This is a genomic window from Micromonospora sp. NPDC049230, from assembly GCF_040647875.1.
Lineage (GTDB): Bacteria > Actinomycetota > Actinomycetes > Mycobacteriales > Micromonosporaceae > Micromonospora.
In genome coordinates this window covers 213,291-270,961 of the sequence record NZ_JBEZCZ010000002.1, presented here as the reverse complement: position 1 = coordinate 270,961, position 57,671 = coordinate 213,291, and the positions used below count along the sequence as shown (strand labels likewise).

The window sequence follows — 57,671 nt, the reverse complement described above, 5'->3', positions numbered from 1 at the left end:
GTGCAAGATCGCGGAGACCGGGGAGGGGGCGGGGTCTACGGGGTGGGGAGGGTGAGGGTGGCGAGGACGGGACGGTGGTCGCTGCCGGGTAGGGCGAGCACCCGCACCGAGCGGACCGCGATGCGGTGGTCGACGAGCACGTGGTCGATGGTGACAGGTGGGATGAGGTCACCGTCGTACGGGCCCCAGGTGCCGGCCAGGCCCGCACCGGCGGCGTCGGCGGCATCGACGTAACCGGTGCGCAGCAGGGCTCGCAGCGGGCCGTGGTCGAGGGTCGCGTTGAAGTCCCCGGCGAGGATCTGTAGGCCGTCGTCCGGAGTGGCGGGTGGCTGCGCGGTCAGGTCGGCACGCCAGGGACCGACCTGGTCGAGCGCGTACGGCGCGCTGGGGTGCGCCGACTCCACCCGCACCGGGGGTGCGCCGGGGATCGCCACAGTCCCGTACGCCTGGGTGAAGCCCCAGCCGCCGAGGTTGCGCCGGAGGCCGACGTCGGTGAGCGGCCACCGCGAGTAGAGCCCGGAGCCGGGAGTGCCGACCTCCGGGTTGAGCTGCCGGTGCGGCAGCAGCCGGTCGAGGCCGAGCTGATCCAGGGCGGCCTGCGCGTCCGGCGTGAACTCCTGCACGGTGAGCACGTCCACCTCGTGCCGCCGGACCAGTTCGACAAGCGTCCGCGCGTCGCCGGTGCCGGCGAGCAGGTTGGCGGTGAGCAGCCGCACGGTCGGCCCGGCCGCCGTGGGCTGCGGAGCGGCCAACGCCCGGGGCGCGACGAGGCCGAGCAGCGCCACCGCCGCCAGGGCCGCGACCGCCGCTGGCCACCATCGCCGCAGGGCGAGTGCGAGGGCCAGGGGCAGCACGCTGACACCTGCGATGTACGGCGTGAAGGCGAGCGCCTGCACCAGCGGACCCCGGTCCAGGCCGAGCAGCCGGACGGCGGCCCAGAGGGCTGTCGGCGCGACAGTCAGCCAACAGAGCACCGTGCCGAGTCGAGCGCTGCGGTAGCACCTCGGCGCGGGCGTGGGCGTGGGCGGACCGTCGACGATCATGACGGTGATCCTAGTGGGCGCTCCGAATCCAATTCGTGAATGACGGGGCCTTCACATTTCACAATTATCTGACGGCTGATCGACAGCTCGATAAAGTGAGATCAACTATTGACGGCGGGCTTTTTGCGGTGCTACGTTCCATCTGATTCAAACGACGCCACTCTGAGTAGTAATCCCAGCTCAGATGGGATGTAGAACGTTCAGAAATCAACCTCACCGGTTGTCAGTGGGTTAGGTTTTCCGCACCCCAATGTCGTCGTCCGCCTATTCATGGGCAGTCATCCGTCCCGCCCCGCGGGTCGGCCGAATTCGCACGGTCACACAAGGGGGACCTGTCATGGAAAAATCCTTCCGACGCAAGGCGGCAGCGGTCACGTTCGCTGTCCTGGCGCTCACCCTGGCTGGCGGGGGGATCGCCATCGCCCAGCCGTCGGCGAAGGCGCCGCAGGCGGCCGTCAAGCCGACGGTCCGTGATACCAGCACCCAGCCGCCGGTCACCGCCGAGTCCGCACGTTCGGCGAAGGCCGCGCTGAAGGCGGGCGGGGTCACCACGATGGCGGCTGCCAGCTGGTTCACCGTCGTCAACGCCAACGGCACCAAGGCGCGCGGCACCGGCACGGTGCTCAAGTACGGCACCGGCCAGTACGAGGTGCAGTTCGGCTACAACGTGTCGGCGGGTGCCTTCCTGGCCACCATCTCCCGATTCGACGCGTGCTGCATCCCGCCGGCGGGTGAGGTCGCGGTCGCCCCGCGACTGAGCACGCCCAACGCGGTCTTCATCCAGACCCGCAACTCGGCGGGAGCGCCGGCCGATCTGGGCTTCACCCTGCTCACCCACACGCCCTGACCGAATCGACAACCCGGCCCCCGCGCCTCGTGCGCGGGGGCCGCTCGTTGGTCGATCACGGCCCGGTTACGGCCTCGGGGCTCGTGCCGATCGGCGCGCTTCCGTGCGACTCGTCCCTGTTCCGGCCACTCCGGGCCCGTCCGGGCCGCACAATCCGACGTTTGTCAGGCCCCTGGCCAGGGAAGCAAGCACCGTGACGGACATCTCGGACACCCTGGCCAGCATGCCCAGCTCGGTCGATCCCGAGCCGACGGGCGTCGAGCTGGAACAGACCCTCTTCGAGGTCAAACGCGTGATCGTCGGGCAGGATCGGCTTGTTCAGCGCCTGCTCACCGCACTGATCGCCAATGGGCACTGTCTCCTGGAGGGCGTACCCGGTGTGGCCAAGACCCTGGCCGCGCAGACTCTCGCCACCGTCGTCGGCGGCACCTTCTCCCGGATCCAGTTCACCCCGGACCTGGTCCCCTCCGACATCGTCGGTACCCGGATCTACCGGGCCTCCAAGGAGACCTTCGACATCGAACTGGGCCCGATCATGGCCAACCTGGTGCTGGCCGACGAGATCAACCGCGCCCCGGCCAAGGTGCAGTCGGCGCTGTTGGAGGCGATGGCGGAACGGCAGGTCTCCATCGGTGGGCGCAGCTGGCCGGTCCCGCAACCGTTCCTGGTGCTGGCCACCCAGAACCCGATCGAGTCCGAGGGGGTCTACCAGCTCCCGGAGGCGCAGCGGGACCGATTCCTGATGAAGGTGGTGGTCGACTACCCCAGCGACGCCGACGAACTGGCCATCCTCTACCGGATGAGCACCGACCGGCCGAGTCCGCGTCCGGTGCTCGACGCGCAACGACTGCGGGACCTCCAGGCCCACGCCGAGCGGGTCTTCGTCCACCACGCGTTGGCCGAGTACGTGGTGCGGCTGATCCTCGCCACCCGTGACCCGGGCCGGTTCGGGCTGCCGGAGATCGCCCCGCTGTTGGCGTACGGCGCCAGCCCGCGGGCCACCCTCGGCCTGGTCGCGGCGGCTCGGGCCCAGGCGCTGCTGCGGGGCCGGGAGTACGTGCTGCCCGAGGACGTGCGTGACCTGGCCGTCGACGTCCTCGCCCACCGGCTGGTGCTCTCCTTCGACGCGGTGGCCGACGGGGTGTCGGCCGAGAGCGTGGTGCGGCGGTTGGTCGAGGCGGTGCCCCCGCCCCGGTTGGCCACCGGTCACCCACAGCAGACGCCGGATCTGGCGGCGGCATGAGACGAGCGATCGTGGCGCCGGCCGGCCCGGGCCTGGCCGAGTTGGCCCCGGATCAGCGGGTACGTCGTCTGGAGTTGACAGTCACGCGTCGACTGAACGGCCTGCTGCACGGCCAGTACCGCGGGCTGCTGCCCGGACCGGGCAGTGAACCGGCGGGCAGCCGCGAGTACCGGCCGGGTGAGGACGAGGTCCGCCGGATGGACTGGGCGGTGACGGCCCGCACCGCCGTGCCGCACGTGCGGCAGGTCGACGCGGACCGGGAACTGACCACCTGGTTGCTTGTCGACGGCAGCGCCAGCATGGAGTTCGGCACCGCCGAGCTGGACAAGCGGGAGTTGGCCGTGGCCGCGGTCGCGGCGGTCGGTTTCCTGACCGCGGGCGTCGGCAACCGCCTCGGCGCCCAGGTGCTGCGGGCCGACGGGGTACGCCGCTTTCCGGCCCGCAGCGGGCGTACCCATCTGCTGGCTCTGCTGCGCACGCTGCTCGCCGCCCCACGGCCCACCGCGCCCGGCGACCGGCCGGGGCCGGGGTCGGCGGGGCCGCCGGACCTGGCCGACGGGCTCGACGCGTTGCACCGGACCGCGAACCGGCGTGGTCTGGTCGTGGTGGTCTCCGACTTCCTCGACGGCCTGCCCGACGACCCCGGCCAGCCGGCGCCCTGGGAACGGACCCTGCGCCGGCTCGCCGCCCGACACCAGGTGCTGGCGATCGAGGTCACCGACCCACGTGAGCTGGAGCTACCGGACGTCGGCCTGATCACGCTCATGGACCCGGAGACCGGCCGCCGCCGCGAGGTGTGCACATCGGACCGTCGGCTGCGCGAGCGGTACGCCCAGGCCGCCGCCGCCCAGCGCGATCAGCTCCACGGGTCGTTGCGCCGCAGTGGGGCCACCCATCTGCCCCTGCGCACCGACGGGGACTGGTGCGCGGACATCGTCCGGCACGTGCACGCCCAGCGTCGGCTCGCCGCCGCGCCGGTCGGACCGGCACGGGGAGGTGTCGCGTGACCTGGCAGTCGCCGCTGCGACTCTGGCTGCTGCTCGGCGTGCTCGCTCTCGTCGGCGTGTACCTGCTGATGCAACGCGGGCGCAGCCGGTACGCGGTCCGCTTCACCAACCTGCGACTGCTGGACCGGGTGGCGCCGGAGCGGCCCGCCTGGCGTCGGCACGTACCGGCCGGGCTGTTCCTGGCGATGCTGGCCCTGCTGGTTGTCGGGTTCGCCCGTCCCAGCGCGGAGGTCCGGGTGCCCCGGGAACGGGCCACCGTGATGGTGGCGGTGGACGTGTCCACGTCGATGCTCGCCACCGACGTGGACCCGGACCGGTTGGCCGCGGCGAAGCAGGCCGCCCGACGGTTCGTCGAGGGCCTGCCCGACGAGTTCAACGTGGGGCTCGTCGCGTTCGCCGGCAGCGCGGCCGTGCTGGTGCCGCCGGGCACCGACCGGGACGCCCTCGACGAGGGGATCGGCCGGCTCGCCGAGGGCATCACCGGCGTGCAGGGCACCGCGATCGGGGAGGCCATCAACACCTCCCTCGGCGCGGTCAAGAGCCTGGACAGCGCGGCCGCGAAGGAGACGCCACCGGCCCGGATCATCCTGCTCTCCGACGGCGCCAACACCTCCGGAATGGACCCGATGGAGGCGGCGGCCGAGGCGGTGACGGCGGAGGTGCCGGTGCACTCGATCTCCTTCGGGACGCCGTCGGGGTTCGTCGACCGCGGTGGACGGCCCATCCAGGTGCCGGTCGACGGGCAGACCCTCAAGGCGGTCGCCGAGGAGACCGGCGGGATGTTCCACGAGGCCAGCACCACAGACGAGCTGCGGGCCGTCTACGACGACATCGGTAGCTCGGTCGGTTACCGCACCGAGCGGCAGGACGTCTCGGCCCGGTTCATCGGCCTCGGACTGGTGTTCGCGATGGGCGCGGCCGCCGGTTCGATGCGTTGGTTCTCCCGCCTGCCCTGACCGCCGCGCACCACAGCCGTCGACCGTGAGGAGTACGCATGGCAGTACAGACCGGACTGGGCGAACCGCGCGGTCCCTGGTTCATCTCACCGCAACTCGACCCGGACGGGCGAGGGTGGTGGGACACGCCCGAGCGTGACCCGGGCGAGCGCAGGCCGCGTCGGCTGCTCGCCGCACTGGCCGTGGTGGCGCTCTCCGCCGTCTCGGGGGCCGTCGCCGGTGGCGTGGTGGCCGCCCGGGACGGGGGTGGCGGCCCGGCTGCGGCGTCCGCCGCCCCGGTGTCGGCCGAGCTGGTCACCGCGGCCGAGCGGACTGTGCCCGGGGTGGTGTCGGTGTTGGCCGGCGGCACGTCGGCCGGGTCCGCCACCGGCTCCGGCTTCGCGGTGGACGACCAGCAGCACCTGATCACCAACGATCACATCCTGGCCAAGGGCGGCGGCGGCCCGGTGACCGTGGAACTGCCCGACGGCCGCCGGTTCGCCGCCGCCGTGGTCGGGCGGGAGCCGCGCAGCGACCTGGCGGTGCTGAAGGTGCCGGCCGCTGCCGGTCTCACCCCACTGCCCCTGGCCAAGCCGGGCGCGACCCGGGTCGGCGAGCCGGTGCTCGCGGTGGGTTCACCACTCGGCCTGGCCGGGACTGTCACCGCGGGCATCGTCAGCGCACTGGACCGTCAGGTGCGGCTGGGCAACAACAGGCACCGCGCGGTGCAGACCGACGCGTCCATCAATCCCGGCAATTCGGGTGGGCCGCTTGTCAACGCCCGTGGGGAGGTGGTCGGCGTGAACACCGCCATCGCGACCATCGACGGAAACGGTTCGATCGGCATCGGGTTCGCCATTCCGATCGACCAGGTGCAGCAGACCGCCGACACGATCATCGGCAAGGGGGGCTGACCTGCTCAGACGGCCTGGCGACGCACTGCCGCTGTCAGATATCCGGCGCGACGGCATCGGGCCATGGAAATATTACTGTCGGTATGGATACTGGCGGAGGTGGAGCGTCCTCTTCTCACGGTCCTCCTGCTGGTGGGCCTGGTCATCGGATGTGCGGTGGGGTCGGCGTACGCCCGGGCACGACGTGGGTGGAACGACTACCAGACCGTCCGGAAGTCGGTGCCGGGCGCCCGTCGGGGCGCCTGGTCGCTGATCCGCGGGGTCGCCGTGAAGGCCGGGGTGATCGCGCTGCTGCTCTTCGGCGCTGTGGCTTACGCGGCGGTCGGCGCCGACGAGGAGACCGCGGGGCCGGCGCCCGGCCAGTCGCCGACGCGGAGTGAGACCCCGCGCCGATGACCCTTGGCGAGCCGTCGCGGGTTAGCCTCGGGGCGTGGACGACGGACTGCGGGTGACCGATCGGTGGGTCGTCCCCGCCGGGGAGCTGCGGGAGCGCTTCTCCCGCTCGTCGGGGCCGGGTGGGCAGGGTGTGAACACCGCCGACTCCCGGGTCGAGTTGAGTTACGACCTGGCCAACTCGCCGGCCGTGCCCGAGTGGCTGCGGTCCCGGGCGCTGGCCCGGCTGGCCAACCGCCTGGTCGACGGGGTGCTGACCATCGCCGCCAGCGAGCATCGGGCCCAGCTGGCCAATCGGGAGGCGGCCCGCGAGCGGATGACGGCGCTGCTGCGGGAGGCCGCCGCACCCCCGCCGCCGGCCCGCCGGGCGACCCGCCCGTCCCGTGGGGCGAAGGAGCGTCGGCTGGCCGAGAAGAAGCGCCAGTCCCAGCGCAAGCGGGACCGCCGCGCGGACGACGACTGACCGATCCGTTCTGCCGTCGGCGGACCACCACGCTCGTTAGTGACAAAAGATGGAATCTGTCATCCAGATGCTGTACGGTCGTCGGGTAACCCACGATGAGAGGACACCCCCATGGACACCCGCTCCCTCGGCGCCACCGGGCCCACCGTCTCCGCCCTCGGGCTCGGCCTGATGGGCATGTCCGACCTCTACGGCACCGCCGACGAGGCCGAGAGCATCGCCACCATCCACGCCGCCCTGGACGCCGGCATCACCCTGCTGGACACCGGCGACTTCTACGGCATGGGCCACAACGAGATGCTGCTGCGCGACGCGCTGCGCGGCCGTAACCGGGACAACGCGGTGATCAGCGTCAAGTTCGGTGCGCTTCGCGACGCCGAGGGCGGTTGGAACGGCATCGACGTCCGACCGGTCGCGATCAAGAACTTCCTGGCGTACACACTGCGCCGGCTCGGCACCGACCACGTGGACGTCTACCGACCCGCCCGGCTCTCCCCGGACGTCCCGGTGGAGGAGGTCGTGGGCACCCTGGCCGAGCTGGTCAAGGCCGGCCACGTCCGGCACATCGGCCTGTCCGAGGTGGGTGCGGAGACGCTGCGCCGGGCGCACACCGTGCACCCGATCAGCGACCTCCAGATCGAGTACTCCCTGATCTCCCGCGACCCGGAGGCCGCGATCCTGCCGACGGCCCGCGAGCTGGGTGTGGGGATCACCGCGTACGGGGTGCTCTCCCGCGGCCTGATCAGTGGGCACTGGCAGCCCGGACGGCAGACCGCGGGCATCGACTTCCGCACCCACCTGCCCCGGTTCGCCGGCGCGAACCTGGACCGCAACCTCGCCCTGGTGGACGCGCTACGCGCCATCGCCGAGGCGCGCGGCGTCACAGTGGCGCAGATCGCCATCGCCTGGGTGCTGTCCCGCGGCGCGACAATCGTGCCGGTGCTCGGCGCCCGCACCCGGGAGCGGCTCACCGAGGCGCTGGGTGCCGCGACTGTCACCCTGACCGATGCGGACCTGGCCGCCATCGAAGCCGCCGTCCCGGCCGGCGCGGCGGCCGGCACCCGTTACGACGAGGCCCAGATGGCCTTCCTGGACAGCGAGCGCGCATGACCGCAGGCCGTGGCGCGACCGCAGGTCGGGGGGCCGCGCCACGGTTGCCCGCGCGGTCAGGGAGGCTGGGCTGATGAGCGACACCACCGCCCTGACCGCCGACCGCATCCTCGACACCGCCGAGGAGGTGCTGCGCCGGTACGGGCCGGCGAAGGCCACGGTGCTGGACGTCGCACGTGCGCTGGGCGTCAGCCACGGCAGCGTCTACCGGCACTTCGCCAGCAAGGCAGCCCTGCGCGAGGCGGTCGCCGAACGCTGGCTGGCCCGGGTCTCCACCCCACTGATCGACGTGGGCACCGGCCCCGAGCCGGCCGCCCAACGGCTGCGTCGGTGGCTGGCCGAGCTGAGCGGCACCAAACGCCGGATGGCCCGGGAGGACCCGGAGCTGTTCGACAACTTCCACCAGCTCGCCACGCTCTCCGAGGGCGCCGTCGCCAACCACTTGGAGGTGCTCGCCGGTCAGCTCAGCCTGATCGTCGCGGACGGGGTGGCGGCCGGAGAGTTCAGCGTGCCCGACGCGGCGGTGGCCGGGCGGGCGCTGCTCCAGGCCACCGCCCGGTTCCACCACCCGTCCCACCGCACCGAGTGGATCGAGCCCGGGCTCGACGACGACCTGTCGGCAGTTGTCGACCTCCTCGTCGACGGACTGCGTACCCGCACGGCCGGGTGAGCCGAACCCTCGATCAGGTCGCGACGGCGGCGAGCAGTCGGTCGCGCAGCACGGCGGCCCGCTCGGCGAACCCGCGCTGCGCGGCGGCGTACTCCGCCCGCCCGTCGGCGGTCTCCACCCGCACCGCCGGGTAACCCAGCGCCGCCAGGTCGTACGGGCTGGCCCTCATGTCCAGGGTGCGGATCTCCCGAGCCAGCTCGAAACAGTCCGCCACCAACTCGGACGGCACCAGCGGCGACAACTTGTACGCCCACTTGTACAGATCCATGTTGGCGTGCAGGCAGCCCGGCTGCTCGTGCGCGTGCTGCGTCTCCCGGGTCGGGGTGAGCAGATTCAGCGGACGGGCCGGCGGCGTGAAGAACCGGAACGCGTCGAAGTGGCTGCACCGCACGCCCCGCTCCTCGACCACCGCGGCGGTCCGTTCCGGGGTCAACCGCAGCGGCCAGGCGTTGTGCCGCACCTCCTCGTGGGTCTGCCGGTAGACCATCGCCCACTCGTGCATCCCGAAACAGCCGAAGTGCGGCGCCCGCCCGGCGGTGGCCGCCAGCAGGGAGCGGATCCAGGCGATCGACTCGCCGCGCCGCGCGCGTACCCCGGCGGTGTCGAGGGTGACCCCGGCGGTGGCGGCGCGGTAGTCCCGGCCGAACTCGGCCGGATCGGCATCGCGCAGCTCGACCCCGGCGCCCGGATGCCAGCGACGGAGCTGGGCCGGGCGGTGCGAGTAGTAGGTGAACAGGAAGTCGGCCACCGGATGCCGCTCACCGCGCCGCCGGCGGGCCAGGTGCGGGGTCAACCAGACGTCCACCCGCTCCTCGTGGGCACGCCGGCGGGCCTGCCACACCGCCGCGTCGAGCACGGCGGGGGCGAGGGCGGCGGTCACGCACCCCAGGGTACGACCGCCGCCCGCGCACCCGGTCAGGGCATGTGCACCCGCACGCCGGCGGAGAACACCCCGCTGCGCAGCTCCAACTGCTGGGGCGCGTCCCGTCCGTCGACGGTGAACACCAGCGGCAGCACCATCCGGCTGCCCGCGGCCATCGGGTCGGCGAAGATGTCCCGACCCAGGTTGGCCGCCCGGGTGGCCGACTCGTCGGTGCTCACCCAGCGCCCGCCCGGCAGGTACGCCCGTTGCAACTGGCCGTGCCAGGGCTGCTGGTCGCCTGTGATGTTGCGTACACCCACTGTGGCCTGGCAGCGTCGACCGTTCGCCGGGGCGGCACCGCCGCCGGCCGTCCCGGGCGAGCCGCAGGACATCCGGTACACGGTGAACTCGAACGCCGACTCGCGAAGCGGCACACCCACCGGCCCGGTGACCCCGCTGCCCAGCCACGCGCCGCTGGTGGGCTGCTTCTGCGTGTCGATCGCCGAGACCCGCCGGGTCGCCGTCCAACCCGCCGTGCCGACGACGCCCGCGAGGAGCACCACTGCCGCACCCACCACCAACCAGACCGGCGGGGTACGCCGACGCCGCGACGCACTCGGGGCTGCCGGGCGCGGGTAGACCGTCCCGCGACCACCGTCGGACCCGCCCCCGCTGGCCAGTGCGGCAGCCGTGACCCGGCCCGCGCGCCGACGTCGCCACACCCAGGCCAGGGCGGCGCCGATCAGCAGCAGGACCGCCAGGCCGGCGAGCAGCACCGGGTACCGCCGCCAGGGCGGCGCCTCGGTCACCTCGGCCGCCGGTGCCGCCGCCGCCTTCCAGGTGGCCGTGGCGCAGTCGTACGGACGGGTGCCGTCACTGGTGAACGCGCAGGCCGGCGCGGTCAGCGGCTGGCCGGGCGCGGTCGCGGCGAGCGCGGTGCCCAGCGTGGTGCTGCTGTGCGCCGGCAGCCTCAGCCGCCAGGTCACCTCGGTGCTCGATCCGCCGGACGGGGTGGACTTGCCGCCGCCGCTGATCGCTGTCGGCGACGAGCCGGCCGGCAACTCCTGGCGCACAGTGGTGTCCACGGGTGCGTTGCCCACGTTGCGCACCTGGATCCGGTACCTCGGTGCGGGGCTGGTCTCCGGCGCGACCGCCACAGTGACCTGCTGCGGGGGCGCCGACGCCGGTGCCCGGGACGGAGGCCCCATCGCCGGTGGCGCCGAGGGCGGGGTGGGTTCGACGGCCATCCGTGCGACCACCGCGACAGGTGGCCGCGTGGTCGTCGCCGGCGTGACAGTCGCCACCCCGGTCGGCACGGCGCTCGGTCGAGTCGCGACGGCCGGTGGTGTTGGCGTGGTCCCCGGCGCTCGCGCCGCAAATGGTCCCCGCGCGGCCAGCACTGTTGCGGTGGCCGGTGGTGCTTGCGCGGCCGGTGGTGCTTGCGCGGGCGGCGTGGTTGCTGGTGTCGCCGTGACTGGCGGTCGTGGCGCAGCCGGTGGTGCGTGCGCGGGCGGCGCCTCCGGGGCCGCCGCCGGCAGGGCCGGCACGGCGGCGAGGATGCCGAGGCAGTGGACGAACACTGCGAGGGCTCTGTGGTGTCGTGTCGATGCAGGCATACGAACGAACCTCCGGAGCCGACGCTAGGGGCGAGCCGCCTCCGTGCGGGTACGAAGTCGGGAACCCCGCCCCGGTCACCTCCCGCACCGGTAGGCTGCCGCCCGCTGACGGGTTGAGCACACCCCACGGCCGGTCCTGGCCGGTGGAGGCGTCGGCGAGGCTAGATTGGCCGGGTGCGTATCGCTCGTTTCGCCCATGCCAAGGGAATGTCGTTCGGTGCCGTCGAAGGTGAAGCGGGGGCCGGGCCGGAGGGCCTGACCATCGCCGAGATCGAGGGCCACCCGTTCGGCAAACTCTCCTTCAGTGGGGCCCGGTGGGCCCTCTCCGACGTTCGGCTGCTCTCGCCGATCCTGCCCAGCAAGGTGGTCTGTGTCGGTCGCAACTACGCCGACCACGCCGCCGAACTCGGCAACGAGGTGCCCAAGGAGCCGCTGCTCTTCCTCAAGCCATCCACCTCGGTGATCGGCCCCCGGGACGCCATCCGACTGCCGATCTTCTCCAAGCAGGTCGAGCACGAGGCGGAGCTGGCGGTCGTGATCGGGGCGCCGGGCGCGCGCCGCGCCGACCGGGCCGCCGCCGAACGTGCCATCTTCGGCTACACCTGCGCCAACGACGTGACCGCTCGGGACCTTCAGCGCTCCGACGGACAGTGGACCCGGGCCAAGGGCTTCGACTCGTTCTGCCCGATCGGCCCGTGGATCACCACCGGTCTGGACGTCTCCGACCTGGAGATCCGGTGTGAGGTGGGTCGCAACCCGGAGGAGATGGAGGTACGCCAGCTCGGCCGCACGAAGGACATGGTCTTCGACGTGCCGGGCCTCGTGTCGTACATCTCGCACGTGATGACCCTGCTGCCCGGCGACGTCGTCCTCACCGGCACTCCGGCCGGGGTTAGCCCGCTTGTCGAGGGGGATACGGTCACCGTGCGGATCGAGGGCATCGGGGAGCTCAGCAACCCGGTGGTTCCGGTCGCCTGATCGGTCGGATGCCCCTGTTTCCGCAGCTCACAGGCGGTTCGGGGGGATCCGATTTGGCCTGCCGGCACCGGGAGGGTAAAGTTCACTCCCGGCGCCGCAAGGGGCCAATGGGGTATGGGGTAATTGGCAGCCCGACTGATTCTGGTTCAGTTAGTCTAGGTTCGAGTCCTGGTACCCCAGCGCTACCGGAGTTCGCGAGAATTCCGGACGCTGGATTCTGACGGAGTTCGACTCCGCCCCTCCGGGGGCGGAGAGTGGTCTCCGGCAGAGTGCAGCTCCTCCGCCCGCAGGGGTGGGGGAGCGAAAAGTGGTTCTGGCCCCGTCGTCTAGCGGCCCAGGACGCCGCCCTCTCAAGGCGGTAGCGCCGGTTCGAATCCGGTCGGGGCTACACCGTGCACAGCCCGTCTCACCAGGTGAGGCGGGCTGTTTCGTTGTCTGTGCCCCGCTGCCGTGGGGGCCTTTGCCGGCTGGCGTGGGCGCGGCTGGTGGGCCCGGCTGGCGTGGGCCCGCACCCCGCGCTCGCCGTGGGCCAGCACCCCTCCCTCGCCGTGGGTCGGTAACCCCCGGCTGGCGTGGGCTGCGCCCCGGCTGCCGTGGGCCTGCACCCCGCGCTCACCTCAACCGGCGGTGCCGCTAGACTACAGCCGCACCGCTCGCGAGGGCGGTGAACAGGAAAGTTCTGGCCCCGTCGTCTAGCGGCCCAGGACGCCGCCCTCTCAAGGCGGTAGCGCCGGTTCGAATCCGGTCGGGGCTACACCCAAAGGCTCATCTCGCTCCGCGAGGTGAGCCTTTTCCCATCCCCCACCCCGCCCCGCCCCCCACCTCCCCGGTTGATCATGGAGTTATAGCCACTCGCCTCGGCGTGTCGTAGCTATAACTCCATGATCAACGCGACGGGGGTGGGGGGTGGGGGTGGGGTGGGGTTAGAGGCCGGATAGGCGTTGGCCGGCTCGCACTACGGCCATGGCGTGGCGTTCGCCGGGGCGGCGGCCCAGGCGCTCGATCGGGCCGGAGATGCTGACCGAGGCGATCACGCGGCCGGTGCGGTCACGGATCGGGGCGGAGACGCTCGCCACACCCGCCTCCCGTTCGGCGACGCTCTGCGCCCAGCCACGGCGGCGTACCTCGGCGAGGGTGCGCCCGGTGAACTTGCTGCGCGGCAGCAGCGGCATCACCGCCTCCGGTGGCTCCCAGGCGAGCAGGATCTGGGCCGCGGAGCCGGCGGTCATCGGCAGCACCGACCCGACCGGGACGGTGTCCCGCAGGCCGCTGGCGCGTTCCGCCGCCGCCACGCAGATCCGCTCGTCCGCGCGGCGCAGATAGAGCTGGGCGCTCTCCCCGGTGGCGTCCCGCAGTGCGGCGAGCAGGGGCTCGGCGGCGGTCAGCAGAACGTCAGGTGCGGCGTTCGCCAGCTCGCCCAGACGGGGCCCGGGCCGCCACCTGCCCTGGGTGTCCCGGACCAGCATCCGGTGTATCTCCAGGGCCTGGGCCAGCCGATGTGCGGTGGCTCGGGGCAGCTTGGTGCGATCAACGAGTTCGGCCAGGCTGGCGCCGTCGACACAGGCGGCCAGGATGACCACCGCCTTGTCGAGAACGCCGACACCGCTCATACTGTGTCCCACAAGCCGAAACTTACCTCCCAGAATTTAGGATGTCCAGATGGTGGGAGTCACTCCTGAGCCGAGGACCCTGGCCGAGAAGGTCTGGGACGCACACGTCGTACGATCCGTCGCTGGTGAGCCGGACCTGCTCTTCATCGACCTGCACCTGCTGCACGAGGTGACCAGCCCGCAGGCGTTCGACGGGTTGCGTCTCGCCGGGCGCCGGGTGCGTCGTACCGACCTGACCCTCGCGACCGAGGACCACAACACCCCGACCGGGTACGCCGACCCGGCGTTTCGCCTCCGCCGTGGTGACCTGCTCACCATCGAGGACCCCACGTCGCGTACGCAGATCGAGACGCTGCGCCGCAACTGCGCCGAGTTCGGGGTGCGGCTGCACCCGCTCGGTGACGACAACCAGGGCATCGTGCACGTGATCGGCCCGCAGCTCGGTGTCACCCAGCCGGGCATGACGATCGTCTGCGGCGACTCGCACACCGCCACCCACGGCGCGTTCGGCGCGCTCGCCTTCGGCATCGGCACCAGCGAGGTGGAGCACGTGCTGGCCACCCAGACGCTGCCGCAGAGCCGGCCGAAGACGATGGCCGTGAACGTCACCGGCCGCCTCGCCCCCGGCGTCACCGCCAAGGACCTGGTGCTCGCGCTGATCACCCAGGTCGGCACCGGTGGGGGGCGCGGGCACATCGTCGAGTACCGCGGCGAGGCGATCCAGGCCCTCTCCATGGAGGGGCGGATGACCATCGCCAACATGTCCATCGAGTGGGGTGCCAAGGCCGGCATGATCGCGCCGGACGAGACCACCTTCGCGTACCTCAAGGGTCGACCGAACGCGCCGCAGGGCGCGGACTGGGACGCGGCGCTGGCGTGGTGGCGGACGCTGCCCACCGACGACGGCGCGAGCTTCGACGCCGAGGTGACCCTGGACGCCAGCCGGATCACCCCGTTCGTCACCTGGGGCACCAACCCCGGGCAGGGGGCGCCGCTGAGCGCGCCCGTGCCGGACCCGGAGGACTTCGTCACCGACTCGGAGCGCGCCGCCGCCCGTCGCGCCCTGGCGTACATGGACCTGAGCCCCGGCACCCCGCTTCGGGAGCTGCCCATCGACGTGGTCTTCGTGGGGTCCTGCACCAACGGTCGGCTCGAGGATCTGCGGGCAGCCGCCGACGTGCTGCGTGGCCACCACGTCGCCGACGGGGTCCGGATGCTCGTGGTGCCCGGTTCCGCCGCCGTGCGGGAGGCCGCCGAGGCCGAGGGGCTGGACAAGGTCTTCGCCGACGCCGGGGCCGAGTGGCGGTTCGCCGGTTGCTCCATGTGCCTGGGGATGAACCCCGACACGCTGAAGCCGGGCCAACGCTCCGCCTCCACCTCGAACCGCAACTTCGAGGGCCGTCAGGGCCGGGGTGGGCGCACCCACCTGGTCTCCCCGCCGGTCGCCGCCGCCACCGCCGTGGTCGGCCGGCTGGCCGCCCCCGCCGACCTGTAGAAGGGACCGAGGAGATGGACAAGTTCACCACCCACACCGGCACGGCCGTGCCGCTGCGGCGGTCCAACGTGGACACCGATCAGATCATCCCCGCCGTGTACCTCAAGCGGGTGACCCGCACGGGCTTCGCCGACGGGCTGTTCAGCGCGTGGCGGGAAGATCCGACATTTGTCCTCAACGATGAAAGCTATTCCGGTGCGTCGATCCTGATCGCCGGCCCGGAGTTCGGCACCGGCTCATCCCGGGAGCACGCCGTCTGGGCACTGCGGGACTGGGGCTTCCGCGCGGTGGTGGCACCGCGCTTCGGCGACATCTTCCGCGGCAACGCCCTCAAGGAAGGTCTGTTGCCGGTCGAGTTGGAATTGAAAGCCGTCGAAGAGCTGTGGGACCTGGTCGAGTCGGATCCGACCACCCCGGTGACCGTCGACCTGACCGCCCGCCAGCTCCGGGCCGGGGACGCCAACTGGTCGTTCCCGCTTGACGACTTCAGCCGCTGGCGGCTGCTGGAGGGCCTCGACGACATTGGACTCACCCTCCGCAACGTCGCCGACATCGACTCCTACGAGGCCCGACGACTGCCGTTCCTGCCCTCCGTGGCATAGCCGTACGTCCGGCCGCACAGCGGATTTCACCCCCATCGGTCCGACCGGTGGGGGTGAATCCGTTACGACACAAGGGCTTTTTTCTACCGAATGTTTGTGTCCCGGCAGCACAGGGCATAACGTGCGCGCAGAATGGCTCGCGACGAGTCAGTTGCACAATCGGGAGGAAGTCGTGAACAAGGCCGAGCTCATCGAGGCGCTCGCCGTTCGCCTGGGGGACCGGAAGACGGCGACGAACGCCCTCGAGGCGGTCCTCACCGAGGTCCAGGCGGCGGTCACCAAGGGCGAGAAGGTGGCGATCACCGGATTCGGAGCGTTCGAAAAGCGTGTGCGTGGCGCGCGAACAGCGCGCAACCCGCGTACCGGCGAGGCGGTGAAGGTCAAGAAGACATCTGTCCCGACCTTCCGCCCCGGCGCCGGTTTCAAGGAGATGGTGGCCAGCGGCAAGGTGCCGAAGGCCACGGTGGCGGCGAAGAAGACCGCCACCACCACCGCCGCGGCCAAGACGGCCGGCACCAAGGCGGCGGGCACCAAGACGACCGGCAGCAAGGCGACAAGCGCCAAGGCGACAAGCGCCAAGGCCACGAGCACCAAGGCCACGGGCAGCAAGGCGACCGCGGCCAAGGCGGCCAGCAAGAAGACCGCCCCGGCCAAGGCGAGCAAGACCGCCACGGCGACCAAGACGGCCGCCAGCAAGAAGACCGCCCCGGCCAAGGCGAGCAAGAGCACCACGGCGACCAAGACGGCCGCCAGCAAGAAGACCACCGCGGCGAAGAAGACCACCGCGGCGACCAAGTCGACGGCGGCGAAGAAGACCACCGCAGCGGCGAGCAAGAGCACGGCGGCCAAGAAGGCCCCGGCGAAGAAGGCGGCCAGCAAGCGCTGACCGACCTTCTCCGAAAGGGCGTCCACCCGTTGGTGGACGCCCTTTCGGCGTACGCGGACCCGTTGACCCGGTCGGCTCGCTCGCGCAGAATCGCCGTGCCGGCCCCCCTCCGCCGGTCCGTCGACACCGAAAAGGGGCGCCGGTGCGCTACCGCCAGGTCACCACCGGGACGCTCGCGCTGGGCGTCCTGCTCCTCATCGACGTGCTGCGCGTCTGGCTGCCCGGCATCATCACCATCTTCGGTCAGGCCGCCTCCACCCCGGCCGAGCTGATGGGTGCGTTCGCCCTCGGCTGGTTCGTGCTCGCGATGGGCGCACCCGCGGTGGTCCGTCGGGTGGGCGCCCGCCCGGTCACCGTCGTCGCCGCCGTCGTGCTCGCCCTCGCCCGGCTCGCGCTCACCACCGCCCCCGGAGGGCGTACGCAGCTCTGGTTGGCCACCGCCGGGCTGCTCGCCGGGCTGGTCTGGCTGGTCGGTGTCGCCGCCGACACCGACCGGCCGGTCCCGGGGCTGGCGTTGGGGCTCGCGGTCAACGCGGCCCTGCACGCCGTGCTGGACACCTTCGACCTGGTCTGGCGGGGTGACTGGGTGGCCTGGCTGCTCAGCTCCGTCGCGGTGGCGCTGTTCCTGTTCGGCACGATTCGGCCCGGCGCCTGGGCGGAGGCAGAGCGGCCCGGTTCCCCGGCCGATGAGCCGCGGGCCGAAGTGGCTGGGTCCGGTGGCCGGGCGGGTGCTGGTGGCGTGCGGGCCTGGCTGTTGGCCGGGCCGGCGCTGCTGCTGGCCGCAATGGTGGCGCTCTCCCCGGCGCTGGCCCAGACCGGGATGTCGTACCTGGTCGCTGGCGACGGTGTGGCGCGCTCACCGCTGCTCGGCATGGCACCGGTGCCGGTGGCGGTCGCGGGGTTCCTGTACACCGCCCTGAACCGGTCGCACGAGCGGCGGGGCCGGGCGCTCGGGCCGGCGGCGCTGTTGGCCGGCGCGGTGCTGTTCGCCCTCGGCCAGGGTGACCTGCTCCTCCCGGCCATCCTGCTCGCCGCCGTCGGTCTCGGCGGCTGCCTCGCCCGCACCGACGACGCCACCCACCCGAACGGCGGCACCGACGACGCTGTCGGCAGCGCTGACAGCGCCGGCGCTGCCGGCACCGCTGGCGCTGATGGCGCGGATGACCGGCGGTGGGCGGCCCGGCGGGGGTACGCGGTCGTCACCGGCATGCTCGTCTTCGCGCTGGGGGCGGTCGGGTACTACTCCGCCTACGACCTCGGGTACCCCAATGCGGCGGTGCCCGTGCTGGTGGCGGTGCTGGTCGCCGTCGTGGCATTCGCCGCCCGTCCCGTCCCGCACCCCGTCCCCGGGCCGTTCCCCCCGCTGCGGGCCACGGCTGCGGTCACCGCACTGGCCCTGCTCGCGCCGGTGCTCGCCGACGACGTGCCGGTGGCCAGCAACCGCGAAGGTCCGCCGGAGCGGCTGACCGTGGTGGCGTACAACATCCGGATGGGTTTCGGGTTGGACGGCCGGTTCGACCTGGCCGGGCTCACCGCGGCCGTCGACCGGCAACGGCCCGACGTGGTGTTGCTCAGCGAGGTGGACCGGGCCTGGCTGCTCAACGGTGGGCACGACACCCTGGACCTGCTGGCCGACCGGCTCGGTATGGCGTACGTCTTCGGACCGGCCGCCGACCCGGTGTGGGGCGACGCGGTGCTCAGCCGTTGGCCGGTCACCGATCTGCGGACCCGTGCCCTGCCGGCCGTCGGGGCACCCACCGGCGCGCAGGCACTCGCCGTCACGCTGGACCTCGGTGCCGGCGTCCGTACCGCAGTGGTCAGCACCCACCTGCAACCTCCGCCCGGGCAGGGCCCGGTGGTCCAGGCCCGCGCGGTCGCCACCTTCGCCACCGAGTACGCGGCCGGTCGGCCCCTCGTGGTGGCTGGCGACCTGAACACGGAGCCGGGTGACGAGGCGTTCGAACAGTTCACCTCTGCCGGTCTGGTCGACGCGTTCGCCGCCGCCCGACCGATGGCGACGAGCCCCGCCGACGACCCGCGCGAGCAGATCGACCACGTCTTCGTCTCGCCCGGCCTCACCGCGACCAACCCGGTCGCGCCTCGCGGCACGGCCAGCGACCACCTGCCGGTCGCGGTGACCCTGACCCTCCCGCCCCGCTGACGCCACCCCGCTGACGCCGGCCGGCCGCCGCGCGCCGGCTCCCGGGGCCGCCGATCCCGCACCGGGCGCTACAGGCGGTCGGCGGCGAGCAGCCGGTCGCCGCTGAAGGCGAGCAGCCAACCGCCGCCCTTGGGGGTGGTGAAGTCCTCGTCGGTGCGGCCGGTCAACAGTTGCAGGGCACCCGGCAGCACCTTGCCCTGGCTGCACACCGCCACCTGCCCACCGGCGCTGGCCAACTCCAGCACCGTGGCGGCGGTGGCGAGGATCCGCTCGTCGGGCTGCTGGCCGGGCTGTGGCTCGTCCAGGTCGCCGCAGATCTCGATCGGCAGGTCGAGCAGTGCGGCGGCCGGGTCCAGGGTCTGCACGCAGCGTCGCGGCGACGCCGACACCAGCCGGGCCGGTCGGATCAGGGCGATCAGACCGGCAAGCACGCTCGCCTGGGCCCATCCCTCGGCGTCCAGGGGCCGGCCGACGTCCGGGCCGGACCAGGTGGCCCGTTTACCGGCGTGCGCGTGCCGGACCAGCGCGACAGTCGCGGTCACCGCCGGCAGCGCGGCGAACGCCGCCAACACCTCGGCGTCGTGCGGGTAGCTGACCAACCGGATCGCGTCGTCCACCGCGAGCCAGCGCATGTCGTCCACCTCGGTGTCCGGTTGGAAACCGCCGCTGTCCACCGCGAGCATCGACCAGTAGTCGACAAGCTTGGCCTGCCCCTCGCTGCGGTAGCGCACCGACGGCAGCCGGACCTGCGGTACGCCCCGCACGTCGGACTCCTCGGCCACCTCGCGGACCGCGGCGGCGAGTGCGTGCTCGCCCGGCTCCAGTTTGCCCTTCGGCAGCGTCCAGTCGCCGTAGCGGGGGCGGTGCACCACGCAGACGCGGACACCGTCGGCCGACGGCCGCCAGGGCACCCCGCCCGCCGCCCGGATGCCGGTCACGGCAGCCAACTGGTCCGCCGCCGTCGGGTGGCCCGGTGCCAGGCGCCCGGGAAGAGGGCCCGCATCCGGCGTACCGACTGGCGTTCCCGCTCGGCCAGCCGCCCGGCGGTGACCGCCAGCTCGTGGTCGTCCGGCCGCTCGGCGGCGATCTCCAGCCAGGCGTCCGCCGCCACTGCCGCGTCCTGGTGCTCACCGAGCACGTCCTGCACGCCGGCGAGGGCGCGGGACAGCCGGCGCGCGCCCTTGCCGACGGTCGAGGCCACCGCGTTCACCGCGTACCGGGCCTGTTTGCCCTCCTTGCGAACGGCGTGCCAGCGGTCGTCGGGTGACTGGGCGTCGAGTCCGTCGACGCCGTCCGGCCCGGTCAGCCGCCGCCAGGGCCGGGCCACCAGGGCGGGCAGCGCCTGCGCCGCGGGGGCAGCCGCCGCGCGGGTGAACCGGGGCGCGCGGGCGGCCAGCACCAGCGAGTCCACCAGGGCCAGGTAGCGCGGGGAGCGCAACGCCTCGTCGATGGCGGCCAGTGCCCGCCGCTGCCGTTGGGCGAGCACCTCGTCCAACCGGTCCACCGCGCCCTGATCGAGCGGGCTGAGCGGGTCGGCACTCGCGGTGTCGCGCAGCCGCTCGCGCAGCACCTCGGCGTCGCGGGCCGCGCCGAGGACACCGGCCAGCCAGCGCAGCTCGTCGCGCAGGGGGCGGGACCAGGCCTTGCGGAGCAACGGCTTGAAGGTACGCAGATCGCTGCGCAGTCGTCGGCAGGCCACCCGCATCTGGTGCACGGCGGTGTCGCCACCGCCCGCCGCGGCGCGTAGCCGGACCAGCGGGTCGTGCGCCAACAGTCGGCGGATCTCCTTGCGGACCGCCTCGGTCACCACGTCGCCGGCGCTCGGCTCGGCGGTCAGCCCGGCCGGCGCGACCAGGTCCGGGTCGGCCTGCGCCGCCGCGCCCAACGCCCGTACGTGCTTCGGGACGAACGAGCCGCTCTGGGCGCCCGCCTCGCGCAGCACCGCGCCGACCCGGTCGAGCAGCGCCCGGTCACCGGACTTGAACTCCACCTCCAACTCGCGGAACGTGCCGGTGGCGCCGCCGCCGTCGTCGAGCACTGTCACCCGGTCGTCCACCACCTCGGCGAGCACCGTGCCGGCACTGTCACACACCTCGTACGCGTGCCGGACCGTCCGGACCGTCGTCACCGGGGCCAGCGGCGCACCCCGGTGCAGGACAGTGACAAGCTCCACCAGCTCCGGCGGCGGCTGGCCCTTGGGCCCGGGGCGGGAGATCTCGTGCCGGACCCCCGGTGTCCCGGTCGGCAACTTCACCGTCCAGGGCAGGTCGTCGCCCCGACGGTGGCGCAGCGAGGCACCGGCGCGGGCCAGCCGCAGGTCGACAGTGTCGAGGTAGCGCGCGACAAGCGTCACCGGTGGCAGCTCCCGGACCCGACCCCCGGCCGGTGCCGTGGGGGCCAGGTCCGGCAGCACGTAGGCGTCGTCCACCTCGTACTTCTGTTCCTCCTCGACCATCAGTTCAGCCTAGGCGTTGATCGGTCAACTGGCCGTGCCACCGACCCGGCGCAGCAGCAGTTCCTGCAGGTGGGCCCGCGCTTTTGTGTCCTCGCTGGTACGCCGGGTCCAGGTGCCGTCGGCGGCCAGTTCGAACGCGTCCACGTCGGGGCTCATCGCGGCGGTCAGCACATGGTCCAACTCGGCGCGGGCGATCGGGTCGCTCACCCGCACCAGCGCCTCCACCCGACGGTCGAGGTTGCGGTGCATCAGGTCGGCGGAGCCCATCCAGAACTCGGCCTCGCCGTTGTTGCCGAACCGGAAGACCCGGGAGTGTTCCAGGAAGCGACCGAGGATCGAGCGGACGCGGATGTTCTCCGACAGGCCCGGCACCCCCGGGCGCAGTGTGCACATGCCCCGGATGAGCAGGTCGACGTGCACGCCGGCCTGGGAGGCCCGGTACAGCGCGTCGGTCACCCCCTCGTCGACAAGCGAGTTGACCTTGAACTGGACCAGGCCGGGCATGCCCAGTCGGACGTGTGAGATCTCCCGCTCGATCCGCTCGATGAGCCCGCTGCGGATGCCCTGCGGGGCGACAAGCAACCGCCGGTACGCGGTCTGCCGGCTGTACCCGGTGAGCACGTTGAACAGGTCGGTCAGGTCCGCGCCGATCTCCGGGTCGGCGGTGAGCATGCCGAAGTCCTCGTACAGTCGGGCCGTCTTCGGGTGGTAGTTGCCGGTGCCGATGTGGCAGTAGCGGCGGATCTGGTTGCCCTCCTGCCGGACCACCAGCGCGGTCTTGCAGTGCGTCTTCAGGCCGACCAGGCCGTACACCACGTGGCAGCCGGCGCGTTCCAGCGTGCGGGCCCAGCCGATGTTGGCCACCTCATCGAACCGGGCCTTCACCTCCACCAGCACCACCACCTGCTTGCCGGCGGCGGCGGCGTCGACAAGCGCGTCGACGATCGGGGAGTCGCCGCTGGTGCGGTAGAGGGTCTGCTTGATGGCCAGCACGTTCGGGTCGGCGGCGGCCTGCTCGATGAAGCGCTGCACGCTCGTCGCGAACGAGTGGTACGGGTGGTGCACCAGGATGTCCCCGTCGCGCAGGGTGGAGAAGACGCTGCGCGGCACCTCGCCCTCGGCGAGCCGGGGGTGCGTGGCCGGCACGAACGGCGGGTCCTTGAGGTCTGGCCGGTCGGCCTCACCGTAGACCTGCCACAACGCGGACAGGTCCAGCAGGCCGGGCACCCGCAGCACGTCCTGGTCGTCCATGTCCAACTCGCGGACGAGCAGCTCCAGCACGTGGTCGGAGATGGACGCGGCCACCTCCAGGCGCACCGGTGGGCCGAACCGTCGCCGGGCCAGCTCCCGCTCCAGCGCCTGGAGCAGGTCCTCGTCGCGGTCCTCGTCGACCTCCACCTCGGCGTTGCGGGTGACCCGGAACAGGTGACACTCGACCACCTGCATGCCGCTGAACAACTGGCCCAGGTGCACCGAGATCAGGTCCTCCACCGGCAGCATCCGTACGCCCGGCTGGTCCCGGTCCACCCGGACGAAGCGGGGGACGTTGTTGGGCACCTTCACCCGGGCGAACAGCTCCGAACCCCCGTCCGGGTCGCGAACCGCCACCGCCAGGTTCAACGACCGACCCGAGATGTACGGGAACGGGTGCGCCGGATCCACCGCGAGTGGAGTCAGGACGGGGAAGATGTGCTCCCGGAAGTAGGTGCGCAGCCGCTCCCGCTCGGGGTCGCCCAGCTCGGCCCAGCGCAGGATGCGGATGCCCTCGTCGGCCAGCTTGGGCAGGATGTCGTCGACGAAGCAGGCGGCGTGGCGGGCGCCCAGTTCGGCGGTCCGCTCGGCGATCATCTCCAACTGGGTGCGCAGGGGCAGCCGGTCCCCGCCACGCACCGGCAGGCCGGCGGAGAGCCGCCGCTTCAGCCCGGCGATGCGCACCATGTAGAACTCGTCCAGGTTGCTCGCGAAGATCGCCAGGAACTTGGCACGTTCCAGCAGCGGGGTGCGCTGGTCCTCGGCGAGGGTGAGCACCCGGGCGTTGAAGTCGAGCCAGGAGAGCTCCCGGTTGAGGAAGCGGTCCTCGGGCAGCGGCGGGGCCGCGGGCGGTTCGTCGTCGTCCTCCGGGGCGCCGGTCGGCAGGTCGCTCGGCAGGACCGGGTGGACGTCACCGGCGGCCGGGCCGTCCGCCTCGATCACCGGCGCGGGGTCGAGGACCTCGTCCAGCCCGGAGGAGGCGCCACCGGGGTCGTCGGCGAGGGTGTCGGCGCGGGCGGCGCCGGCCCGCTCGGCACGGGACGGGCGGAAGCGGCCGTCGGTGCCGCGTGCGCGGGAGCCGTTGCGGAGGTCGGTGGCGGGCGGGTTGGCCGGGTGTTCGCGAGGGGTGCTCACCCGCTCATAATCACCCGATTACGGTAAACGCAAAATGAACTTGGGCTCGCCGGGTCAGATCATCGTCGGCAATGTCACCCGGACGACCTCGCCGTCGGGATCGGTGTCGATGCGAACCCGCTGGCCGAGCCGGAGCAGCCGCAGCCCGGAGGCGTCGAAGGCCCGGGCGGGAAAGCGCATCTCGGTGCCGTCGTCGAGCAGCAGGACCCCGCTGCGCGTCGCCGCGTCATAGCTGGCCACAGTGCCCTGCATGCTGGCACCGTACACCCGGCGGGTCAGCCGCCGTGCGGGCCGGGCGGGTCAGCCCGCGGTGCGGGCCTGGCGGCCGGCGGTGACCAGCGCGGCGGTGCGCGGCCCCAGCCCGAGCCGGGCGGCGGCGGTCAGGTCCGCGGCGGTGTCCACGTCCCGGCGCAGGCTGGGCCAGTCGCCGGTGAGCGGCAGCGCCCCGCTCGCCTCGTGCGCGACAGCCGAGCCCACCCCGAAGCGGGGGTCCAGCGGGACACCGGGCGGGGCGGTGAGCAGCACCGTGCCGGAGCCGGGCGCGTCGGGCACGAAACGGCGGACCGCGGGTCGCCCGTCGCGCGCGGCGAGCAGCGCGCCGGCCAGCTCGGCGGGGCGCAGCGCCGGCAGGTCCGCCGTGAGCCCGGCCACCCACCCGGCGGTCGTCGCGGTCGCGCCGTGCCGGAACGCGGCGTTCAGCCCGGCGGCCGGCTCGTCGGGCACCACCCGCGCGCCGGCGGCCCGCGCCGCATCCGCCACCCGGGCGTCGTCGGTCACCACCAGGGCCTCGGCGACCGCCGGGCAGGCCAGCACCGCGCGGAGCGTGTCGGCCGCCAGGGCCAGCGCCAGCTCCTCGTGGGGTACGCCCGGCAGCGCGCCCCGCAGCCGGCTCTTGGCCGCTGTCAGATGCTTCACCGGCACCACCACGGCCCACCTCGGCTGACTCACGCCCGCAATCCTGCCAGCCGGACGGCGGGACCCTCGCTGGCCGTACCGGGGGCGAGCAGGCATGATTTCCGCTGCGGGTGTCGCGGGCGGGGTTTCGCGGCGGGGTTGGGCGCGACGAGGAGGCAGAGTGGCACGGCGGAGGCTGGGGTTCTGGCAACGGTTCGCCGTGGGGCTGGTGAAGCCGGTGATGACCGTGTGGACCCGGCGGACCTGGCGTGGCCAGGAGCACCTCCGGCGCGACGGCGGCATGATCATCGTGGCGAACCACATCTCGCACGCCGACCCGCTGGTCTCCGCGCACTTCATCTACGATTCCGGGCGCTGGCCGCAGTACCTGGGCAAGGCCAGCGTGTTCCGGGTGCCGGTGGTCGGCTGGATCCTGCACCGGTGCCGGCAGATCCCGGTCGAGCGGGGCAGCGTCGACGCGGTCCGCTCCCTGGACTCCCTGGTCGCCGCACTCGACCAGGGGGGCGCCGTGGTGATCTACCCGGAGGGCACCACCACCCGGGAGCCGGAGCTGTGGCCGATGAAGGCCAAGACCGGGGCCGCCCGGCTGGCTCTGGCCACCGGCGCTCCCGTCGTACCGGTGGTGATGTGGGGGCCGGAGCGGCTCTTCGACCCGCGGACCAGCCGTGTCAACCCACGCCCACGGATCCCGGTGACAGTTGTCGCCGGGGAACCGATCGACCTGAGCCGGTGGGCGGATGCCCAGCCGACCCGGGTCACCCTCGAGGAGATGACGGACACCATCATGTTGCGGCTGCGGGACATGCTCGGCGAGATCCGCGGCGGCACCCCGCCGCCGCTGTGGGCGCGACCGGCCCGGTCCTCCGCCGGGCCCGAGCAGCAGGGTGACCTGGGTTGACCGGCCACGTCGCGGTGCTCGGTGCCGGTTCCTGGGGCACCGCGTTCGCCAAGATCCTCGCCGACGCGGGGCGGGACGTGACGGTGTGGGCCCGTCGTGCGCCGGTCGCCGAGAGCATCCGGACCGAGCGTCGCAACCCGGAGTACCTGCCCGGGGTGCTGCTGCCGGCCCGGGTCACCGCCACCGCCGACGCGGCCGAGGCGATCACCGGCGCCGAGGTGGTGGTGCTGGCCGTGCCGTCGCAGACCCTGCGCGGCAACCTCGCCGAATGGGCCGGGCACCTGCACCCCGACTCGACACTGGTGTCGCTGATGAAGGGCATCGAGCTCGGCACCACCAAGCGGATGAGCGAGGTCATCGTGGAGACCGCCGGGGTCGCCGCCGACCGGGTGGTCGTCGTCTCCGGCCCGAACCTGGCTCCGGAGATCGCCGCCGAGCAGCCCGCCGCGACAGTGGTCGCCGGGACGAACAACGACCGCACGGTGCTCGTGCAGTCGTCGATCCGGACGCCGTACCTGCGCCCGTACACCAACGACGACGTGATCGGCTGCGAGCTGGGCGGGGCCGTCAAGAACGTGATCGCCCTGTCGTACGGCATCGCCACCGCGATGGGTTTCGGCGACAACACTCGGGCCATGCTGATGACCCGGGGGCTGGCCGAGACAGCCCGGCTGGGCGTGGCGCTCGGCGCGGACCCGATCACCTTCGCCGGCCTCGCGGGCATGGGTGACCTGGTCGCCTCCTGCTCGTCCCCGCTGGCCCGCAACCGCACCTTCGGTGAGCATCTGGGCCGCGGTGAGACGTTGGAACAGGCCCAGACCGCCACCCGGCAGACCGCCGAGGGTGTGAAGAGTTGCCTGGCGATCCGGGACCTGGCCCGGGCGCACGGTGTGGAGATGCCGATCACCGAGCACGTCGAACGGATCTGCCACGAGGGGATGGACCCGCGCCTCGCCGTGGAGACCCTGATGAGCCGGACCGCCAAACCCGAGTCGTACGAGTGAGGACCCGATGAGCGAACTGGGTGACGGCACCCGCTGCGTACGCGCCGGCCTGCCCGAGCCGGCACCGGGGGACCCGTTCCTGCCCGGGCCGGTCTTCGCCGCGCCGTACCACCTCGACCCGTGGCAGGGCCAGGGCACGTCGCCGAACGGCTACGGTCGCCCGGACAACCCGACCCGACGGTTGCTGGAGGCGGCTGTGGGCGAGTTGGAGGGTGGGGACTGTCGGGTCTTCGCCAGCGGTCAGGCGGCCATCACCGGGACGCTGCTCACCCTGCTGCGCCCGGGCGACACGGTGGTGCTGCCCGCCGACGGCTACTTCCCGGTCCGGGCGTTCGCCACCGCTGTGCTGGAGACGATCGGCGTACGCGTGCTCTTCGTGCCGACCGTGGGGCCGTACCCGTCCTTCGAGGGTGTCCGGCTGGTGCTTGTGGAGACCCCGGCCAACCCGGGTCTGGACGTGGTCGACGTCGCCGCCTTGGCCGAGCGGGCCCACGCCGCCGGTGCGCTGCTCGCGGTGGACAACACCACCGCCACCCCGCTCGGTCAGCGCCCGCTGGACCTCGGTGCCGACCTGGTGGTCGCCTCCGGCACCAAGGCACTCACCGGCCACTCCGACCTGTTGCTGGGCTACCTGGCCAGCCGGTCCACCGAGCTGATCGAGGCGGTCACGCTGTGGCGTACCGGCACCGGTTCGGTCCCTGGCGCGTTCGACGCCTGGCTGGCGCACCGGTCGCTGGCGACCCTCGACCTGCGTCTGGCCCGACAGAGCGCGAACGCCGCCGCCGTCGTCGAACTGCTCGCCGGCCGGCCGGACGTGGCAGGCCTGCGTTGGCCGGGGCGGCCGGGCGACCCGGCGTACCCGGTGGCCTCGGCGCAGATGCGCCGGATGCCCGGGGTGCTCTCCTTCGACCTGGGTGACGCCGACCGGGTGGGCCGGTTCGTGGAGGCCGCCCGACTGGTGGCGGCGGCCACCTCCTTCGGTGGCCTGCACACCACGGCGGACCGGCGGGCGCAGTGGGGTGACGACACCGCCCCCGGCTTCGTCCGGCTGTCCTGCGGTGTGGAGGACACCCCCGACCTGGTGGCCGACATCGCCGCCGCCCTGGACGCGGCCGGGCAGGTCTGAGGGGACCGGTGGCATCCATCGACCGGCTTTCCCTGGTACGCCGGCTGCGCGCCGCCGGCTGCGTCTACGCCGAGGACGAGGCAGAGCTGCTGCTGGCTGCCGCGGACACCCCTGCGGTACTGGCCGACCTGACCGACCGTCGGGTGGCCGGCGAACCGTTGGAGTACCTGCTCGGCTGGGCGGAGTTCTGCGACCGGAGGATCGCCGTCGACCCGGGCGTCTTCGTGCCGCGCGCCCGGACCGCCCTGCTGGTCGAGCTGGCGGCCGAGGTGACCGGCCCGGCTCCGGCCGTCGTCGACCTCTGCTGCGGCTCCGGGGGCACCACCGTCGCGCTGGCGCACCGGCTCGCTCCGCGCTGGCTGGCCGCCGCCGACATCGACCCGGCGGCCGTGGCGTGCGCCCGTCGCAACCTCGCCGGGCTGGCCGCCGAGGTGTTCGAGGGTGACCTGTTCGCACCCCTGCCGGCGGGCTGGCGGGGTCGGCTGGACCTGGTGGTGGCCAACGCCCCGTACGTGCCGACCGACGCGGTGGCGCTGATGCCGCCGGAGGCGCGGCTGCACGAGGCCCCGGTGGCACTCGACGGCGGCCCGGACGGGCTGGCCGTGCTGCGCCGGGTGGGTGTCGGAGCGGCCGACTGGCTGGCCCCCGGTGGGCACCTGGTCGTCGAAGCCGGCAGCACCCAGGTGGACGCGCTCTGCGCCGCGTTCGAGGCGGCTGGGCTGGTGCCGGATGTGCGGCAGGACGAGGAGCTGGACGGCACCGCGGTGACCGCCCGACGCCCCGACTGAGCCCGCGTCGCGGATGACGCCGAGTCAGCCCGCGCCTTGGTGGAGGGCAGGGTCGGCTTGGTGGAGGGCAGGGTCGGCCGGGACCGTCGTGCGCCCCCTTTGCTCTGCACCCGCCCATGCACCACGAACGGTCCGTAACTGACGCATGGGCGGGTGCAGAGCAAAGGGCGGTAAGAGGGGACGGCCGGGGGCAGGGGAGGAGACCCGGCGGCGGCGCGGCGCCTTCGAGCTGACCGCGTCGTGCGCGAGACCGGACCTTCTGCTCAAACGGGACGTGCGGTGACGCTTGCTGGCACCTCTGCCACCCGGCGGGCGGCCGGGCGTGGCGGGGGAGAGGGGTTGGCACTAGCCTCGGCTCACACTCTTACGGGCGGGAGGCGGTTTTCGGTGGGCAGCGCAGGGGTGCCGGTGGTCGTCGGCCTGGACAACGGCGGCACCAGCAACAACGCCACAGTGCTGACGGTGGACGGCCGTTTCCTGGTGGACGGGCTGTTGGAGATCCCCAGCGAGGTGCGGTCCGGGCCGGAGACGGCGATCGAGGCGCTGGCCCGGGCCCTGGATGGTGCCCTGGCGCAGACCGGCGTGCCGCGTGAGCTGGTCCGGGCGGTGGGGCTGGACACTCCCGGCCCGGCGAGTGCCGACGGCGTCATCTCGTCGCGGGGTTCCACCAACTTCTCCCAGCCGGCCTGGCGGGGCTTCGACGTGCGGGGCGCGTTGGAGCGACGGCTCGGCCTGCCGGTGATCTACCACAACGACGGCAACGCCGCCGCGCTCTACGCCCACCACGTGCACTTCGGCGACGACGCGATGAGCCGATCGTCGGTCTCCGCGATCGTCGGCACCGGGCTCGGCGGCGGTGTGGTCGAGAGCGGCCGGGTGATCGCTGGTGCCGCCGGCATGGCCGGGGAGCTCGGGCACGTGCACATCCCGCTGGGTGGGCTGCTCGGCCCGGGGCAGGGGGAGCCCAGCTGCGCCTGCGGCTTCACCGGAGACGTGGAGAGCGTCGCCTCGCTGACCGGCATCGAACGCAATCTGCTGCCGTACTGGCTGACCCGCTATCCCGGCCACCCGCTCGCCGCCGAGCCGGTGGCCCGGGCCGCGAAGATGGTCCGGGCGTACGGCGAGCGCGGGGACGCCCTCGCGCGGGACCTCTTCACCCAGCAGGCGATGGCGCTGGGCCGGCTGTTCACCGTCGCGGCGAACTTCACCGACCCGCACGCGTACTTCGTCGGTGGTGGGGTGGTGGAGGCGGCGCCGGAGTTCCGCGACTGGTTCCTGGCGACGGTCCGCGAGCACACAGTGCTTCGGGAGGAACAGGCGGCGGTGGCCACCTTCGCGTTGGTGCCGGACCGGGACATGGCAGGCGCCCGGGGCGTGGCGATCGCCGCCTTGGAGGCGTTGCGTGCCGTCCCGGAGCCCCGTCCGCTCGTCGCCTGATCCCAAGCCCGCCCCGGCCGCCGCGCCCGGTGGTCAGCGGGGCGGCGGTCGGGGCGGCGGGTTGGTTCTACGGCCGGTCGGGTCGGCGTTGCCGCCTCCCGGTCACCGCAGGGGTGGTGCCTGGGCGAAGGCGGCCCAGGCGGCCGGCGGGAACAGCAGTGCCGGGCCGGCCGGGTCCTTGGAGTCGCGGACGGCCACCAGCCGCGGGATCGCGGCCACCTCCACGCAGGCGCCCTCGTCGCCGCTGCGGCTGCTCTTGCGCCACGCCGCCGCGGACATGGCCGCTGTGATCGTCGGTGTCATCGGTCTTACCGTCCCTTCAGGGCTGTCAGGAGCATCCCGCGGCTGTCGGCCGGGCTGAGCGCCACGCTGCGCAGATGCTCCATGATCTTGGTGCAGGTCCGCGTCTCGCCGGCTCGGTCGAGGATCATCTGGCCCGCGACGGTCTCCACCGAGGCGATGATCGGATCCTCCGGATCGGCGAACTCGAGGATGTGCAGCGAGCCTCGGGTGCCCCGGTGGTAGCCGGCGGAGAGCGGGATCACCTGAACGGTGATGTTCGGCAACTCGGCCATCTTGACCAGGTGCCGCAGTTGGCCGTCCATCACCGACTGGTCGCCGACCGGGCGTAGCAGCGCGCCCTCGTCGATGATCGCGTCGAGGATGGGCGGGTCGTCGCCGGTGAGCCGCTGTTGTCGATCGAGTCGGACCTTGACCCGCTGCTCCACCAGGTCGTCGCCGAGGGTGTGCGGGCCACCGCGCATCACGCCACGGATGTAGTCGGCGGTCTGGAGCAGGCCGGGCACCACCGAGGGCTCGAAGTTGGCGATGGCGGTCGCCTCCGCCTCCAGCGCGATGAAGTCGATGGTGCGCGGATCGAGCAGGTAGGAGTACGAGACCCACCAGCCTGGCTTGCGGGCGTCCTTGGCGAGTTGCACCGCGGCGGCCACCTCCTCGGCACCGACCCCGTACGAGGTGAGCAGCGCGCGCACGGTGGCCGGGGTGATCAGGGACTGGGCGTTCTCGTACCGGGAGAGGGTGCTGCGGGTGCTGTTGATCTCATCCGCCGCGGTCTCCAGCGTCAGGCCGGCGGCTTCCCGGTGGTGGCGTAGGGCGATGCCGAGCCGGCGGGCACGGGCTGTCTTCGGGGCCATGCATCGATGGTCGCATACATTCGTGAGAACGTCTGCATGGGAGAGAGTCGATGAGAGTTGCATTCATGGCTGTCCACGTGTCAATCTGTTAGCGCGTCCTCACCGCCGGTTGTCGTGGCGACGGTGGTGGTGAGCGACCGGAGGGATGGGGCGCGCGGCGATCGGGTTTCTCCCCCGTGCCCGATCGTCGCGTGCCGCGCCATCCCGGCCCGCCGGAAGGAGACGACGACGTGCGTACCGTTCCGGAGCCCTCCACCGTGCAGCTGGTCGGTCCTCGATGACCCGCTTCCTGGTGGTGCTCACCGATGTGCGCTCGGTCGAGGGCATCGACCGCGACGAGCGGACCGCGCCGGAGCGCCGACGGCAGGTGGTCGGCGCCAGCAGCCGGGAGGCCGCCGACCGGATCGCCGGAGCGTTCATGGCGCTGGGCATGGTGCGCGCCGGCCGGCAGCGCGTGAAGGTGATCGCGGTCGGCCGCCGGCACTCCCGCGACTGAGTGGGCGCGGTGACCGATCTGTCGTACGGCAATAGTGCCGTTACGCACCGTATATCCCATGGCTGCCGATTGCCGTGTCGCGCTGCGGCTCGCCGGGTATCGCCTCGCCCTATCGCCACGCACAGTAAGGTCAACCGGGTGAGCGCCACCGGCGAGCACGACCAGCCGCAGTCGCGTACGAAGAGGTGACCGGAGTGACCACCCCAGGCAAGACCCGCGTGGCGATCGTCTTCGGCGGCCGCAGCCCGGAGCACGGCATCTCCTGCGTCAGCGCCGGGAGCGTGTTCGGCGCGCTCGACCCGGACGAGTTCGAGGTGGTGCCCGTCGGCATCACCCGGGCTGGCCAGTGGGTCCTGACCAGCGGAGACCCCGCCCAGCTCGCGATCAACGCCCGTCAGCTGCCGGAGATCACCGCCGACTCCGGCGACGACGTCGTGCTGCGCGCCGACCCCACCGGCAACGGGCTCATGGTGCTCGACCCGACCGAGGGCCCCCGGGTGCTGGCCGACGTCGACGTGGTGTTCCCGGTGCTGCACGGCGCGTACGGCGAGGACGGCACCATCCAGGGCATGCTGGAGATGGCCGGCATCCCCTACGTCGGGGCGAACGTCTTCGCCTCCGCGGCCGCGATGGACAAGGAGTTCACCAAGAAGCTCTGCGCCGTCGAGGGCATCCCGGTCGGCACGTACGCCGTGCTGCGCAACGGGATGACGCTCGCCGAGCAGGACAAGGAACGGCTCGGTCTGCCGGTCTTCGTCAAGCCGTCCCGGGCCGGGTCGTCGTTCGGGGTCAGCAAGGTCACCGACTGGGCCGACCTCGACACTGCCGTCGCCGCCGCCCGGCAGTTCGACCCGAAGGTCATCATCGAGGCCGCGATCGTCGGCCGCGAGGTCGAGTGCGGCGTGTTGGAGGGCGAGGCCGGCGGTGTGCCAGAGGCGTCCGTCCTGGCCGAGGTGCGGGTCGTCACCGACCACGACTTCTACGACTTCGAGGCGAAGTACCTCGACGACTCCTGCGAGTACGACGTTCCGGCCAACCTGCCGGAGCGGGTGACCCGCCAGGTGCAGGAGTACGCGGTCCGCGCGTTCACCGCGCTGGACTGCGCCGGCCTGGCCCGCGCCGACTTCTTCGTCACACCCGAGCTGGACGTCTACCTCAACGAGATCAACACGATGCCCGGGTTCACCCCGACGTCGATGTTCCCGCGGATGTGGGCGGCCTCCGGCCTGGAGTATCCAAAGCTTGTCAACCGGCTGATCCGTACCGCCCAACGGCGCGGCGTCGGCCTGCACTGAGCCGCCCGGCCCCGCCCGCGCAGGTCAGCCGGCGCGGGCGGGGTCAGCTCAGCGCTGGCAGCCGGACGGGATGGCGCCGCCGGAGGGCACGCTCGCCACGATCGTGCTGGAGATCGGTGACACCCACTGCAACGGCTGCTCGTACGAGCGCGGGACCCGCACGGTGATAAGCGTCTCCCGGTCGACAGTGGAAAGGACTGCCGCGTCGGCCTGCTCGGCCAGGTGCCAGCAGACCCGGTTGACCGTCCAGACCTCGTCGGTGGCGGGGAACGTCGGCTCGGTGCCGCCGCAGGCCACGGTGAGCGCGGGGTCGCCGTACGCGGCGTTCTGCTCCGGGCCGGCGGTGACCGGCCGCTGGGCCAGGTCGCGGATGGTCGTCGGCAACTGGGAGAGCAGGGCCCGGCAGACCACGGCCGGGCGGGCGGCCAGTGCCGGGGCGGCCATCTCCACCGGGGCGGTGGACTGCACCCGGGCGGTGGACGGGGACGGCGCGGCGGCCGGCGTCTCCGGGGCGAGCTTGGTGACGGCCAGCACGGCCACCAGCAGCGTGATCGGCACCGCGATCAACGTGGCCACCAGAGCGGCGCCACGATTGCTCCGATCCCGGCCGACCGGCGCGGCGGCGGCCGGGTCGGCCGACTCGCCGATACCGTCAGCCGGCTCGCGTGTCCCGTCGGACGTGTCGCGTGGGCCGTCGTCGTCCACCGCAGCGGAGGAGCTCGTCATCTCGTCCACCTACAGCCGCACCACCGAACACGTGAGGGTGCGCGTGATGCCGGGCACCATCTGCACCTTGCTGACAATGAGTTTGCCGAGTTCGTCGACGGTGTTCGCCTCGGTGAGGACGACCACGTCGTACGGCCCGGTGACGGCGTCGACGCGCACCACACCGGCGAGGTCCGCGATGAGACCCGCCACGTCGCGTGCGCGGCCGACCTCGGTCTGGATGAGGATGTACGCCTGTACCACGAGTAGACCTCCGTCCGTCGCCGCTCAGGAGCGGCCCGAACGGTGAAACTACCTTACGGACCAGGTCCGATCCCTATCGGTGGTCAAGGAGCAGCGGTGAGCGAGCACGGCGGAGCCGGGCAGCACGGGCGGAACGCCGGCGGCGGCGCCAGCGTGTCCGGGATCGGGGAGTTCGGGCTGATCGGAAGGATCACCGCGCGACTGACGTACGGACCGACGACCCTGCTCGGCCCCGGCGACGACGCGGCGGTGGTGGCCGCGCCGGACGGACGGGTGGCGGCCTCCACCGACGTGCTTGTCGACGGGCGGCACTTCCGGCGGGACTGGTCCTCCGCCCGGGACGTCGGACACCGGGCGGCGGCGGCCAACCTGGCCGACATCGCGGCGATGGGCGCCACACCGACCGCCCTGCTGGTTGCCCTCTGCATGCCCGCGGACCTGGAGACCGGCTGGGCGGAGGAGTTGGCCGACGGGCTCTCCGCCGAGGCGGCCACCGTCGGCGCGAGCGTCGTCGGCGGCGACATGTCGGCCAGCCCCACCCTGACCGTCGCGGTCACCGCGCTGGGCGACCTACAGGGCCGCCCGCCCGTGCTGCGCTCGGGTGCCCGCCCGGGGGACGTGCTCGCCCTGGCCGGGCGCATCGGGTACGCGGCAGCCGGGCTGACGGTGCTCACCCGGGGTTTCCGCACCCCCCGGCTGCTGGTCGAGGCGTACCGGCGGCCGCAGGTTCCCTACCCGGCCGGGCCGCTGGCCGCCCGGCTCGGCGCCACGTCGATGATCGACGTGTCGGACGGGCTGCTCGCCGACCTCGGGCACGTGGCGGCGGCCAGCGGGGTCGCGATAGACGTGCGCCGCGCCGCGTTCGAGGTGCCCCGGCAGATGGCCGACGCGGCGCGGGCGCTCGGCGTCGACCCGTACACCTGGATCCTCGCCGGCGGCGACGACCACGCCCTGGTCGCGACCTTCCCGCCGGGGGTGGTGTTGCCGCCGGACTGGCGGCCGATCGGAGTGGTCACGGACGGTGTCGGGGTGACCGTCGACGGCGTGCCCCACGACGGCCCGGCCGGCTGGGACCACTTCCGGTGAGGCCCGGCGCCGGTCGTATTCTGGATACCGTGAGTGAGATTGAGATCCGGGCCGTGCGGTTCGACGCACCGGTGGCGCAGCAGTTGATCCATGCCGCACTGGCCGACCTCGGTGTCCGCTACGGCGGCTCCGGTGACGAAACCCCGGTCGACGCGACCGAGTTCGAGCCGCCCGCTGGCGCGTTCCTCGTCGCCTATCTGGCCGGCGAGCCGGTCGGCTGCGGTGGCTGGCGCAGCCACGGCGCGGACACCGCGGAGCTGAAGCGGATGTACACGGCCCCGGCGGCGCGGGGGCGGGGTGTGGCCCGCACCGTGCTGGCGGCCATCGAACGCTCGGCCCGTGAGCAGGGCCGCAAGCGGGTGGTGCTGGAGTGCGGTGACAAGCAGCCCGAGGCGATCGCCATGTACGGCTCCGCCGGTTACGAGCGGATCCCGAACTTCGGCTTCTACAAGGACGCGGAGGGCTGCATCTCCTTCGGCCGCACGCTCTGACCTGCGGCGTTCGGCGGGCGCACGACAGAGCCGGCGGACCTCAGGGTCCGCCGGCTGAGCCGAACGAGAAGTTTTTGTGGTGCCGCCGCGTCAGGCGCGGGTGACCTTGCCGGCCTTGATGCACGAGGTGCAGACCTGCAGCTTCTTGGTGTTGCCGCCACCGGCCGGGGTGCGCACCGACTGGATGTTCGGGTTCCAGCGGCGGTTGGTCTTCTTCTTGGACCAGGGCACGTTGTGGCCGAAGCCCGGCCCCTTGCCACAGACGTCGCACACGCTAGCCACGGGATACTCCTGGGATTGAAACGTTCATGAGGTTGCCGGCAGAGGTGCTGCACGGGCAACCGCGTCAGCCTACCCGATGCCCCGCCGAGGTGACCAACCGCCCTGGCCCGGTGATCAGCCGCCCTCAGCACGTGGGTGGCGGCCGGCCCGCCGGGTGACGGCGGTGGTTCCGGCGGCAACTGTACCTGCCGGGCGAATCCCGTCCGCCCGGGCCAGGGGAGCGCCCCGGCCGGGTGCGGGGCAACCGGACACGCCGGACGAGTCCGACGCGTGTCGGTGCGCGCCAGTAGGCTTCTGGCCGTGCTGGACACCCTCGACGCCGCCGCGGTGCGCCGTTGGTGCGCGGGTGGGCTGGCCGCGCTGAAACGTCACCAGGGTGAGATCGACAGGCTCAACGTGTATCCGGTGCCCGACGGTGACACCGGCACCAACCTGGTGCTCACCCTCACCTCCGCCCAGCAGGCGCTCGCGATGGATCTGGACACCCTCCCCGACAGCGGCCCGACGGCACACGGGCACGCGCTGCGGCTGATGGCCCAGGGCGCGTTGCTCGGGGCACGGGGCAACTCCGGGGTGATCCTCTCGCAGATCCTGCGGGGTTTCGCCGACGAGCTCGCCGTGGCCCCGACGGTGCGTGGCCGGGAGTTGGCCGCCGCGCTGCGCTCGGCCGCCGCCGCCGCGTACACCGCTGTCGCCCAGCCGGTCGAGGGCACCCTGCTCACAGTGGTCGCGGCGGCCGCCGCCGCGGCCGACCGGGCCGACAGCGACGACCTGCCGGCGGTGGCCCGCGTCGCGGCCCGGGCGGCGGCCGAGGCCCTCGCCCGGACCCCGGAGCAGCTGCCGGCACTGGCCCGCGCGGGCGTCGTCGACGCGGGTGGGCGGGGACTCTGCGTGCTGCTGGACGCCCTGGTCGAGGTGCTGACCGGGGAGGACACCGCCGGGCCCGCACCGACGCCGCGCTCCGCCCGGCCAGCGGCCACCGTCGCGCGGGAGACCGGTTCCGACGAGTACGCGTACGAGGTGCAGTTCCTGCTCGACGCGGGGGCCGAGGCGGTGGCCGGGATGCGGCGGGCGCTCGCCGCACTGGGGGATTCGCTCGTCGTCGTCGGCGACGGGCGTGAGCCGGAGGGCACCTGGAACGTGCACGTGCACGTCAACGACGTGGGCGCGGCGGTCGAGGCGGGTGTCGCCGCCGGCCGTCCGTACCGGATCTCGGTGACCCGCTTCGCCGACCAACCGGAGCCGCCCCGCGGCCCGGTGTCGGACGGCCGGGCCGCGGTGGTGGTGGCCACCGGCGGCGGCATCGCCGAGCTGTTCGCCGCGGAGGGCGCGACGGTGGTGCCGGGCAACCCGTCCACGGGTGAGTTGCTGGACGCGATCCGCGGCACCGGCGCGGCCCGGGTGGTGATCCTGCCCAACGACCCCAACACGCAGGCGGTGGCGAGCGCGGCAGCCCGCGAGGCGCATCGACACGGCATCAAGGTGAGCGTGGTGCCGACCCGCTCGCCCGTGCAGGCCCTCGCAGCCCTCGCGGTCCGCGACGCCGACCGCCGTTTCGAGGACGACGTGATCGCGATGGCCGAGGCCGCCGGGGCCTGCCGTTACGCCGAGGTCTGCCATGCCAGCCGGGAGGCGCTGACCGTGGCCGGCCCATGCCGTCCCGGCGACGTGCTGGCGCTTGTCGAGGGTGAGGTGCACCTGATCGGCACCGACCTCACCGACACCTGCGCGGCGGTTGTCGACCGGATGCTCGGCGGCGGGGGCGAGATGGTCACCCTGCTGGCCGGGGCCGACGCTCCGGCCGGGCTCACCGATGCCGTCCGCGCGCACGTCGCGAGCCGCTGGCCGTTCGTCGAGGTGCACACGTACCCGGGCGGCCAACCGTTTTATCCGCTCCTGGTAGGGATCGAATGAGCGAACCAGCCACCGTGGACACTCCGCTGAAGAAGCTGGTCGGGGACAAGACAGCCAAGGCGCTGGCCGCGCACCTCGACCTGCACACAGCGGGTGACCTGGTCTATCACTTCCCGCGTCGCTACGACGAGCGTGGCGAGCACACCGACATCCGCTCGCTGGACGTCGGCGAGCAGGTCACCGTACTGGCTCAGGTGCAGCGCACCGCCGTGCGCCCGATGCGGCAGCGACGGGGCAACCTGCTGGAGGTGACGGTCGGCGACGGTTCCGGTGGGCTGCTGACGTTGACCTTCTTCGGCAACCAGGCGTGGCGCGAGCGGGAGCTGCGCCCCGGCCGGTGGGGGCTGTTCGCCGGCAAGGTCACCGAGTTCCGGGGCAACCGGCAGCTCAACGGCCCGGAGTACGTCCTGCTCGGCGAGGGTGGTGACGGCGAGGCGGCGGCCAGCGACGAGATCGAGGAGTTCGCCGGCGCGCTGATCCCCGTCTACCCGGCCGCCGCGGCCGTGCCGACCTGGGTGATCGCGCGGTGTGTGCGGGTCGTGCTGGACACGTTCACCCCACCGGACGACCCGCTGCCGGGCGAGGTGCGCGCCAGCCGCAAACTGGTCGGGTTGGGCACCGCCTTGACGGAGATCCACCGCCCGTCCAGCAAGGAGGCCCTGTACCGGGCGCGGCGGCGGCTCAAGTGGGACGAGGCGTTCGCCGTCCAGTTGACACTGGTGCAGCGCAAACACCGGGCGGCGGACTGGCCGTCCCGGCCCCGCCCGGCGCGCCCCGGCGGGCTGCTGGACGCGTTCGACGCCCGTCTGCCGTACGAGCTGACCGCCGGTCAGCGCGACGTCGGCGTGGAGATCGCCGCAGATCTCGCCACCCCGCACCCGATGCACAGGTTGTTGCAGGGTGAGGTGGGCTCGGGCAAGACGGTGGTGGCGTTGCGGGCGATGCTCCAGGTGGTCGACGCGGGCGGGCAGGCCGCGCTGCTGGCACCCACCGAGGTGCTGGCCGCCCAGCACCACCGCGGCATGCTCGACCTGCTCGGGCCGCTCGGGCGGGCCGGCGAGCTGGGTTCCGCCGAGCACGCCACCCGGGTCGAGTTGGTCACCGGCTCACTTGGGGCGGCGGCCCGCCGACGGGCGCTCGGCGAGGTGGCCAGCGGCGCCGCCGGCATCGTGCTCGGCACCCACGCCCTGCTCTACGAGGGGGTCGACTTCGCCGACCTGGGCCTGGTGGTGGTCGACGAGCAGCACCGCTTCGGCGTGGAGCAACGCGACGCGCTGCGGGCCAAGGCCGACCAGCCGCCGCACGTGCTGGTGATGACGGCCACCCCGATCCCGCGCACCGTGGCGATGACCGTCTACGGCGACCTGGAGGTCTCCACCCTCTCCCAGCTGCCCCGGGGGCGGTCGCCGATCGCCTCGCACGTGGTGCCGGCCGCCGAGAAACCGGCCTATCTGGACCGGGCCTGGCGTCGACTGCGCGAGGAGGTGGCCGCCGGCCACCAGGCGTACGTGGTGTGCCCGCGGATCGGTGACGGGCCGGTGTCCGACGAGGAGCCGCCGCCCGAGGACGACAACGGTCGCCGGCCGCCGGTGGCGGTGACCGAGGTGGCTCCGCTGCTGGCCGAGGGGCCGCTGCACGGGCTGCGGATCGGGGTGCTGCACGGTCGCCTGCCGGCCGACGAGAAGGACGCCGTGATGCGCTCCTTCGCCGCCGGCGACCTGGACGTGCTGGTGGCGACCACGGTGATCGAGGTCGGCGTGGACGTGCCGAACGCCACAGTGATGATCGTGCTCGACGCCGACCGGTTCGGTGTCTCCCAACTGCACCAGTTGCGGGGTCGGGTCGGCCGGGGCGCCGCCGCCGGGCTCTGCCTGCTGGTCAGCGAGGCGGCCGAGGGCTCGTCGGCACGGGAACGGCTGGACGCGGTGGCGTCCACGAGCGACGGCTTCAAGCTCGCCGAGTTGGATCTGGAGCAGCGTCGCGAGGGCGACGTGCTGGGCGCCACCCAGTCCGGGCACCGGTCCCACCTGCGGCTGCTGTCACTGCGCCGCGACGCCGACCTGATCCGCGACGCCCGCGCCGAGGCGATCACCCTGATCGAGGACGACCCGGACCTGAGCGGCAACCCGGCGCTGGCCGCCTCGGTCGCCGCACTCGTCGATGAGGAACGCGCCGAATACCTGGAAAAGGGCTAGCGGAACGCGTGCCGGGCGATGACGAGGTCGTCGCGTTGCAGGATCGCGACCTGTAGCTGTTGGAGCCGTCCCGACGGCTCGATGCCCAGGGCTTCGCCGAAGGACCTACGAGCTTTCTGGTAGGCGCCGAGTGCTCCGGCCGGATCGCCGGTGAGGTACAGCGCTCGCATGAGTTGTTCCCAGGGGCGGTCGCGCAGGGGCTGGTCGAGCACGAGGGCGCGGATGTCGTGCAGGAGGCTGCTGGTGGCCCCGAGCGCAAGGCGTGCGTCGACGAAGTCTTCGGTGGCGATGATGCGCTGTTCGTCGAGGTCGGCGAGTTGTTGTGTGATGGTGCCGGTAGCGGTGATGTTGTCGCCCGCCGGGCCTCGCCAAAGTGCGAGAGCGTCGTGCAGTAGCGCTGCCGCGGGTGCGTGGTCGCCGGCCCTGAGGTGGGCCTGGCCGCGTCGCGCGAGGTCGGAGAAGACGTTGACGTCCAACTCCTTGGGGCCAAGGGTGAAGAGGTAGCCGCCACCGTCGGAGACGGTGACCAGCCGTGCCGCCAGACGGGGGTCGGCGTTACCCAGGATGGCGCGTACCCGAGCGAGGTAGCTGCGGAGGTTCGACAACGCGGAGCGGGGTGGCGTTGCCCAGAGCGACTGGACGAGTTTGCGGTTGCTGACGCGCTGCCCGCCGGCGAGGAGGAGCGCGGCAAGCACCGCCCTGAGCATGGCCGCAGCGTCAAGGCTCAGGGCTGCTCCGTCAACAGATGCCTCCAACGTGCCGAGGAGGGCAAATCTGATCTCCAACCGGACTCCCCCGTGTGACTCGATCACGACCGTAGGTGTCCCACTGGCAACTCACAAGCCCGCGCCACGACGAAACGAGACTTTTCAATGTGCGGGCGATGTGCGGAGCGGCATGCGGCCGATGCGCAACGGCTGGTCAGCATGATCTGTCAGCTGGGCTGTGAGTGTTGGGGGAGCCATGGGCCGCCGTGGGCATCGTGTTTCGTGCGTCAGGGTCGGCGCTCCCAGAACGTGGCGGTCGTCGCTCGCGGTCTTGGTGGCTCTGCTGTTGCCCATGTCAGTGGTGGTGCTCGACGGACCGGTTGCCGCGCTGGCAGCACCGTCACCGAGATGTCCCGATTCGGCGAACGATGAGGCGACGGCAACCCGAGCCGCCGCCTCATGTCGTGGCCAGGTCGAGGTGGCGTCCGCGCGGGACGAGAAGCTACAGGTGTTCGCGAACCCGAACGGCTCCTTCACCGCCCGCGTCGCAGCCACCGCCCAGCGCGTACGCGACCGGTCCGGCCAGTGGGTCAAGCCGGACCCGGCACTGCACCTGGCCGCTGACGGCAGGATCGTCCCGGCCGCGACCTCGCTACGGATCTCGTTCTCCGGGGGCGGCACCGGGCCGGCCGCAACCATCGGCAAGGGCTCCGCCGAGTTGAGCCTGCACTGGCCGACCGCGCTTCCCACACCGAAGCTCAGCGGCGCCCGCGCCACGTACCCGGAGGTTCTTCCCGGTGTCGACCTGGTGTTGACGGCCGAGGTTGAGGGCTACTCCGAGTTGTTGGTGGTCAAGAACGCCAAGGCCGCCGCCAACCCTGCCCTGGCCAACGTGCGTTTTGGCACCACCAGCAAGGGCCTGCGGCTTCGGCAGGGCCCGGCCGGCGACCTGACGGCGGTCGACAACGCGGGCGTCACGCTGTTTGGGTCCGGCGCGCCGGCGATGTGGGACTCCTCGGAGTCCACAGACCGCGCTGCCGGGCCGAACCTGGGCTCACGCCTGGCCGGCCCCGCCGCAGCGCAGGCGGCGATGCCAGTTCAGCTCACCGGCGACGAACTCGTGGTTCGTCCGGATGTCACCATGCTCCGCGACAAGGCGACGACGTACCCGGTCTACATCGACCCGGCGTTCGGCAAGTCCGCCTGGACGATGATCAACAGCGCCTACCCGAGCCAGCCCTACTGGAGCTACGACAAGCAGGACTGCCCCGACCCGTACGGATCCATCCAGTGCGCCAAGGTGGGTTACACCAACACACCGAAGAGCATGATCTACCGGTCCTTGTTCGCCTTCGGGATCGGCAGTCTCCTGCACAAGCACGTGCAGGACGCCAAGCTGTCGATGGACACCGTGTACTCCTGGACGAACACCGACTACGGCACGCAGGTGCGGGTGACCGGGGGCATCAACTCCGGCACCACCTGGTCGAACAACGCCGCCAGCTGGGGCGCGGTGGTGGCCACGGCCAACAGCCACGCACATGACCGGGTGCGCCGCCGCACCGAGTGGGGCGTCACCAAGGCGCTGCAGACGGCCTCCGGGGGGACGGCCAGCACCCTGACGCTCGGCCTTCGGGCGGTGAGCGAGTCGGACGTGAACAACTGGAAGAAGTTCGACGCCGGCACCGCCCTGCTGACCGTCATCTACAACTCGTACCCGAACGCGCCGGACTCGTTGAGTGTGGCGGGTGGTCCGTGTCTCACTGGCGCCTCTCGGCCGTACATCCGGACGATGGCCCCGGCCCTGAGGGCGCGACTCACCGACCCCGACGGTACGTCCCGGCTGCTCAAGGGCACCTTCCACTGGTGGAAGCTCACCGGCGGCACACGCAACAGCACGGACTCGGTCGCGCAGGGCTCGATCGTCGCGGGCCAGTACGCCAACGTGACAGTTCCGTCCGGACGGCTCGCCGACGGCGGCGTGTACGTCGTGCAGGCCATCGCCAACGACGGCATCGACAACGGGCAGTACTCGTCGACCTGTGAGTTCGAGGTCGATGTGACGTCGCCCGCAGCGCCCGGCGCGGTCACCTCGACCGACTACCCCAACGACGGCCAGGCCCACGGTGGTGTCGGTATGCCCGGCACCTTCACCCTGAGGCCACCGACGAGCACGCCGACCGACTTCGCCGGATACGCCTACACCCTCGACCCGGGTGTCAGCGCGGCGAGCGCCACCCAGGTGACCGCCAGCGCCGACCACACCGCGACGATCTCGATCAACCCGGTCGTCGACCAGGCGTACAACCTGCGGGTGTGGTCGCGCGACAAGGCCGGCAACTTCTCCACCGCGCCGTATGTCTACGTCTTCACCGTACGCGCGGGCTCGGGACCGGATGCGCGCTGGACCTTCGACGACCGGGCTGGCACGGACGTCTCCGAGCACGGCAACACCCTGACGGTCGTCAATGGCGGCACCTGGACTCCCGGCCGCGGGGGCTACGGCAGTGCCCTGCTGTTGCAGGCCCCTTGGGCGCATGCGGCGACCATCGGATCGGTGGCCACCCGGGACCCGCAGACGGGCGGGCCAACTACCCTGCATTCCAACCGTAGCTTCAGTGTGGCGGCCACGGTCCGGCTGGACAGCACCGCCGGCGCCGGCGAACGGGCGATCGTCGCCCAAGACGGTAACCGGACGTCACCGTTCGTGCTCAGCTACAGCATCATCGACAGGAAATGGCGTTTCGCCGTCGCAGACAGCGATGTGGACGGACCTGCGATCGCTGCGATCCTTTCCGATTCGACGGCGGCGGCCGGAGTCTGGACCAGGTTGCTTGCCACCTACGACGGCACCACCCACGCGCTCCGGCTTTATGTCGACGGTGTGCTCCAGGCAGCAACCGCGACGTCCACGACGTTCGACGCCACCGGCCCGGTGACTGTCGGGCGGGCACGGTTAGGTGGGACCCAGACCAGCTACTTCCCCGGAGCGATCGACGACGTTCGGATGTACGGCCGGGTGGTGCTCGCCACCGAGTCCGAGTTCACCCTCCTCAGGCTGCCCAACCCGCCAATCGTGACGACGCCGAACGGCACCACGGCGTACGCCGGTCAGCCCCTTCCGATGGTTCTGAGCGCCGGCGGCGACACGACGGTGACGAAGGTGCAATACCAACTCGGCGTGTCCGGCACCGTGACCACGGTGACCCTGCCGACGGCTGGCGGCCTGGCGACGGTCAATGTGACATCGACCACTGTCGACACTCTGATGCTGATCGTGCAGGGCATCGACACAGCAGGCAACAGGTCGCCGGCCGCCTCCACCCTATTGGAGTTCCGTGAGGCACCCGCGCTCAACGGCAGGGTGACCGACGCGATCACCGGAGCTGCGCTGGCCGGCATCACCGTGCGGTTGTCCCCGGGTGACCTCAGCCAGACCACGAACTCGACCGGGGACTACAGCTTCACCGGCATCGGCGCGGGCACCTATGAGGTCACCGCGACGAACGGCGGCAGCGGCTGCGCCGGACAGATCGCCACCACCGAGGTCGACGTCGACCGGATCCGCACCATCAACCTGATGCTCGCACCTGAGTCGGACCTCTACGGGTACACCTGCCGAATCGCGTCGAACACCGCTTTCGTGCCCGGCACGACAAAGCTGGGCCTCAAGGGTGACGACAAGATCAGCGCGGCAATTGCCCTGCCGTTTCCTCTGCCGTACTACGGCAAGACCTACGACACGGCCTGGGTGTCCACCAACGGCTTCGTCAGCTTCAAGAATCCGCGCGGGTCTACTTCCTTCAGGTCGGTGAGTCTGCCTGACTCCGTGAACGCACCTCCCGCATCGGTCTTCCCGTTCTGGGACGACCTCACCGTCGACTCCCAGGCCACCGTCTGGACCACGACGACCGGCACCGGGGCCGAGCAGCGATTCATCGTGGAGTGGCGCAACGTACGCGCTCTCAACTCCTCTGCCCGCTTCGGCTTCGAAGTAGTGCTCTCGCCGCGCGGAGACGTGACGTTCAACTACACCGGCGCGACCGATGGCACGTCGAAGGGCGGTGCTGCCGCGGTCGGCATCACCAGCCCGGGTGGCAACTATGGTCTGCAGTACGCATTCCAGGATCCGGTGCTCGTCTCCGGCTCGACCGTGACCTTCACCTACCCCGACGAGCCGTGGCCGATCCCGTTCGGCTCGCTGTCCGGGACGGTGACGCGCGACGGCGTGCCGATGCAGGGCGCGGTCGTCCATCTGGGTCAGGAATCGGCGACGTCGGACGAGAACGGCCACTACGTCATCGACGACGTCGAGGCGGGAACGTATGGCGTCGAGACTATCCGGGGCTGTGAGGCTGCCACGGAGCCTGCCGCGTACATCGACGGAGACGCCGTCCTGGATGTCTCGCTGAGCACCTACTTCGACGGATACGGCTACTCCTGCGGGTTGGAGCAGGCGCAGTGGATCCCGGGTGTGACACCGTTGGCTGGGCGGTCGGACGACATCACTCTGCCGTTCGCCTTCCCCCTCTACGGCCAGCGGTGGACCGGAGTCCACGTCGATCCGACCAACGCGTGGATGCTCGACGCCAACCGAATACCCGCCTCGGTCGGGTTCACGTTCGGACCCGGTGGGACTGTGGCCAAGGACAGCCAGTCGAGCCTGCTGACCGCTGTCGTCGGCACGGCCCCGCACCGCCAGTTCGTTGTGGAAGCGCGCGACTACACCCTGGACGAGCGTCCGGACCTGCACCTGAGCTGGGAGATGGTGCTCGGCGAGGACGGCTCCGCATACCTGGCCTTCAAGGACCCGCCGGCGGCTGACGCCCTGCCCGATCCGACGTCGCTCACCATGCCGGCTCCGGACGGCGGGGGAATCTTCTACACCGACACCTCGGACGGATTCCCCAGCGGCCGGGCCGTCGTGATCCGTCCCCCGGCCACCGGTTCCTGACGTGCACCCCCGCCTGCGCACCCCTGATCTGTGGAGGTCACCGGTGAGATCCCGCCCGCACCGCGTTCGCGCGGCGCTCGCGATGCTGGTCACGACCGCGCTCGTCGTCACCATGCACCAGCAGCCCGCCATCGCGGCGAAGCCGAAGCCCTTCGTCCCGCCGAAGGCCGCGGCGCAGCCGAGCGTCCCGGTGCGGAAGGTGTCGGCTCTCCCGTCACCGGTGAGCCACCTGCCCCAGGCGGGGAGCCTTCCGGCACCGGTGTGGCCGTCCGCGAGTAGTGCTGACGCCTCGCTCTCGGCGCCGACCAGTTCGCCGGTCTCCTTCCGCCCACCGGCGGCGTCGGTGGCGGCCAGGTCGGGTCCACCGCCGTCCCGCATGCACCTCGACGTGCTTGACCAGTTGGCATCGGCGCGAGCGAACGTGGCCGGCCTGCTGTTCCGGGTACGACGTGGTGACGGCGCGACTGCCGCGGCTCCGGTCGGCGTCGCTGTGGACTACGGCAGATTCGCCACCGCGTACGGCGCCGACTGGTCGAGCCGGTTGCGCCTGGTGCGGCTCCCGGAATGCGCGTTGACCTCGCCGGGAAGCACGCAGTGCGCAGGCAGTGAGGTGCCGACCCGCAACGACACGGTGGCGAAGCGGGCCACTGCCGACATCGCGGTCGGGGGCGATCAGTTGCTGGCGCTCACGGCGGCGCCGTCCGGCCCGGCCGGCAGCTACGGCGCCACCAAGTTGTCGTCGTCCGGGACCTGGTCGGCGGGTGGATCGTCGGGCAACTTCTCCTGGTCGTACCCGATGCGGGTGCCGCCGGCGATGGGTGGCCCGATGCCGACTGTCGAACTGGGTTACTCGTCGCAGGCCGTCGACGGGCGAATGGCCTCCTCGAACAACCAGCCGTCCGAGGTGGGCGAGGGTTTCGAGCTTTCCACGAATGGCTTCATCGAGCGCCGCTACAAACCCTGTAGCGACGACACCACGAACGGCAACAACGCCGGTGATGCCGACAAGCACGCCGATGACCAGTGCTGGGCCACCGACAACGCGTCGTTGAGTCTGAACGGTTCGGGCGGCGACCTGATCAAGGACGCCAGCACGGCGAACCTGTGGCACCTGCGCAACGACGACGGCTCGCGGATCGAGCACCGGACCGGCGCCGACAACGGCGCGCTCAACGGTGAGTGGTGGGTCGTCACGACGGCGAACGGCACCCAGTACTGGTTCGGCCGCAACAAGCTTCCCGGCTGGACGACTGGCGCCACCACCAGCTCGACCTGGACGGTGCCGGTCTTCGGCAACCAGAGTGGCGAGCCCTGCCACCAGGACGAGTTCAAGGCGTCGTCGTGCACCCAGGCGTGGCGGTGGAACCTCGACTACGTCGTCGACCCGCACGGCAACACCATGTCGTACTGGTACAAGAGCGAGTCGAACAACTACCAGTCCACCACCACCAAGGTCCACTCGTACGTCCGTGACGGCTACCTGGACCACGTCAGCTACGGCACCCGGGTGGAGCCTGACCTGGCCACCGGCAAGGACACGATCTTCACCGGGCACGCGGCGGCGCAGGTGGCCTTCGGCTACGCGGACCGCTGCCTGAACGACTGCGGCACCCACGACGCCAAGCACTGGCCGGACACCCCGTGGGATCTGGACTGCACGAGCGGCACCGCGTGTGACGCCCGGATGCCGTCGTTCTACAGCACCCGGCGCCTCAGCACTGTCACCACCAGCACCTACGACGCGTCGAGTGGCAAGTTCCGCAACGTCGAACAGTGGGGGCTCACCCACGCGTACCCCGATCCGGAAGACGGCACCCGGGCCGGCCTCTGGCTGGAGAAGATCAGCCACACCGGCCTGGTGGGTACGACGACGACGCTCCCGGACGTGATCTTCACCGGCAAGGCCAAGGCCAACCGGGTCGACACCGTCGACAACTCGCCGCCGATGAACTGGATGCGGCTCACCGACATCAACACCGAGACCGGCGCGATCGTCCACGTCGACTACCTCGACTCCGACTGCGTCGCCCAGAAGAACGTGCCGACGTCGCCGCAGAACAACACCCTGCGGTGCTACCCCGTTCGCTGGACGCCGCCGGGCTTCAGCGAGAAGACCGACTACTTCAACCGGTACGTCGTCAACGAGGTCACCGAGACCGACAAGACGGGTCGGTCGACCCGTGTCCTGCACCACTACACCTACATTGGTGACCCGGCGTGGCACTACACCGACGACGACGGCCTGATCTCCGACGACGCCAAGACCTGGTCCCAGTGGCGGGGGTACGGCAAGGTCGGCGTCACCACCGGTGACCCGGGCGGGCAGACGTACACCGAGTCGACCTTCTTCCGTGGCATGAACGGCGACCACCTGCCGAGCGGAACCCGGTCCGTGTCGGTCACCGACTCGCAGAATGGCTCGGTGCCGGACGAGGACGCGTACGCGGGCATGACCCGTGAGACGCGCACGTTCCTCGGTCCCGGCGGCCCCGAGGTCTCCGGGGAGATTCACGACCCGTGGCAGTCGGCGCCCACCGCAAGTCGGACGATCAACGGGGTCACGGTCCACGCCCGCTTCGTCAACACCGAGGGCACCCGTTCGCGGGTCACCCTCGATCACGCGCCGTGGGTTCGCAAGACCTACAGCAGGAGCACGTTCGACGGGTACGGCATGGTCACCAAGGAGGACGACTACGGCGACGAGGCGGTGACCGGCGACGAGCAGTGCACGGCCACCACGTACGAGCCGCGGAACACGTCGGATTGGCTGGTGTCGCTGCCGCACCGTGTGCAGACGTACGCGCTGGGCTGCGCGAAGACGACTGGCACCGTTGCCGAGGCCGATGTGATCGGCGACGGGCGCACCCTCTACGACGGGCACGCCTACGGCGTCGCCCCCAGCAGAGGCGACGTCACCAAGACCGAACAGATGAGCGCGTACAACAGCGGCAGCCCGACGTACGTGCAGGTGACCCGTTCCGCCTACGACGACCTGGGCCGGGCTGTCGAGTCGTGGGACGCCCTCGACCACCACTCGGCGACCACGTACACACCCCTGCGCACCGGTCCCGTGACCCAGACCGTGGACACCAATCCCATGGACTGGCAGACCACCGCGACTGTCGAACCGGCGTGGGGGCTGGCCACCTCGACCACCGACGTCAACCTGTTGAGCACCAACCTCACCTACGACGGCCTCGGCCGGCTCAAGAAGGTGTGGCTGCCGGGGCGGAACCCCGCCTCGGACACCCCCGATGTGGCGTACGACTACCTGATCCGCACCGATGGTGTGAACGCGGTGACGACCAGCCACCTGAACCCCAAGGGTGGTGTCACCAAGTCCTACAGCCTGTACGACGGGCTGCTGCGGCCGCGACAGACGCAGACCGCGTCACCCAAGGGTGGCCGGATCCTCACCGACACCTTCTACGACGCCGCCGGTCGGCAGGTGCTGGACTACGGCGCCTACTACGACAGGACCGGGGGGCCCGGCACCGACCTGGTGCAGCCGCTGATCCGCGAGGACGTACCGAACCAGACCGCGACCAGGTACGACGGCGCTGGTCGACCCGTCACCTCCATGTTCACGCCCAAGGGGGCTGAGCGCTGGCGGACCACCACTGTCTACGGCGGCGACCACACGGACGTCGAGCCACCCACCGGCGCGACCGCGACGTCCACCTGGACCGATGCGCGCGGCCGGACGGTGCAGCTGCGCCAGTACCCGACCCGCTCGGCCACCGGCATTGACTTCGACCACACCGACTACAGCTACAACCGCCGCGGTCTGCTCGACTCGGTCACCACGCCCGACGGCAGCAGGTGGTCGTACGGCTACGACCTGCGGGGCCGGCAGACCAGCACCACCGATCCGGATGCCGGTAAGGCAACCAAGAGGTACGACGTCGCCGGACGGGTGACGGGCAGCACGGACGCCAACTCGGTCTCCCTCACGTACACCTACGACGCCCTGGACCGCAAGACGGCCCTGTACAAGGGCACCAGCCCCACCTCCAGTGGACAGCTCGCCCAGTGGGACTACGACGAGGCGACCTTTGCCGACGGAGTGACCCCGGTCAAGGGGCAACTCTTCCAATCGAGTCGAATCGACTCCAACCGCCGCTACGTCAAGGCCGTCAAGCAGTACGACAAGCGCTACCAGCCGCTGATCAGCAGCGTGACGATCCCCAACGCGGAAACCGGAATCGGCGGCACCTTCGTCTTCGGCTCGGGGTACAACCCGGACGGCAGTGTCAGCGGGCTCAGTTACCCCGCCACCGGTGATCTACAGGCGGAAAGCGTCCTGAACCACTACACCGACTTCGACCAGCCCCTCAGTCTGACCGACCTCTACGGCAACTCGTCCGAGGCGAGCATCGTCTCGGACAGCCAGTACGACGCCCTGGCCCACGCCACCCAGTACACGCTCTACACCGGCATGTTCAGCAGCACCGGCTCCCGCGCGTACCTGTCCTTCGAGACCGACCAGACCACCGGTCGGCTCAACGAGATCAAGGTGCACCGCGACGGTGTCACGCCCAACACCGTCACCGACACGCACTACACCTACGACGACGCCGGCAACGTCACCAAGATCGCTGACGCGCCCACCGGCGGCGGCTACACCGACATCCAGTGCTTCACCTACGACCGCTACCAACGGATCCAGGACGCCTGGACGCCGAATGCCGACGACTGCTCGCCCCCCACCGCCGCCGCGCTCGGCGGACCGGCGCCGTACTGGCAGAGCTACAGCTACACCCTCGGCGGTGCCCGGCAGCAGCTCACCGACCACGCCACACCGAACGGCGACGTCAAGACCGACTACCAGTTCAGCGACAGCGCCCCCGCCGATCCGAGTGCCGGGCAACCCCACGCACTGCGTGGCACCACCACTACCGACAACAGCGGCACGCGGAGCGCGGCGTACACCTACGACAAAGCCGGCAACACCAAGACCCGCCCCGGACCGAACGGAACCCAGACCCTGATCTGGGACGCCGAGGGTCACCTCCAAAGCTCCACCGACACCGCCGGCACGGTCAGCTACCTGTACGACGCCGACGGCAACCGCCTGATCAGTCGAGACACCACCGGCCGGACTCTCTACCTGCCGAACGAGGAACTTCGATACACCAACAGCACCGCGACGGCGGCGTGCACCCGCTACTACCCGTTCGGCGGGGGAACTGTCGCCCAGCGCACCGCGAAGGGCCTGACCTGGCTGGCGAGCGACCACCAGGGCACCCAGGATGTCACGCTGGACGAGAAGACCCAGGCGGTCACGATCCGCAGGCAGACCCCGTTCGGCACGGCCCGCGGCCAGGCGACTCCCTGGGTCAACACCAAGGGTTTCGTCGGCGGCACCGCGGATCCGACCGGTCTGACGCACCTGGGCGCCCGTGAGTACGACCCGTCCCTGGGCCGGTTCATCTCGGTCGACCCGATGCTCAACACCAGCGACCCGCAGTCGATGGAGGGCTACGCGTACGCGGACAACAGCCCGGTGGTGCACGCGGACCCATCCGGCCTGATGATCGTCTCGGACGGCGGAGGATTCGCCACCGGCACCCCGGCCGCCACCGCACCCGACCCAGCCCAGACGAAACCGTCGCCCACGAAGCCGCCCAAGCCCAAGAAGTGCGGCTGGGGTTGCAAGTTCAAGAAGCCGTTCACCGCAACCGCCAACTGGGTCGACGACCACAAGGCGACCATCGCCGGAGTCGCCGTGGGCGTGGCCGTCGGTGTCGGCTGCGGCTTTGCCATCGGCTGGACCGGTGCCGGAGCGGTCGCCTGCGGTGCCCTCGCTGGCGCCGCCGGCAACATGGTCACGTACGCCATCGAGACCAAGGTCGAACACAAGGGCAACTTCAGCCTCGGCGGCATGCTCATCCAGGGCGCGGTGGGTGCCGTCGTCGGCGGCGTCATGGGCGGCCTCGGTTCGGTAGCCGGCCAGGCCCTCAAGGCCGGAGTGTCGTCACTGCTGTCCGGAGCCGGCGCGCGGGCCTCAGCAGCGGCCGGTGGCGCGGCGGCGAAGAAGGAGGCCGGCGCGATAGTCACTGGCCTGACCCGCAACGCCTTCAAGGGCTCGGCGAGTAAGGCGTCGGAAGGTGCCGCGGGAGGTGCCGCGGGCAGGATGCCACAGTGCCACAGCTTCGACCCGGCCACTCCGGTCCTGATGGCGGACGGCAGCACCAAGGCCATCAAGGACGTACGCGTCGGCGACAAGGTGGCCGCAACTGACCCGACGACGGGCCATAAATCCGGGAAGCAGGTTGTCGAGCTTCACCGGAACGCCGACCGTGATCTCGCCGACGTGACGGTCAAGAACGCCAAAACCGGTTCTACAACGGTCCTGCACACCACCTGGCATCACCCCTTCTGGGCCGCGAACAAACAGGCGTGGGTCGAGGCTGCCGACCTGGTGAGCGGCGACCAAGTGCAGGACAGCGCTGGGCGGGCCAGCCAGATCATCGTCAGCGTCAAGACCTGGACCGGCCTGCACTGGATGCGCGACCTGACCGTCGCCGACATCCACACGTACTATGTGCTCGCCGGCAACGTGCCGGTGTTGGTACACAACTGCGGTGGGACCGTATGGGACGACATCAAGGGCACCCAGCCAGAGGTTCCCGGCACCGGTGGAATGCCGAAGTCCTTTGAGTTGGCTGCCGGTGATACCAAGGTTTGGGTGCACGGAAACGCAAGCAAGCACATCGCCGAATACGCTGAGAACATGACCAGCAGAGGTGCGAGCCCAGAAATGGTTGGACTGGGCACCCAGCAAAACCTTCGTAGCCTTCAGTCGGCTGTGGGTGAAGCTGGCCGCGGCGGCCTCACCTATGACAAGCTCCTAGACGTCGGCGGGTGGGAACTGAAGTTCGGCGCTCCTCGTCAGGCAGGCATGTTGCCGGCTCTTGTTCACGCGCGAATGGTGGGATGACGAATGATTAAGGTTGTGGGCCACTCGCCGTGTGCCGCAGCACAAATTCAGGCGGACCCCTGGATTCCGCTAATGGTGAACTGGCAGCTCGAAGGGCGTTCGGGGCTCTTGAATCTCTACATTCAAGGGACCAGTGGTGGGTACGTGGAAATGAGGGTAGACGAACGTTCGGGAGCCCTTGTGGAGCTTGTTGTAATTGAGGCTCCGCCAGAAGGTGCGCAACCTTGCTCAGTGCCCGAAGATTCGAAGAATCTTGGGACCGTGGTCCTTGGCCGAGAGATGTGGGAATGGCGCGTTACTCCGGACTGTGTAGAGCCGGCCAAGCGTGACGTGTCCATTCCTCAGCACCTTGCGTGGTCGACTCGGGGCGACAACGTCTTCCTGCAATTTGGTGACTCGCAGGCGTCTTGGTTTGTGGGTCTGGGTGACACCAGATTCGCGATCTCGGAATCCGGGGAACTCGTTTGCATGGCAGTTCGGAGGCCGGAGGTAGAGCTTCCGCCCGACTATCCGGGCTGATTCGCACGGGGAATCTGGACGAGATCAGCAGTGCGCAGAGTGACTGTGGTGCGTACAGGTCTGTCGTTGCGCGCATGGGTTGCCGTGAGGATTGCCGTCAAGCGGCGAGCACCAGCCAAATCAATCGATGGACTACCTTCGGTGGTGCCCGGCGGCGGCGGTCTGCTCGGTGGCGTGCCGCGTAGCGGTGCGGCGTCGATCCCCGGATCCTGCCCTTGGCCGTCGACCAGCACGACGGTCACCACTGGCTGCTGATCCGCCGCAACCGCACCACCGGTGAACTGGCGTTCTACCGCTGCTGGTCACCCGCCATCGTCCCGCTGGACCACCCTCGTCATCGCCACTCACGCGTTCCTCGCCGCAGCCGCAGCCGCAGCGGCCAGCACCACCAGCCCTGACAGCCTGATCCCGATCACCGTCAACGAACTCCGACGGCTGTTCCACGCCCTGACTCCGCCTTGACTGACCTTGGTCCTTGAGGACTATCCAGAGGCGGGCCGTAGCAATCAAGGAATTCCGCAGGCTGGGTAATGCCGACGCCGCCGAGCGCGATCAGTTGCTTCACTGGGTCCTCTGGGATGCGGCTAGAGTCCCGCTGAATGAGCGGGCGCCCGAAACGGCGGGTTGAGTGGAGGACGGTGGATGGGTTCGTCGAACCTGGCCGCGCAGGGAGATCGCCGCGTCCGCCTGCGGAGTGCCGGCCGGGCCTCTGCTTGACGTCGCCGAGGGGTTGCCGGCAGGTCGAGGCCGCTTTTAAGTGCTGGCGAAACACTCTAAGCCTGTGCACATGACCGCCCCGGCTCCGCCGCACTGCGTCGGCGGCACGGGGCAGCCCGCTGGTTCACCGGTTGATCTTCTCCGGCATTCTCCGGTCGCCCGGCCCAGGTCAAGGGTGACGCCGAGCCGGCGGGTGGGTCGCCTCGCTGTGCCTTGACGGAGCCCTGAACCTCCTACCGACTCGTGTGGGGCGCTGGCCGCGCTCAGGCACTGCGGACAATGACCGAGGGCGCGTCGACCAGATGGTCGACGCGCCCTCAGTTGTTGTCAGAGCGGGTTGTCTCAGGCGGTGAAGCGGACCCGACGACGACGCGCCATCACGAACAGACCAGCACCAGCGGCGAGCAGCACCACGGCGCCAGCGATGATCCCGCCGGTCGCGGCACCGGTCAGCGGCAGCGCCGGCTCGTCCTTGTCGCCGCCACCCTGGCCGCAGTTCGCCGGCTGGGTGTACGGGACGGTCTCCGACTCGTCGACCACGTCGTACTTGACCGTGACCTTGAGGCCCGGGTACGCGTCGAAGCTGACAGACGTGGTCTTACCCGGCTCGGACGCCAGCGTCTTGGTGACGCCCTTCTCGGTGGTCATCGTCGCCGAGAAGGCGATGCCCTTGGCCGGGTTCTTGACCGTGAAGGTCATGTTGTCGCAGGTCTGGTCGACCTCGAACGCGGGCTCTTCCCCCTCAAGCGGGGCCGACGGGGTGGCCGACGGGGTGGCCGACGGCGTCACGGTCGGGCTGGAGGCCGGCGACGGGGTGACCACTGGGGACTTGGTCGGCGTCGGCGAGGTGCTCGGCGACGGGGTGGGCGACCCGGTGGGCGTCGGGGTGGGCGACGGTGACTGCGTCGGGCTGCAGTTCTTGCCGGGTCGAGCGGTGACCGTGCGCTCCCCGTCGTGGCTCGTGCCGTTGCGGTCCCAGTGCGCAGCCACGGTGAGCTCGATCTTGGGGATCTTGCCCTTGAAGGTGTGGGTCTGGGTGCCGGTCAGCGGGCCCTCGCTCTGCTGCTCAAGCTTCGCTCCCAGCGCCAGGCTGCCGGTGATGTCACCCGGCATCGTGGACTTGAGCTTGGTGATGAAACCGTAAATGTCGGTTTCGGTGCTGATCACGGACCACTTGACGGTCACCGTGCCATCCTTGGCGGCGCAGTAGCTGCCAGAGGGCTCGGGGTGGTGCGCGGATGCCGGGCCGGCGAACGTCGCTGCGCCGGTGAGGCCGATCAGCGCGCCTGCGGCGATGGCCGCGATGCGCCGCAGCGGAGACTTGGGGAGGTTCAACGCCTGCTCCTGGTGAGGGGGTACGGATCGCGTGCGGTGAGGTCGGGAGGCGGGACGACCGGGTAGGTCGTCTGCTCACCGGGACGTCGCGACGCGGGGGTGTTCCCGCGCGAAGCGGGGACAGAGGGTGACTGTACTGACGAGTCATGAATGAGGGGAGTTCTCATCATTGCCATCGGGCAATGTAGTTGATTCGTGATCTTTGATGAACAGAAGGTGGTCAACTGATCACTGAGGACGTGCGGCGTCGACGGTCGGTAGCCGGCTCCGCAGTGGACCGGGCGGCGGCGACAGAGGTCACGGGCGTTTCAGACGCGGCTGACGCCGTCAAGACCCAGCGGAGATGTCGTTCGGCGACACGGCGATACGGCGGTGCTGGTCGTGGTCGCCGCAGGCTCGCGTAGCGTCGCGGGCATGAGTAGGAGGAGACGGTGACCCGGATCGTGGCCGGGACGCTCGGCGGGCGGCGGATCGCCGCGCCCCCCGGCGCCGGCACCCGCCCCACCTCCGACCGGGTCCGGGAGGCGCTGTTCAGTGCCGTCCAGGCCGAGGTCGACCTCGACGGCACCCGCTTCGCCGACCTGTACGCGGGCTCCGGTGCGGTCGGGCTGGAGGCGCTCTCCCGGGGCGCCCGGCACGTCCTGCTTGTGGAGTCCGATCCCCGGGCGGCCCGGGTGATCCGGGAGAACGTGGCGACCCTTGGGGTCGGCCCGGCCGTCCGCCTGGTCGCCGGGAAGGTCGCGACAGTGCTGGCCGCCGGGCCGGAGGGCGGGCCGTACGACGTGGTCTTCGCCGACCCGCCGTACGCGGTACCGGACGCGGAGGTTGTCGCGCTGCTGACGACGCTCGTCGATGGTGGCTGGCTGGTGCCCGACGCGCTTGTGGTGGTGGAGCGGTCCAGCCGTACCAGGCAGTTCGACTGGGTGGAGGGGATCACCCCGGAGCGCAGTCGCCGGTACGGCGAGACCACCCTTTGGTACGGTCGCCGATCATGAGACGTGCGGTGTGCCCTGGTTCGTTCGACCCGGTCACCAACGGACACCTCGACATCATCGGGCGGGCCAGTCGGCTGTTCGACGAGGTGGTGGTTGGCGTCCTGGTGAACCAGTCCAAGAGTGGCCTGTTCACCGTCGAGGAGCGGATCGACATGCTCCGCGAGGTGACCTCGTCGTACGGAAACGTGCGGGTCGAGTCGTTCCGCGGGTTGCTTGTCGACTTCTGCCGGGCCCAGCAGGCCAGTGTGCTGATCAAGGGCCTGCGGGCGGTCAGCGACTTCGACTACGAGTTGCAGATGGCCCAGATGAACATCGGGCTGGCCGGCGTCGAGACGCTCTTCATGCCGACCAACCCGCTCTACTCGTTCCTCTCCTCAAGCCTGGTCAAGGACGTGGCGAAGTGGGGCGGCGACATCTCGGCCCACGTGCCCGACCTGGTCCGCGAAGCCCTCCAGACCCGCCTGAATCCCCGCCCCCGCCCCTAACCCACCCCACCCTGCCCCGGCGATCTTGCAGTTTCGGTCGCCGGTTCGTGGTTTTTGCGGCAATTGTCGCGGCGGAAAGTGCAAGATCGCGCGGCTGGGCGAGGTGGGCCGGGGTGGGGAGGGCGGGGTGGGTAGGGGTGGGCTGCGGCGGGGAGGCGGAGTGGTGGGCGGCGGGGCGGCGCGTGGGTGACGATGTCGCGACGCGCCGGATTGGGGTGGATGGGGCTTGTGTGGGTCGAGCACGACATGATTGGTGACGCGGGGAACGGCCGTAGCCCGCATCATGGAGGTCGGCCGAGGAACGACAGGAGTGAGGTACCGGTGGACCCGCTCGATCGCATCGACGAACTGATCGCCATGGTGGAGCAGGCCCGCTCCGTCCCGATGTCGCGCAACAACTGCATGGTCGACCGGGGTGAGATGATCGCTGCCCTCGACGAGATGCGCGCCGATCTCCCCGCCGACCTGCGTCGCGCCGCCGCGCTCCTGGAGGAGCGCGACAAGATCATGGAAGCCGGCAAGCGCGAGGCGGACCGGATCATCAGCGAGGGTGAGGCAGAACACGCCCGCCTGGTCTCGGTGAACGAGATCACCGTGTCGGCCGAGCACGAGGGCGCCCGGATCATCGCCGAGGCCCGTGCCGAGGCGCAGCGCCTGCGTGAGGAGGTCGACGACTACGTCGACACCGCCCTGGCCAACTTCGAGCAGTTCCTCACCCGGGCGCTGGCCTCGATAGAGCGGGGCCGGGACAAGATGCACGCACTGCGGGAGATCGGCACCTTCGGTGGGGATGAGGCGGAACGCCCGCTACCCTTCTGAGCGGCACCTCACCAGCCGACATTCTCACCCGGGTGTCGCCCCCGGTTCGACGGTCCGGCGGTCGCCCAGGTAACCTTTTTTGTCGGCCTCTCACCGGCCGGAGTCTGACTATGCCCAAGCACTCGCCATCGACACTCAACCCCAGGTCGCCGCTGGTCCTCGACACGAGGGACCTGCCGCGCCGCCCTGGCGCGTTGCGTGAGGTCCAGCGGGTCGTGCCGGCACCGGCAGACCTCGGTGTGGAGTTGATCGGCGTGCCGGAGGGCGCTGACCTCGACCTTGATCTGAGGTTGCAGTCGGTGTCCGAGGGCGTGCTCGTCTCCGGGACCATCACCGGTCCCGTCCGGGGCGAGTGCGGCCGTTGCCTGCGCGAGATCAACGACTCGATGGGCGTGACGATCCAGGAGCTGTACGCGTACGAGGACAGCACCACGGACGCCACGACCGACGAGGACGAGGTGGGCCGGATGCA

Annotated in this window: 47 protein-coding genes, 3 tRNA genes and 1 pseudogene (1 of these 51 only partly in view); 35 read left to right on the top strand and 16 right to left on the bottom strand. The window is 71.3% G+C overall.

What is annotated here, in order from left to right; genetic code table 11:
* Positions 1-35: 35 nt before the first annotated feature.
* Positions 36-974: an endonuclease/exonuclease/phosphatase family protein gene (locus AB0A95_RS02920; protein WP_357553913.1), complete on the bottom strand. Its 939-nt coding sequence runs from the start codon at positions 972-974 to the stop codon at positions 36-38.
* 406 nt (positions 975-1,380) lie between these two features.
* On the opposite strand from AB0A95_RS02920, the gene AB0A95_RS02915 reads away from it, so the two are divergent.
* The 9 genes from AB0A95_RS02915 to AB0A95_RS02875 all read left to right on the top strand — a co-directional run bounded on the left by AB0A95_RS02915 (position 1,381) and on the right by AB0A95_RS02875 (position 8,625).
* Positions 1,381-1,890 (top strand): hypothetical protein, encoded by a 510-nt coding sequence (locus AB0A95_RS02915; protein ID WP_357553861.1) that lies wholly within the window; start codon positions 1,381-1,383, stop codon positions 1,888-1,890.
* A gap of 193 nt (positions 1,891-2,083) precedes the next feature.
* Positions 2,084-3,133: a MoxR family ATPase gene (locus tag AB0A95_RS02910; protein ID WP_357522202.1), complete on the top strand. Its 1,050-nt coding sequence runs from the start codon at positions 2,084-2,086 to the stop codon at positions 3,131-3,133.
* Positions 3,130-4,140: a DUF58 domain-containing protein gene (locus tag AB0A95_RS02905; protein WP_357553860.1), complete on the top strand. Its 1,011-nt coding sequence runs from the start codon at positions 3,130-3,132 to the stop codon at positions 4,138-4,140. The genes AB0A95_RS02910 and AB0A95_RS02905 overlap by 4 nt, the downstream gene beginning before the upstream one ends.
* Entirely contained in the window at positions 4,137-5,096 is a 960-nt protein-coding gene (locus AB0A95_RS02900) for a VWA domain-containing protein (RefSeq protein ID WP_357553859.1), read from the top strand. Before AB0A95_RS02905 ends, AB0A95_RS02900 begins: the two co-directional genes overlap by 4 nt.
* Positions 5,097-5,134: 38 nt before the next feature.
* Positions 5,135-5,989 (top strand): trypsin-like peptidase domain-containing protein, encoded by an 855-nt coding sequence (locus tag AB0A95_RS02895; RefSeq protein ID WP_357553858.1) that lies wholly within the window; start codon positions 5,135-5,137, stop codon positions 5,987-5,989.
* A 99-nt stretch (positions 5,990-6,088) separates the two neighbouring features.
* On the top strand, positions 6,089-6,385 hold the full coding sequence (locus AB0A95_RS02890) for a hypothetical protein (RefSeq protein WP_357553857.1): 297 nt from the start codon (positions 6,089-6,091) through the stop codon (positions 6,383-6,385).
* Positions 6,386-6,419: 34 nt separating this feature from the next.
* A complete protein-coding gene (arfB, locus tag AB0A95_RS02885; protein ID WP_099851126.1) occupies positions 6,420-6,845 on the top strand; it encodes an alternative ribosome rescue aminoacyl-tRNA hydrolase ArfB in 426 nt (141 codons plus the stop codon).
* A 111-nt stretch (positions 6,846-6,956) separates the two neighbouring features.
* Positions 6,957-7,955 carry an aldo/keto reductase gene (locus AB0A95_RS02880; protein ID WP_357553856.1) on the top strand — a complete coding sequence of 333 codons (999 nt, stop codon included), beginning with the start codon at positions 6,957-6,959 and terminating at the stop codon, positions 7,953-7,955.
* A gap of 73 nt (positions 7,956-8,028) precedes the next feature.
* Complete coding sequence (locus AB0A95_RS02875; protein ID WP_357553855.1) at positions 8,029-8,625, top strand: TetR family transcriptional regulator; 597 nt, start codon at positions 8,029-8,031, stop codon at positions 8,623-8,625.
* Positions 8,626-8,638: 13 nt separating this feature from the next.
* On the opposite strand, the gene AB0A95_RS02870 is transcribed toward AB0A95_RS02875, so the two are convergent.
* Both AB0A95_RS02870 and AB0A95_RS02865 read right to left on the bottom strand, forming a co-directional pair.
* On the bottom strand, positions 8,639-9,505 hold the full coding sequence (locus AB0A95_RS02870) for a 3-methyladenine DNA glycosylase (RefSeq protein ID WP_357553854.1): 867 nt from the start codon (positions 9,503-9,505) through the stop codon (positions 8,639-8,641).
* 35 nt (positions 9,506-9,540) lie between these two features.
* Positions 9,541-10,734, bottom strand: a complete 1,194-nt coding sequence (locus AB0A95_RS02865) for a hypothetical protein (protein ID WP_357553853.1) — start codon at positions 10,732-10,734, stop codon at positions 9,541-9,543.
* Between the two features lie 543 nt (positions 10,735-11,277).
* Here AB0A95_RS02865 and AB0A95_RS02860 point away from each other — a divergent pair.
* The 4 genes from AB0A95_RS02860 to AB0A95_RS02845 all read left to right on the top strand — a co-directional run bounded on the left by AB0A95_RS02860 (position 11,278) and on the right by AB0A95_RS02845 (position 12,835).
* Positions 11,278-12,081, top strand: coding sequence for a fumarylacetoacetate hydrolase family protein (locus tag AB0A95_RS02860; protein ID WP_357553852.1), 804 nt, complete (start codon positions 11,278-11,280; stop codon positions 12,079-12,081).
* Positions 12,082-12,189: 108 nt separating this feature from the next.
* Positions 12,190-12,261, top strand: a tRNA-Gln gene (locus AB0A95_RS02855).
* A 135-nt stretch (positions 12,262-12,396) separates the two neighbouring features.
* Positions 12,397-12,469, top strand: a tRNA-Glu gene (locus AB0A95_RS02850).
* A 293-nt stretch (positions 12,470-12,762) separates the two neighbouring features.
* Positions 12,763-12,835: transfer RNA gene (locus AB0A95_RS02845), tRNA-Glu, on the top strand.
* A gap of 169 nt (positions 12,836-13,004) precedes the next feature.
* On the opposite strand, the gene AB0A95_RS02840 is transcribed toward AB0A95_RS02845, so the two are convergent.
* Positions 13,005-13,691 (bottom strand): IclR family transcriptional regulator, encoded by a 687-nt coding sequence (locus AB0A95_RS02840; protein WP_110562481.1) that lies wholly within the window; start codon positions 13,689-13,691, stop codon positions 13,005-13,007.
* Positions 13,692-13,740: 49 nt separating this feature from the next.
* On the opposite strand from AB0A95_RS02840, the gene leuC reads away from it, so the two are divergent.
* The 4 genes from leuC (at position 13,741) to AB0A95_RS02820 (ending at position 18,835) form a co-directional block, all read left to right on the top strand.
* Entirely contained in the window at positions 13,741-15,186 is a 1,446-nt protein-coding gene (gene leuC, locus AB0A95_RS02835) for a 3-isopropylmalate dehydratase large subunit (protein WP_357553851.1), read from the top strand.
* Between the two features lie 14 nt (positions 15,187-15,200).
* A complete protein-coding gene (gene leuD, locus AB0A95_RS02830; protein ID WP_357522189.1) occupies positions 15,201-15,788 on the top strand; it encodes a 3-isopropylmalate dehydratase small subunit in 588 nt (195 codons plus the stop codon).
* A gap of 172 nt (positions 15,789-15,960) precedes the next feature.
* Complete coding sequence (locus tag AB0A95_RS02825; RefSeq protein WP_357553850.1) at positions 15,961-16,674, top strand: HU family DNA-binding protein; 714 nt, start codon at positions 15,961-15,963, stop codon at positions 16,672-16,674.
* A 142-nt stretch (positions 16,675-16,816) separates the two neighbouring features.
* Positions 16,817-18,835 carry an endonuclease/exonuclease/phosphatase family protein gene (locus AB0A95_RS02820; protein WP_357553849.1) on the top strand — a complete coding sequence of 673 codons (2,019 nt, stop codon included), beginning with the start codon at positions 16,817-16,819 and terminating at the stop codon, positions 18,833-18,835.
* Positions 18,836-18,903: 68 nt separating this feature from the next.
* Here AB0A95_RS02820 and AB0A95_RS02815 read toward each other — a convergent pair whose 3' ends face one another.
* From AB0A95_RS02815 to cofC, 5 genes are read right to left on the bottom strand one after another with little or no spacing between them, the layout of a single operon-like run.
* On the bottom strand, positions 18,904-19,782 hold the full coding sequence (locus tag AB0A95_RS02815) for an NUDIX hydrolase (protein WP_357553848.1): 879 nt from the start codon (positions 19,780-19,782) through the stop codon (positions 18,904-18,906).
* On the bottom strand, positions 19,770-21,290 hold the full coding sequence (locus AB0A95_RS02810; RefSeq protein WP_357553847.1) for a CYTH and CHAD domain-containing protein: 1,521 nt from the start codon (positions 21,288-21,290) through the stop codon (positions 19,770-19,772). Before AB0A95_RS02810 ends, AB0A95_RS02815 begins: the two co-directional genes overlap by 13 nt.
* Positions 21,291-21,314: 24 nt before the next feature.
* Positions 21,315-23,675 carry an RNA degradosome polyphosphate kinase gene (locus AB0A95_RS02805; RefSeq protein WP_357553846.1) on the bottom strand — a complete coding sequence of 787 codons (2,361 nt, stop codon included), beginning with the start codon at positions 23,673-23,675 and terminating at the stop codon, positions 21,315-21,317.
* A 54-nt stretch (positions 23,676-23,729) separates the two neighbouring features.
* On the bottom strand, positions 23,730-23,927 hold the full coding sequence (locus AB0A95_RS02800; RefSeq protein WP_030335323.1) for a hypothetical protein: 198 nt from the start codon (positions 23,925-23,927) through the stop codon (positions 23,730-23,732).
* Positions 23,928-23,975: 48 nt separating this feature from the next.
* The gene (gene cofC / locus AB0A95_RS02795) at positions 23,976-24,623 is read right to left on the bottom strand and encodes a 2-phospho-L-lactate guanylyltransferase (RefSeq protein ID WP_357553845.1); all 648 of its coding nucleotides are present in this window, start codon (positions 24,621-24,623) and stop codon (positions 23,976-23,978) included.
* 127 nt (positions 24,624-24,750) lie between these two features.
* Between cofC and AB0A95_RS02790 the strand changes: the two genes are divergently transcribed.
* The 5 genes from AB0A95_RS02790 to AB0A95_RS02770 all read left to right on the top strand — a co-directional run bounded on the left by AB0A95_RS02790 (position 24,751) and on the right by AB0A95_RS02770 (position 29,843).
* Positions 24,751-25,488: a lysophospholipid acyltransferase family protein gene (locus AB0A95_RS02790; RefSeq protein WP_357553844.1), complete on the top strand. Its 738-nt coding sequence runs from the start codon at positions 24,751-24,753 to the stop codon at positions 25,486-25,488.
* On the top strand, positions 25,485-26,492 hold the full coding sequence (locus AB0A95_RS02785) for an NAD(P)H-dependent glycerol-3-phosphate dehydrogenase (protein ID WP_357553843.1): 1,008 nt from the start codon (positions 25,485-25,487) through the stop codon (positions 26,490-26,492). The genes AB0A95_RS02790 and AB0A95_RS02785 overlap by 4 nt, the downstream gene beginning before the upstream one ends.
* Positions 26,493-26,499: 7 nt before the next feature.
* Positions 26,500-27,618: a cystathionine gamma-lyase gene (locus AB0A95_RS02780; protein WP_357553842.1), complete on the top strand. Its 1,119-nt coding sequence runs from the start codon at positions 26,500-26,502 to the stop codon at positions 27,616-27,618.
* 8 nt (positions 27,619-27,626) lie between these two features.
* Positions 27,627-28,406 carry a putative protein N(5)-glutamine methyltransferase gene (locus AB0A95_RS02775; protein ID WP_357553841.1) on the top strand — a complete coding sequence of 260 codons (780 nt, stop codon included), beginning with the start codon at positions 27,627-27,629 and terminating at the stop codon, positions 28,404-28,406.
* A gap of 387 nt (positions 28,407-28,793) precedes the next feature.
* On the top strand, positions 28,794-29,843 hold the full coding sequence (locus AB0A95_RS02770; RefSeq protein WP_357553840.1) for an ROK family protein: 1,050 nt from the start codon (positions 28,794-28,796) through the stop codon (positions 29,841-29,843).
* Between the two features lie 102 nt (positions 29,844-29,945).
* On the opposite strand, the gene AB0A95_RS02765 is transcribed toward AB0A95_RS02770, so the two are convergent.
* Entirely contained in the window at positions 29,946-30,146 is a 201-nt protein-coding gene (locus AB0A95_RS02765; RefSeq protein WP_357077728.1) for a DUF397 domain-containing protein, read from the bottom strand.
* A 5-nt stretch (positions 30,147-30,151) separates the two neighbouring features.
* Complete coding sequence (locus AB0A95_RS02760; protein ID WP_355032174.1) at positions 30,152-30,997, bottom strand: helix-turn-helix transcriptional regulator; 846 nt, start codon at positions 30,995-30,997, stop codon at positions 30,152-30,154.
* Positions 30,998-31,274: 277 nt separating this feature from the next.
* On the opposite strand from AB0A95_RS02760, the gene AB0A95_RS02755 reads away from it, so the two are divergent.
* Positions 31,275-31,493: a hypothetical protein gene (locus AB0A95_RS02755; protein ID WP_357553839.1), complete on the top strand. Its 219-nt coding sequence runs from the start codon at positions 31,275-31,277 to the stop codon at positions 31,491-31,493.
* 194 nt (positions 31,494-31,687) lie between these two features.
* Entirely contained in the window at positions 31,688-32,788 is a 1,101-nt protein-coding gene (locus tag AB0A95_RS02750) for a D-alanine--D-alanine ligase family protein (RefSeq protein WP_357553838.1), read from the top strand.
* 48 nt (positions 32,789-32,836) lie between these two features.
* On the opposite strand, the gene AB0A95_RS02745 is transcribed toward AB0A95_RS02750, so the two are convergent.
* Both AB0A95_RS02745 and AB0A95_RS02740 read right to left on the bottom strand, forming a co-directional pair.
* Positions 32,837-33,523 carry a DUF3515 family protein gene (locus AB0A95_RS02745; RefSeq protein ID WP_357553837.1) on the bottom strand — a complete coding sequence of 229 codons (687 nt, stop codon included), beginning with the start codon at positions 33,521-33,523 and terminating at the stop codon, positions 32,837-32,839.
* The gene (locus AB0A95_RS02740; RefSeq protein ID WP_013284547.1) at positions 33,524-33,757 is read right to left on the bottom strand and encodes an Lrp/AsnC ligand binding domain-containing protein; all 234 of its coding nucleotides are present in this window, start codon (positions 33,755-33,757) and stop codon (positions 33,524-33,526) included.
* Positions 33,758-33,853: 96 nt separating this feature from the next.
* Here AB0A95_RS02740 and AB0A95_RS02735 point away from each other — a divergent pair, with 96 nt between their 5' ends.
* Both AB0A95_RS02735 and AB0A95_RS02730 read left to right on the top strand, forming a co-directional pair.
* Complete coding sequence (locus AB0A95_RS02735; RefSeq protein WP_357553836.1) at positions 33,854-34,843, top strand: thiamine-phosphate kinase; 990 nt, start codon at positions 33,854-33,856, stop codon at positions 34,841-34,843.
* A gap of 29 nt (positions 34,844-34,872) precedes the next feature.
* A complete protein-coding gene (locus AB0A95_RS02730) occupies positions 34,873-35,334 on the top strand; it encodes a GNAT family N-acetyltransferase (RefSeq protein WP_357553835.1) in 462 nt (153 codons plus the stop codon).
* Between the two features lie 90 nt (positions 35,335-35,424).
* On the opposite strand, the gene rpmB is transcribed toward AB0A95_RS02730, so the two are convergent.
* The gene (gene rpmB, locus AB0A95_RS02725; protein WP_091671657.1) at positions 35,425-35,616 is read right to left on the bottom strand and encodes a 50S ribosomal protein L28; all 192 of its coding nucleotides are present in this window, start codon (positions 35,614-35,616) and stop codon (positions 35,425-35,427) included.
* Positions 35,617-35,916: 300 nt separating this feature from the next.
* Here rpmB and AB0A95_RS02720 point away from each other — a divergent pair, with 300 nt between their 5' ends.
* Positions 35,917-37,530, top strand: a complete 1,614-nt coding sequence (locus AB0A95_RS02720) for a DAK2 domain-containing protein (protein WP_357553834.1) — start codon at positions 35,917-35,919, stop codon at positions 37,528-37,530.
* Positions 37,527-39,725: an ATP-dependent DNA helicase RecG gene (recG, locus tag AB0A95_RS02715; protein ID WP_357553833.1), complete on the top strand. Its 2,199-nt coding sequence runs from the start codon at positions 37,527-37,529 to the stop codon at positions 39,723-39,725. The genes AB0A95_RS02720 and recG overlap by 4 nt, the downstream gene beginning before the upstream one ends.
* Here recG and AB0A95_RS02710 read toward each other — a convergent pair.
* The gene (locus AB0A95_RS02710; protein ID WP_357553832.1) at positions 39,722-40,432 is read right to left on the bottom strand and encodes an AfsR/SARP family transcriptional regulator; all 711 of its coding nucleotides are present in this window, start codon (positions 40,430-40,432) and stop codon (positions 39,722-39,724) included. The two genes, recG and AB0A95_RS02710, sit on opposite strands and share 4 nt — an antisense overlap.
* A gap of 352 nt (positions 40,433-40,784) precedes the next feature.
* Between AB0A95_RS02710 and AB0A95_RS02705 the strand changes: the two genes are divergently transcribed.
* From AB0A95_RS02705 to AB0A95_RS02695, 3 genes and pseudogenes are all read left to right on the top strand, one after another.
* Entirely contained in the window at positions 40,785-45,386 is a 4,602-nt protein-coding gene (locus AB0A95_RS02705) for a LamG-like jellyroll fold domain-containing protein (RefSeq protein ID WP_357553831.1), read from the top strand.
* Positions 45,387-45,429: 43 nt separating this feature from the next.
* The gene (locus tag AB0A95_RS02700) at positions 45,430-52,329 is read left to right on the top strand and encodes a polymorphic toxin-type HINT domain-containing protein (protein WP_357553830.1); all 6,900 of its coding nucleotides are present in this window, start codon (positions 45,430-45,432) and stop codon (positions 52,327-52,329) included.
* Positions 52,330-53,057: 728 nt separating this feature from the next.
* A pseudogene (locus tag AB0A95_RS02695) lies at positions 53,058-53,295 on the top strand (IS701 family transposase); the annotation flags it as partial.
* A 612-nt stretch (positions 53,296-53,907) separates the two neighbouring features.
* On the opposite strand, the gene AB0A95_RS02690 reads toward AB0A95_RS02695, so the two are convergent.
* Positions 53,908-54,900: an LPXTG cell wall anchor domain-containing protein gene (locus AB0A95_RS02690; protein WP_357553829.1), complete on the bottom strand. Its 993-nt coding sequence runs from the start codon at positions 54,898-54,900 to the stop codon at positions 53,908-53,910.
* Positions 54,901-55,331: 431 nt separating this feature from the next.
* On the opposite strand from AB0A95_RS02690, the gene rsmD reads away from it, so the two are divergent.
* The 4 genes from rsmD to AB0A95_RS02670 form a co-directional block, all read left to right on the top strand.
* The gene (gene rsmD / locus AB0A95_RS02685) at positions 55,332-55,895 is read left to right on the top strand and encodes a 16S rRNA (guanine(966)-N(2))-methyltransferase RsmD (RefSeq protein ID WP_357553828.1); all 564 of its coding nucleotides are present in this window, start codon (positions 55,332-55,334) and stop codon (positions 55,893-55,895) included.
* Positions 55,892-56,380: a pantetheine-phosphate adenylyltransferase gene (gene coaD / locus AB0A95_RS02680; protein ID WP_357553827.1), complete on the top strand. Its 489-nt coding sequence runs from the start codon at positions 55,892-55,894 to the stop codon at positions 56,378-56,380. Before rsmD ends, coaD begins: the two co-directional genes overlap by 4 nt.
* Before the next feature lie 321 nt (positions 56,381-56,701).
* Positions 56,702-57,199 carry a hypothetical protein gene (locus AB0A95_RS02675; RefSeq protein ID WP_281899866.1) on the top strand — a complete coding sequence of 166 codons (498 nt, stop codon included), beginning with the start codon at positions 56,702-56,704 and terminating at the stop codon, positions 57,197-57,199.
* 110 nt (positions 57,200-57,309) lie between these two features.
* Positions 57,310-57,671, top strand: partial view of a YceD family protein gene (locus tag AB0A95_RS02670; protein WP_110562455.1) — the 5' portion only. Its footprint extends 202 nt past the window's final position; 362 of the gene's 564 nt are visible here — the first part of the coding sequence; its start codon is at positions 57,310-57,312; its stop codon lies off the right edge, out of view.

Bases quoted from the DNA above. Each gene is read 5' to 3' on its own strand.
- AB0A95_RS02915 (WP_357553861.1), top strand. From the start codon at position 1,381: ATGGAAAAATCCTTCCGACGCAAGGCGGCAGCGGTCACGTTCGCTGTC.
- AB0A95_RS02905 (WP_357553860.1), top strand. From the start codon at position 3,130: ATGAGACGAGCGATCGTGGCGCCGGCCGGCCCGGGCCTGGCCGAGTTG.
- AB0A95_RS02895 (WP_357553858.1), top strand. From the start codon at position 5,135: ATGGCAGTACAGACCGGACTGGGCGAACCGCGCGGTCCCTGGTTCATC.
- AB0A95_RS02880 (WP_357553856.1), top strand. From the start codon at position 6,957: ATGGACACCCGCTCCCTCGGCGCCACCGGGCCCACCGTCTCCGCCCTC.
- AB0A95_RS02875 (WP_357553855.1), top strand. From the start codon at position 8,029: ATGAGCGACACCACCGCCCTGACCGCCGACCGCATCCTCGACACCGCC.
- AB0A95_RS02865 (WP_357553853.1), bottom strand. From the start codon at position 10,734: ATGGCCGTCGAACCCACCCCGCCCTCGGCGCCACCGGCGATGGGGCCT.
- AB0A95_RS02840 (WP_110562481.1), bottom strand. From the start codon at position 13,691: ATGAGCGGTGTCGGCGTTCTCGACAAGGCGGTGGTCATCCTGGCCGCC.
- leuC (WP_357553851.1), top strand. From the start codon at position 13,741: ATGGTGGGAGTCACTCCTGAGCCGAGGACCCTGGCCGAGAAGGTCTGG.
- leuD (WP_357522189.1), top strand. From the start codon at position 15,201: ATGGACAAGTTCACCACCCACACCGGCACGGCCGTGCCGCTGCGGCGG.
- AB0A95_RS02810 (WP_357553847.1), bottom strand. From the start codon at position 21,290: ATGGTCGAGGAGGAACAGAAGTACGAGGTGGACGACGCCTACGTGCTG.
- AB0A95_RS02800 (WP_030335323.1), bottom strand. From the start codon at position 23,927: ATGCAGGGCACTGTGGCCAGCTATGACGCGGCGACGCGCAGCGGGGTC.
- AB0A95_RS02780 (WP_357553842.1), top strand. From the start codon at position 26,500: ATGAGCGAACTGGGTGACGGCACCCGCTGCGTACGCGCCGGCCTGCCC.
- AB0A95_RS02765 (WP_357077728.1), bottom strand. From the start codon at position 30,146: ATGACACCGACGATCACAGCGGCCATGTCCGCGGCGGCGTGGCGCAAG.
- AB0A95_RS02760 (WP_355032174.1), bottom strand. From the start codon at position 30,997: ATGGCCCCGAAGACAGCCCGTGCCCGCCGGCTCGGCATCGCCCTACGC.
- AB0A95_RS02755 (WP_357553839.1), top strand. From the start codon at position 31,275: ATGACCCGCTTCCTGGTGGTGCTCACCGATGTGCGCTCGGTCGAGGGC.
- recG (WP_357553833.1), top strand. From the start codon at position 37,527: ATGAGCGAACCAGCCACCGTGGACACTCCGCTGAAGAAGCTGGTCGGG.
- AB0A95_RS02710 (WP_357553832.1), bottom strand. From the start codon at position 40,432: ATGCTCAGGGCGGTGCTTGCCGCGCTCCTCCTCGCCGGCGGGCAGCGC.
- AB0A95_RS02705 (WP_357553831.1), top strand. From the start codon at position 40,785: ATGTCAGTGGTGGTGCTCGACGGACCGGTTGCCGCGCTGGCAGCACCG.
- coaD (WP_357553827.1), top strand. From the start codon at position 55,892: ATGAGACGTGCGGTGTGCCCTGGTTCGTTCGACCCGGTCACCAACGGA.